Source organism: Litchfieldia stipae, assembly GCF_014837155.1.
GTDB lineage: Bacteria > Bacillota > Bacilli > Bacillales > Bacillaceae_L > Litchfieldia.
Genome location: NZ_JACYHA010000004.1, coordinates 57,672 through 115,342, shown reverse-complemented (window position 1 = coordinate 115,342; position 57,671 = coordinate 57,672). Strand labels below are relative to the sequence as shown.

General features: G+C 36.2%; 48 protein-coding genes and 1 other RNA gene (2 of these 49 cut by a window edge). 15 read left to right on the top strand and 34 right to left on the bottom strand.

Features of this window, described 5'->3' with window-relative positions:
• The 28 genes from F7888_RS06585 to F7888_RS06450 form a co-directional block, all read right to left on the bottom strand.
• A protein-coding gene (locus tag F7888_RS06585; protein WP_191778553.1) for a beta-galactosidase crosses the window boundary here: on the bottom strand, positions 1 to 1,611 show its 5' portion. It extends 459 nt beyond the left edge of the window; the window shows 1,611 of its 2,070 coding nt (coding positions 1-1,611); its start codon is at positions 1,609 to 1,611; the stop codon falls past the left edge of the window.
• A gap of 36 nt (positions 1,612 to 1,647) precedes the next feature.
• A complete protein-coding gene (locus F7888_RS06580; RefSeq protein ID WP_191778385.1) occupies positions 1,648 to 2,499 on the bottom strand; it encodes a sugar ABC transporter permease in 852 nt (283 codons plus the stop codon).
• Between the two features lie 3 nt (positions 2,500 to 2,502).
• On the bottom strand, positions 2,503 to 3,759 hold the full coding sequence (locus F7888_RS06575) for a carbohydrate ABC transporter permease (RefSeq protein ID WP_191778384.1): 1,257 nt from the start codon (positions 3,757 to 3,759) through the stop codon (positions 2,503 to 2,505).
• Between the two features lie 120 nt (positions 3,760 to 3,879).
• Positions 3,880 to 5,148: a sugar ABC transporter substrate-binding protein gene (locus F7888_RS06570; protein ID WP_191778383.1), complete on the bottom strand. Its 1,269-nt coding sequence runs from the start codon at positions 5,146 to 5,148 to the stop codon at positions 3,880 to 3,882.
• Positions 5,149 to 5,302: 154 nt separating this feature from the next.
• A complete protein-coding gene (locus F7888_RS06565; RefSeq protein WP_191778382.1) occupies positions 5,303 to 6,295 on the bottom strand; it encodes a LacI family DNA-binding transcriptional regulator in 993 nt (330 codons plus the stop codon).
• Between the two features lie 151 nt (positions 6,296 to 6,446).
• Positions 6,447 to 7,085, bottom strand: coding sequence for a hypothetical protein (locus tag F7888_RS06560; RefSeq protein ID WP_191778381.1), 639 nt, complete (start codon positions 7,083 to 7,085; stop codon positions 6,447 to 6,449).
• A 147-nt stretch (positions 7,086 to 7,232) separates the two neighbouring features.
• Entirely contained in the window at positions 7,233 to 8,381 is a 1,149-nt protein-coding gene (dgoD, locus tag F7888_RS06555; protein WP_191778380.1) for a galactonate dehydratase, read from the bottom strand.
• 30 nt (positions 8,382 to 8,411) lie between these two features.
• Positions 8,412 to 9,413, bottom strand: coding sequence for a 2-dehydro-3-deoxygalactonokinase (locus tag F7888_RS06550; RefSeq protein WP_191778379.1), 1,002 nt, complete (start codon positions 9,411 to 9,413; stop codon positions 8,412 to 8,414).
• Positions 9,414 to 9,444: 31 nt separating this feature from the next.
• Positions 9,445 to 10,089, bottom strand: coding sequence for a bifunctional 4-hydroxy-2-oxoglutarate aldolase/2-dehydro-3-deoxy-phosphogluconate aldolase (locus tag F7888_RS06545; protein ID WP_191778378.1), 645 nt, complete (start codon positions 10,087 to 10,089; stop codon positions 9,445 to 9,447).
• A 203-nt stretch (positions 10,090 to 10,292) separates the two neighbouring features.
• Entirely contained in the window at positions 10,293 to 13,475 is a 3,183-nt protein-coding gene (gene ebgA, locus F7888_RS06540) for a beta-galactosidase subunit alpha (RefSeq protein ID WP_191778377.1), read from the bottom strand.
• A gap of 56 nt (positions 13,476 to 13,531) precedes the next feature.
• Positions 13,532 to 14,362, bottom strand: coding sequence for a carbohydrate ABC transporter permease (locus tag F7888_RS06535; protein WP_191778376.1), 831 nt, complete (start codon positions 14,360 to 14,362; stop codon positions 13,532 to 13,534).
• Positions 14,362 to 15,294 (bottom strand): carbohydrate ABC transporter permease, encoded by a 933-nt coding sequence (locus F7888_RS06530; RefSeq protein ID WP_318246234.1) that lies wholly within the window; start codon positions 15,292 to 15,294, stop codon positions 14,362 to 14,364. The genes F7888_RS06535 and F7888_RS06530 overlap by 1 nt, the downstream gene beginning before the upstream one ends.
• Positions 15,295 to 15,453: 159 nt before the next feature.
• Positions 15,454 to 16,773 (bottom strand): ABC transporter substrate-binding protein, encoded by a 1,320-nt coding sequence (locus F7888_RS06525; RefSeq protein WP_191778375.1) that lies wholly within the window; start codon positions 16,771 to 16,773, stop codon positions 15,454 to 15,456.
• Positions 16,774 to 16,978: 205 nt separating this feature from the next.
• Positions 16,979 to 17,758: an IclR family transcriptional regulator gene (locus F7888_RS06520; RefSeq protein ID WP_191778374.1), complete on the bottom strand. Its 780-nt coding sequence runs from the start codon at positions 17,756 to 17,758 to the stop codon at positions 16,979 to 16,981.
• 222 nt (positions 17,759 to 17,980) lie between these two features.
• Positions 17,981 to 19,129, bottom strand: coding sequence for an iron-containing alcohol dehydrogenase (locus tag F7888_RS06515; protein WP_191778373.1), 1,149 nt, complete (start codon positions 19,127 to 19,129; stop codon positions 17,981 to 17,983).
• Positions 19,130 to 19,225: 96 nt separating this feature from the next.
• Positions 19,226 to 20,071 carry a rhamnulose-1-phosphate aldolase gene (gene rhaD / locus F7888_RS06510; protein ID WP_191778372.1) on the bottom strand — a complete coding sequence of 282 codons (846 nt, stop codon included), beginning with the start codon at positions 20,069 to 20,071 and terminating at the stop codon, positions 19,226 to 19,228.
• A gap of 256 nt (positions 20,072 to 20,327) precedes the next feature.
• A complete protein-coding gene (gene rhaA / locus F7888_RS06505) occupies positions 20,328 to 21,581 on the bottom strand; it encodes an L-rhamnose isomerase (protein ID WP_191778371.1) in 1,254 nt (417 codons plus the stop codon).
• A 20-nt stretch (positions 21,582 to 21,601) separates the two neighbouring features.
• Positions 21,602 to 23,020 carry a rhamnulokinase gene (gene rhaB, locus F7888_RS06500; RefSeq protein ID WP_191778370.1) on the bottom strand — a complete coding sequence of 473 codons (1,419 nt, stop codon included), beginning with the start codon at positions 23,018 to 23,020 and terminating at the stop codon, positions 21,602 to 21,604.
• A 296-nt stretch (positions 23,021 to 23,316) separates the two neighbouring features.
• Complete coding sequence (locus tag F7888_RS06495) at positions 23,317 to 24,279, bottom strand: AraC family transcriptional regulator (protein WP_191778369.1); 963 nt, start codon at positions 24,277 to 24,279, stop codon at positions 23,317 to 23,319.
• A 123-nt stretch (positions 24,280 to 24,402) separates the two neighbouring features.
• Complete coding sequence (locus tag F7888_RS06490) at positions 24,403 to 25,164, bottom strand: DeoR/GlpR family DNA-binding transcription regulator (RefSeq protein ID WP_191778368.1); 762 nt, start codon at positions 25,162 to 25,164, stop codon at positions 24,403 to 24,405.
• Between the two features lie 96 nt (positions 25,165 to 25,260).
• The gene (locus F7888_RS06485) at positions 25,261 to 27,330 is read right to left on the bottom strand and encodes a bifunctional aldolase/short-chain dehydrogenase (RefSeq protein ID WP_191778367.1); all 2,070 of its coding nucleotides are present in this window, start codon (positions 27,328 to 27,330) and stop codon (positions 25,261 to 25,263) included.
• Positions 27,331 to 27,547: 217 nt separating this feature from the next.
• Positions 27,548 to 28,270, bottom strand: coding sequence for a LutC/YkgG family protein (locus tag F7888_RS06480; RefSeq protein WP_191778366.1), 723 nt, complete (start codon positions 28,268 to 28,270; stop codon positions 27,548 to 27,550).
• A gap of 3 nt (positions 28,271 to 28,273) precedes the next feature.
• A complete protein-coding gene (locus F7888_RS06475; protein WP_191778365.1) occupies positions 28,274 to 29,698 on the bottom strand; it encodes a LutB/LldF family L-lactate oxidation iron-sulfur protein in 1,425 nt (474 codons plus the stop codon).
• A gap of 3 nt (positions 29,699 to 29,701) precedes the next feature.
• A complete protein-coding gene (locus F7888_RS06470; RefSeq protein WP_191778364.1) occupies positions 29,702 to 30,430 on the bottom strand; it encodes a (Fe-S)-binding protein in 729 nt (242 codons plus the stop codon).
• Positions 30,431 to 30,796: 366 nt separating this feature from the next.
• Positions 30,797 to 31,141, bottom strand: a complete 345-nt coding sequence (locus F7888_RS06465) for a DUF805 domain-containing protein (protein WP_191778363.1) — start codon at positions 31,139 to 31,141, stop codon at positions 30,797 to 30,799.
• 128 nt (positions 31,142 to 31,269) lie between these two features.
• Positions 31,270 to 32,616: a glycoside-pentoside-hexuronide (GPH):cation symporter gene (locus F7888_RS06460; protein WP_191778362.1), complete on the bottom strand. Its 1,347-nt coding sequence runs from the start codon at positions 32,614 to 32,616 to the stop codon at positions 31,270 to 31,272.
• Positions 32,617 to 32,674: 58 nt separating this feature from the next.
• The gene (locus F7888_RS06455; protein ID WP_191778361.1) at positions 32,675 to 34,198 is read right to left on the bottom strand and encodes an FGGY-family carbohydrate kinase; all 1,524 of its coding nucleotides are present in this window, start codon (positions 34,196 to 34,198) and stop codon (positions 32,675 to 32,677) included.
• 40 nt (positions 34,199 to 34,238) lie between these two features.
• Entirely contained in the window at positions 34,239 to 35,015 is a 777-nt protein-coding gene (locus tag F7888_RS06450; RefSeq protein WP_191778360.1) for an SDR family oxidoreductase, read from the bottom strand.
• 221 nt (positions 35,016 to 35,236) lie between these two features.
• On the opposite strand from F7888_RS06450, the gene F7888_RS06445 reads away from it, so the two are divergent.
• The 10 genes from F7888_RS06445 (at position 35,237) to F7888_RS06400 (ending at position 42,627) form a co-directional block, all read left to right on the top strand.
• A complete protein-coding gene (locus tag F7888_RS06445; protein ID WP_191778359.1) occupies positions 35,237 to 36,361 on the top strand; it encodes an ROK family transcriptional regulator in 1,125 nt (374 codons plus the stop codon).
• Positions 36,362 to 36,550: 189 nt separating this feature from the next.
• Positions 36,551 to 37,672 carry a histidine kinase N-terminal domain-containing protein gene (locus tag F7888_RS06440; protein WP_225228630.1) on the top strand — a complete coding sequence of 374 codons (1,122 nt, stop codon included), beginning with the start codon at positions 36,551 to 36,553 and terminating at the stop codon, positions 37,670 to 37,672.
• A gap of 121 nt (positions 37,673 to 37,793) precedes the next feature.
• Positions 37,794 to 38,564 carry a 2,4-dienoyl-CoA reductase gene (fadH, locus tag F7888_RS06435; protein ID WP_191778358.1) on the top strand — a complete coding sequence of 257 codons (771 nt, stop codon included), beginning with the start codon at positions 37,794 to 37,796 and terminating at the stop codon, positions 38,562 to 38,564.
• Between the two features lie 297 nt (positions 38,565 to 38,861).
• Entirely contained in the window at positions 38,862 to 39,029 is a 168-nt protein-coding gene (locus tag F7888_RS06430) for a hypothetical protein (RefSeq protein WP_191778357.1), read from the top strand.
• A gap of 3 nt (positions 39,030 to 39,032) precedes the next feature.
• Positions 39,033 to 39,374 (top strand): redoxin domain-containing protein, encoded by a 342-nt coding sequence (locus F7888_RS06425; protein ID WP_318246245.1) that lies wholly within the window; start codon positions 39,033 to 39,035, stop codon positions 39,372 to 39,374.
• Between the two features lie 91 nt (positions 39,375 to 39,465).
• Positions 39,466 to 39,792, top strand: a complete 327-nt coding sequence (locus F7888_RS06420) for a hypothetical protein (RefSeq protein WP_191778356.1) — start codon at positions 39,466 to 39,468, stop codon at positions 39,790 to 39,792.
• Positions 39,793 to 39,914: 122 nt separating this feature from the next.
• Positions 39,915 to 40,310, top strand: a complete 396-nt coding sequence (locus F7888_RS06415; protein ID WP_318246233.1) for a GntR family transcriptional regulator — start codon at positions 39,915 to 39,917, stop codon at positions 40,308 to 40,310.
• Positions 40,297 to 41,193, top strand: a complete 897-nt coding sequence (locus F7888_RS06410; RefSeq protein WP_191778355.1) for an ABC transporter ATP-binding protein — start codon at positions 40,297 to 40,299, stop codon at positions 41,191 to 41,193. Before F7888_RS06415 ends, F7888_RS06410 begins: the two co-directional genes overlap by 14 nt.
• Complete coding sequence (locus tag F7888_RS06405) at positions 41,180 to 41,920, top strand: hypothetical protein (RefSeq protein WP_191778354.1); 741 nt, start codon at positions 41,180 to 41,182, stop codon at positions 41,918 to 41,920. The genes F7888_RS06410 and F7888_RS06405 overlap by 14 nt, the downstream gene beginning before the upstream one ends.
• Entirely contained in the window at positions 41,920 to 42,627 is a 708-nt protein-coding gene (locus tag F7888_RS06400) for a hypothetical protein (RefSeq protein ID WP_191778353.1), read from the top strand. The genes F7888_RS06405 and F7888_RS06400 overlap by 1 nt, the downstream gene beginning before the upstream one ends.
• A gap of 199 nt (positions 42,628 to 42,826) precedes the next feature.
• Here F7888_RS06400 and gntK read toward each other — a convergent pair whose 3' ends face one another.
• A complete protein-coding gene (gene gntK / locus F7888_RS06395) occupies positions 42,827 to 44,365 on the bottom strand; it encodes a gluconokinase (RefSeq protein WP_191778352.1) in 1,539 nt (512 codons plus the stop codon).
• A gap of 202 nt (positions 44,366 to 44,567) precedes the next feature.
• On the opposite strand from gntK, the gene F7888_RS06390 reads away from it, so the two are divergent.
• Entirely contained in the window at positions 44,568 to 46,271 is a 1,704-nt protein-coding gene (locus F7888_RS06390) for a methyl-accepting chemotaxis protein (protein WP_191778351.1), read from the top strand.
• Between the two features lie 54 nt (positions 46,272 to 46,325).
• Here the strand turns inward: F7888_RS06390 and F7888_RS06385 are convergent, their stop codons facing one another.
• Positions 46,326 to 50,087, bottom strand: coding sequence for a bifunctional 2',3'-cyclic-nucleotide 2'-phosphodiesterase/3'-nucleotidase (locus F7888_RS06385; protein WP_191778548.1), 3,762 nt, complete (start codon positions 50,085 to 50,087; stop codon positions 46,326 to 46,328).
• 532 nt (positions 50,088 to 50,619) lie between these two features.
• On the opposite strand from F7888_RS06385, the gene F7888_RS06380 reads away from it, so the two are divergent.
• Positions 50,620 to 50,805 (top strand): hypothetical protein, encoded by a 186-nt coding sequence (locus F7888_RS06380; protein WP_191778350.1) that lies wholly within the window; start codon positions 50,620 to 50,622, stop codon positions 50,803 to 50,805.
• Positions 50,806 to 51,004: 199 nt separating this feature from the next.
• Entirely contained in the window at positions 51,005 to 51,790 is a 786-nt protein-coding gene (locus F7888_RS06375; RefSeq protein ID WP_191778349.1) for a Cof-type HAD-IIB family hydrolase, read from the top strand.
• A gap of 49 nt (positions 51,791 to 51,839) precedes the next feature.
• Here F7888_RS06375 and F7888_RS06370 read toward each other — a convergent pair whose 3' ends face one another.
• The gene (locus F7888_RS06370) at positions 51,840 to 54,584 is read right to left on the bottom strand and encodes a P-loop NTPase family protein (protein WP_191778348.1); all 2,745 of its coding nucleotides are present in this window, start codon (positions 54,582 to 54,584) and stop codon (positions 51,840 to 51,842) included.
• Between the two features lie 215 nt (positions 54,585 to 54,799).
• Here F7888_RS06370 and ssrS point away from each other — a divergent pair.
• Positions 54,800 to 54,989, top strand: a non-coding RNA gene (ssrS, locus tag F7888_RS06365) — 6S RNA.
• A gap of 291 nt (positions 54,990 to 55,280) precedes the next feature.
• On the opposite strand, the gene F7888_RS06360 is transcribed toward ssrS, so the two are convergent.
• Entirely contained in the window at positions 55,281 to 55,586 is a 306-nt protein-coding gene (locus F7888_RS06360; protein WP_191778347.1) for a rhodanese-like domain-containing protein, read from the bottom strand.
• A gap of 141 nt (positions 55,587 to 55,727) precedes the next feature.
• Here F7888_RS06360 and F7888_RS06355 point away from each other — a divergent pair, with 141 nt between their 5' ends.
• The gene (locus F7888_RS06355) at positions 55,728 to 55,877 is read left to right on the top strand and encodes a hypothetical protein (protein WP_191778346.1); all 150 of its coding nucleotides are present in this window, start codon (positions 55,728 to 55,730) and stop codon (positions 55,875 to 55,877) included.
• Between the two features lie 41 nt (positions 55,878 to 55,918).
• On the opposite strand, the gene F7888_RS22465 is transcribed toward F7888_RS06355, so the two are convergent.
• Together F7888_RS22465 and leuS are read right to left on the bottom strand one after the other, a co-directional pair.
• Positions 55,919 to 56,044 carry a DUF6254 family protein gene (locus F7888_RS22465; RefSeq protein ID WP_225228628.1) on the bottom strand — a complete coding sequence of 42 codons (126 nt, stop codon included), beginning with the start codon at positions 56,042 to 56,044 and terminating at the stop codon, positions 55,919 to 55,921.
• Positions 56,045 to 56,175: 131 nt separating this feature from the next.
• A protein-coding gene (gene leuS / locus F7888_RS06350; protein ID WP_191778345.1) for a leucine--tRNA ligase crosses the window boundary here: on the bottom strand, positions 56,176 to 57,671 show its 3' portion. The gene runs 916 nt beyond the window's last position; only the last 1,496 of its 2,412 coding nucleotides appear in the window; its start codon lies beyond the right edge, outside the window; its stop codon occupies positions 56,176 to 56,178.

Genomic DNA, 57,671 nt, shown 5'->3' with positions numbered 1-57,671 from the left:
ATATAACGTGTCTGTTTCAGTTGGCTTGATTCCGAAAATATCTTGGAGATCTTTATGCCAGCCACCTAGATATGTTAGGTCATGTTCATTAACCAAGCCACTAATATATGTCATAACTAGCGTACCGCCACCTGCAACAAATGTTTTCAAACGAGAGATTGTCTCTTCACTTACTAAATAAAGCATTGGGACAATCAGTAATTTATAAGATGAAAAATCTTGTTCCTTTGTGATGACATCTACTGGAATATCCTTTTCCCAGAAAGCTTTGTAATGCTTCTGAAGTGTTTGGGGATATAGCTTTGTTTCCAATCCGAAGCCTTGAGCATCATTCAGAGCCCAATTGCTTTCCCAATCATATAAAACCGCAACATCGGCTGGTCTATTTGTTCCGATTACATCAGTTAGCTTCTCTAATGTTTGTCCTACTTTTGCAACTTCTTGGAATACACGATTTTCTGAACTATTATCATGATCGACAACAGCCCCATGGAATTTCTCAGAAGATCCACGTGATTTACGCCATTGAAAATAAAGAACACTATCAGAACCATGCGAAATCATTTGCATAGATGAAAGTAGGTGCATTCCAGGGCGTTTTGCTTTATTGACATTATGCCAGTTAACACCACTTGGAGTAGACTCCATTAACAGAAACGGCTTTTGTTTTAAACTACGATATAAATCGTTAATAAATCCAACCTTAGAAGCTAAATCAGCTGTCGTCTCCCAATCATTATGCCATGCTGGATACGCATCCCAGCTAATTACATCTAAGTGCTTAGCAAATTTACTATAATCAAGTGCTTGGAATGGAATTAAATCATGTGTATCAGCCATAAAGTTAGTTGTAATTGGTACATTTGGCGTAAGTTCTCTTAATGGAACAATCTCATTATTATAGAATGAAATCGTTTGATCAGTTACAAATCGACGCCAATCTAAGTTCAATCCATGTACCATGTTTTCTCCAATTGGAGATGGTGATTCAACTTGTGACCAATCAGTGATTGTATGGCTCCAGAATGGTCCCCACCAAGCATCATTTAAAGCTTTTAAATCATGATTATACTTTTCTTTGATCCATTCTCTAAATGCAGATTGACACTTGTCACAGTGGCACTCGCCACCATATTCATTTGAAATATGCCACATTAACAATGAAGGATGATTACCGTATCGCTCAGCAAGTAATCGATTCATTGTTTGCGTTTTTTCACGATAAACTTCTGAAGTAAAGCAATGATTATGTCTGCCACCATGTAACTGTTTCACTCTCGCACCATTTACACGAAGTACCTCAGGATATTTCTGTGATAACCAAGTAGGGCGGGCCCCACTTGGTGTAGCTAAAATCACACGTCCACCAATCCCATGGATATTATCAATAATCTCATCTAACCACTCAAAGTTGTACACTCCCTCTTCCGGCTCAAGAGCACTCCAAGCAAAGATTCCTACTGAAAATGTATTTGTATGGGATAGCTTCATCAATTTGATATCATCTGCTAAAATATCAGGTCGATCTAACCATTGATCTGGATTGTAGTCTCCTCCATGAAGCATGAAATTAGCGTTCGTTACGTAAGTTTTTTCATGTTTTGACATAATAATCTCCTTCTAACACTTATTTGTATCCAGTCTTATTTATCCTTTTGTACCACCCGCAGTTAACCCTGAAACAAAGTTCTTTTGAAGAGCTATGAAGATAATTGCAATCGGGATACTAATTAGAATCGCTCCAGCAGCAAACGTTGTATAGCTTGCTCCCATTACTTCATTAACTAAATTATATAAACCAATCGGTAATGTATAAGCTTCTGGTTTTCGTAAAATCACTGAAGACAATACGAAATCTCCAAGTGGACTTGTAAATCCAAGCATTGCTACTACAGCTATCATTGGTCTTGATAATGGCATAATAATTTGCCAAAAGATTCGTGTATTACTAGCTCCATCGATTTTCGCACTCTCATCTAAATCCAGTGGAATTGAGTCCATATACCCTTTCATCAAGTACGTATTCATAGGGATAAGACCACCGATATACAAAATGATTAACAACCAATGATTGTTCATCATTCCTAGTAACTGTGCTAAAACAAAAAGTGCAATTAGAGCTGAAAATTGTGGAATCATTTGTAATAACAAGAATAGTGTTAAAGCATTTTGTCTTCCTTTGAAACGGAAGCGAGAGAATGCATAAGCTGTAAATGATACGCTAATCACTGTCCCTATCATTGTGAAAATACTGATTTTAAGTGAATTCAAGTACCATTGTCCATACTGTAAGCTAGACTTACCAGCAAATAACTCTCTATAATGATCTAACGTTGGGTTCTTTGGAATCATCGAGGTACTAATCAAACTATTCCCTGGATTAAAGCTTGCCCCAATTGTCCATAGAAGTGGATAAACAATGATGACCACCATGAACGTTAAGAGTGAATACGATAAAAGGAGACGAATAAATTTTTGTGTTTTCATATTGTTCATCATCGCTTAAGCCCCCTCTTTGAATGAATTTGTTCGTCTAAATTGCCATAATGCTATCCCGATAACAAAGATTGATAGTAAGATTGTTAACGCAGCAGCAAGTGAGTATTGACTTGATTGCATTGTTAGTTTGTAAATCCAAGATACTAAGATATCTGTACCACCGGCATTTGATCCTGGAACTGCTGGTCCCCCACCGTTGAATAGATAGATAATATTAAAGTTATTAAAGTTAAATGTGTATTGTGTAATTATGATTGGTGCCATTGCAAGTAAAATCATTGGTAATGTAATGTTTTTAAATTTAGCAAAGATAGATGCTCCATCAATCGTCGCTGCTTCATACAAATCATCTGGAATCGATTGCAGTACACCTGTAGTTACTAAGAATACGTAAGGAAATCCTAACCAACCTTGGATAAGGATAAGTGCCACCTTCGTCCAATTTTCATCAGTCAGCCATGGAATCGCATCAACCCCAAAGAATGCTAAAATATCATTATTAATTGCTCCAAAACTATCATTAAATAATCCCGCAAAGATAAGGATTGTTACAAACCCCGGAACAGCCCAAGGTAAAACTAAAATTGTACGATAAAAACGTTTAAAGCGAATGTCTTTTTGATTAACAACAATTGCTAGGAAGATTCCAAGAGCCACTTGAAGAGTTGAAGCTACAAGTGTCCAAATAATAGTCCAAGATAATACATCAAAGAAGGTTGATCGCCAAATATCGACCGTGAAGATTTCTAGGAAAGTCTCGAAGCCCACCCAGTCTGCCAAATTTGCAGGTGGGGAGTGATATAAATCGTAATTAGTAAATGCTAATGCAAAACTAAATAAGATTGGAAAGATTACTGCAAAGATTAGAATAAAGAGAGAAGGACCACTTATGACGTATGGATATCCTTGTGCAACTAGATTATGGTAATCTTCTTTAAGAGAACTTAATCTCATATTCTGATCACGAAGTTTTCCATTTTTATAAGCATCTTTGAAATTTAAGTAATAAAACGCAAGACCAAAGGCAGTTACAATAACAGCGATAATCCCTTCCGCTAATAGAAAGATTGAGTTATCTCTTGGTACTTCAGTACCCAATGTGAATAGTCCCCAAAATCCCATGTTTAACAAATCGCCAAATACCGCAAAGAATGATATAGCCAGTACAAGGAATGTAAGACCTTTTACTATTTGTTTATTGTAAAATTGACCTAATCCAGGAATAATCGATAATAATACGGCTATTTTACGATGGTTCATATTGCTCACCTCTTCTATATAAGGCCCAGTTTGCCGGCCATGATATTCAAGCTTAAAATAAATGGTGTCAAACAGAATAAGCGTTTGACACCACTATTCTTTCTTAATGGTTCGATCTAATTATTTATGTTTTGCTTCAATTTGACTTTTAATTGTTTGTGCTGCTTGATTTAATGCATCTGTTGGTTCTGCTTTACCAGTAGCAATTGTTTGTAGCGCAGCATCTGCTGGTGTCCATACTTCATTCATTTGTGGAATATTAGGCATTAACTCAGAGAATTGTGATTGTTCAGCAACTGCTTGTGCTGCTTCACTTTCAGTTACAACTGGGTCGTTAGCTAAAGCTTGTACAGCTGGAACTTCTTTTGTAATTTCATATCTTGTTTTTGAATTTTCTTCATTTGCAATGAACGCAACAAACTTTTCAGCAAGATCAGGATTCTTTGAATAAGAGCTTACATTATAGCTTTTCACATTAACGAACGCACTCATATTTTCGCCATTTTCTAAAGCAGGTAACTTCGCTACTCCAAAATTAATTCCTGCTTTTGTGAATGGTTCAATGTTCCATGGTCCAGAAATGATTGCAGCAGCTTTACCTTCTGTAAATAATGACTCAATTACATTAATACCCTGCTCACCAATAATTCCTGATGGGAATAATTTTTCGCTATAAAACTTTTGAATAAACTCTGCACCTTTGACAGCGCCATCATTATTTAAGCCAATATCATCTGGATTAAAGCTTCCGTCCGCATCAGTTCCAAAAATATAACCACCATAAGCACTCATTAACCCTTGTGCATAATAAATTTGATCAAATAAAGCTAAGAAACCGAATTGCTTACCATCAGTCACACCTTTAGAATACTCATACCACTCTTCAAGTGTTTCTGGTAATTCTTCGTCAGAAATTAGGTCCTTGTTATAGTAAAGCATTGTTGTTTCTACAGCTTTGGGTAACCCATAGATTTTCCCATTAACTGTTTGTGATTGCATTGCTGATTCAGTGTAGATTGAAGTTACATCTTCACCAACATTTAATTCTTTTATTAACCCTTCAGTTACAGCTGTTCCAATTTGATCACCAGGCATTGTTAATACATCTGGGCCAGTACCTCCAGGACCATCTAAACGTAAGTCTTCGATTTGTTGAGCATAAGCTTTTTCAATTACAGTTACTGTTACTCCATTTTCTTCTTCAAACTTAGCAACAGCGTCTTTAATTCCTTCAGCTTTCTCTTTGTCTTCCCAAACGATTAATTCCTTATTTTCCGTAGTTTCCTTACCTCCAGTGTCCTCATTACCGCTGTCTTGTGGTCCGCAAGCAACTAGTGAAACTGTTAATGCAAGACCAGTAAGAATACTAAAATACTTTTTTAACTTCATGGATATAACATCCTTTCAAATGTAATTAAAAGCGCTTTAATTTTTTGTCGAAATGTGAAAGCGCTTTGATAAATATAATATATCACCTTAAAGAAAACGTGTAAACAACTTTTTCACCTAAGTTAGTAAAAAGTTTTACGAAAATGTTACAACGCTAGTTTGTGCTCTTTCTTATCACAAGTTCAGAGCCTAAATAAAGTGTTTTGATTAATTTGCGTTTCTCCACAACCTGTTCAAGTAATAGCTCTATCGCATTTTTACATAGTTCCCTAATATCAATGTGAAAAGTAGTGAGGGGAGGAGAAACATATTTAGTTACACTTATATTATTAATACTGATGATGCTCACTCTGTTCGGAATCGCGATTCCCTCTTCATTTAATGCTTGAAGACAACCAACTGCAATTGGGTCTGCGGCAACAAAGAAGGCTGTAGGTAACTGACCACCTAATTCTTTAATCGCTTTCTTCATCAAATAATAGCCATTCTCCACTGAAAACCCTCTATGAGAAAAGATATACGCCTCCTTCAACAATCCTTTTTCTTCCATATAACTTCTAAATACTAATTCTCGTAAATCCATTTCATCTTCTTCTGTATTAGGGTTATGAAATGTACCACCTATTAATCCAATCTCTTCATGTCCTTTTTCCGTTAAAAAGTCCACCGTCTTTCGCGTGATTTGTGTCAAATCTGGTCTGACTGAATCATAATGATTAGGATCAGGTGATGAATCAATAAATACTCCATTAGAAGTAATCCCTCTTAAATGAGCTAACTCTTCATCGGAAAATGTTCCTACTGCAATAAAGCCCTCAATGTTATCCGGAATTTGATGAATCCCATTTGAAATTTTATAGGTAATCAGTTCAATATTATATAATCTTGCCAACTTCTCAATTTCGATTCTCATTGTTTTAAAATAGACATCTTCTAATTCCTCAATATCAGATAGCCAATATAGAAAAGCTATATTTTTTACTAATAGCCTAACTGTTTTTTTGCGATAATTTAACTTTTCTGCTACTTCGTATATTTTTTCTCTAGTCTCATCGGGGACTGATAGGCTTTGGTCATTATTTAGTACCCGAGAAACTGTAGAAATCGAATAACCAGCTTTCTCTGCAATATCTTTAATTGTCGCCACTCTCGATACCTCCGTTTATCTCAATATAGTAAAACTTTTTACTAAATTTTACTTCATATTCGAAAAATGTCAAGTTCTCCCTTCCATTAATATTTCACCTTTACATAAAAAAACATGTAGAGAAGATAAACCATTCTCTACATGTCGGTGTTCACGATATGATTTCAAAAAACTGAGAGATTCTCTGAAGATTTTCTGTATTACCGGGAATACATAAGACAAAGTCATCGTTATAAATGACATTCTCGAATATTTTCATACCAGCTGGATTAAATCCAATCACCTGATCTTCTTTTAAAGCTGATGAATACAACTCACTTTCATTGAAGCTAGACAAATCAATACCCGATATTTCTTCAAATGGTAACAGCTGTCCATCATTATTTAATTGTTCAAACAATGCTTTTTCAACAACAAAAATATCAATCGACTTCGTTGCTACCTCAGCTGCCATTTTCTGAAGTCCAACTGATGAGTGCATGTCCATTTGTCCACTGGAATATTGGATTGAACGTACTGAAACAGTGTAATCCTTGCTTTCATCTTCTGTTAATAGTTCACTATTCATTGTTTCTTTCAGTGATTCAAGACTTAATGAATCTACTGACTCACCCATCACTACAAGATTTAGTACAACATCCTTTTTATCCCCAAAACTAGTAGCTGTAGCAATAATCAAAGCAATGATGACAATAGAGACAAGAAGATGAATTTTATAGTACTCCCATAAATACGCCCTTTTTTCTGAAAAGCTCATTGGTGCTAAGATTTCACTCAGTTTCTTTTTCATTAAATCAAATCCTTTTACAAGAGTTAAAATATAATAGTCTTAGAATCTATACCTACTATACCATATTTAAATCACTACGGGAATCGCTTACAATTTACAAAAAAAGAAACGATTACTAATCATGTAATCGTTCAAGTTCAATGGAAACTACCATTCAGCAATCGTTCCATCCTTATGTCTCCAGATAGGATTTTTCCACTTATGGCCGATTTCAGCCTGTTTTCTTACATACTCTTCATTAATTGCAATACCAAGCCCTGGTCCATTAGGTATTTCAACAAAGCCGTCCTTGTAATCAAATACACTTGAATCTTCAAGATAATCCAGTAAATCATTTCCTTCATTGTAATGAATCCCAAGACTTTGTTCTTGGATAAATGCATTATGAGCAGTTGCGTCAACTTGAAGACATGCTGCTAGTGCAATCGGCCCTAATGGACAATGTGGTGCGACGGCAATATCATATGCCTCTGCCATTGCGAAGATTTTTTTACACTCAGTAATTCCACCTGCATGTGACAAGTCAGGCTGAATAATATCAACATAGCCGCTTGCTAGCAGATTTTTGAAATCCCACCTTGAAAACATTCGCTCACCAGTCGCAATAGGAATCGTTGTTGCTTGTGAAATCTCGCGTAATGCTTCATTATTTTCAGGTAAAACTGGTTCTTCGATAAACATCGGACGAAATTGTTCAAGTTCTTTTGCCAGTATTTTTGCCATTGGTTTATGAACTCTTCCATGAAAATCAATACCGATCCCGATATCTTTACCTACATATTCACGTATGGCTGCCACTCTTTCAAGGACATCATCAATTTTCTTATAGGAATCAATGTACTGTAGCTCCTCAGTCGCATTCATTTTAACAGCTGTAAATCCAGCATTTACTTTTTCTTCAGCAGCTTTTTCCACATCACTCGGTCGATCTCCACCAATCCAAGAATATACTCGGACAGAATCGCGACAGGATCCTCCTAATAATTCATAAATCGGAGCATTAAAATACTTTCCTTTAATATCCCATAATGCTTGATCAATCCCTGCTATCGCACTCATTAAGATTGGTCCACCCCGGTAAAATCCCGAGCGGTACATTAATTGCCAATGATCTTCAATTCGCATTGGGTCTTTACCAATTAATTGCTCTCCAAGCTCTTCAACCGCAGCCTTCACTGTATGTGCCTTGCCTTCAATAATAGGTTCACCCCAACCAACGATGCCTTCATCTGTTTCTATTTTTAAAAACAACCACCTTGGCTGTACAATAAAACACTCTAAACTGGTAATCTTCACGGTTTTATTTCGCCTCCGTCAACATTTCATTTATCCAACGTTTAGCTCCACCATATCTCCAATGACCCTTGAACCAATAACAGTAGATTGTTCTGCTTGTTCATCTGTTGTTTCTATAATATTTGTGAAATTGAGATAAGAAAAAATCTCACAAAATGCTTTTCTTAATTTATTCTCGCCACCTATTACAATCCAATCGATACCATTGAGCTTATACATTTCCATCATCGCATTGATATCAGAAGCAAGAACGGCTCCAACAAAATAATTAGCTCGCTCATTTTCATTCATTTCATCAAAAAGGTGTAATAATCTTATATGGTAAAGTGATCTTGATAATCCAAATTTAACGCTGGCTTTGTAACCAGCAATAAGGGGCTTTTTAGCAATACTGGTAATTAATCCGCAATTTAAGGAGCTAGTTAAGATTGTATTCTGACTGATTGCTTGTAGAATTTCACCACTAAGTGTTGAGAGTACAGACGAGATTTCCCCATTTTCAACTGCGACACATTTTGTATGAGACCCAGGCAAAATCATAAAGCCATTGCCTTTTAAATTTAATAATCGTAGTAATCCAAATGTCTCCACTTCTTCCCCACGCATGACATCATATTGGTGAATATGTTTGTAATGCTCTTGGTTAACGGGCTCAATCTGATTCTTCATTCCTGGGACAAAAATACAAGGGATATTTAAAAAGCTTTGCATGGTTTTCACAGTAGCAGCTTTGGCAAAGTCTGAAATTCGAGATGGTCCTTCTACATGGGGTACTTCACAAAGCCCTAAATTTGAAGTAATCATGCCAGACGCAATGATATAGCGAATATGATGAATCTCACATTGATTCCTCCGAATAATTTCTTGAAGACCTTCTGCGAGCTTTGATTCTAGAGCCATTGTATTTCCATCTATTGCTGAATTTTTCACTCCGACGGATTTCTTAATAACATCTAAGATTCTATTGTTCTCTTCATCTACCAGTCTTATACGAGAGTTCGTAGTACCTGAATCAATTGCGATATAATACATATTTTTCACCACTCGTATTTGAATTTTGTTTTCAGCCTTTCGTCTCTTTTATTTCGGTGACTATCTTGGTTACTTTTTTCGCTCGTTCCGTGATCTCAGCAAACCGCTTTTCTTTTATAAGGTCATTACTTACCAATGATGAACCTAAACCAAGAGCAAAACAATCCACATCTAAATATGCACTTATATTATCAATGTTCACTCCACCAACTGGAATGAGATTCACATGAGGTAACGGTCCTTTTATGTCCTTCACATATTGTGGACCAAGAGAACTAATTGGGAATATTTTCACTACTTGAGCGCCAAGTTCATACGCTTGAACGATTTCAGTCGGTGTAAGTACGCCTGGGATCAATGGAACATGATAACGATTTGCCAAAGTAAGTGAACCTTTATGTAGGATAGGGGATAGAAGAAATGAAGCACCAGATAAAATACACATTCGTGCTGTTTCTTCGTCCAACACGGTCCCTGCACCAACTTTCATGTCTGGAAATTTCTTTCGAATCATTTCAATTCCTTTTAGAGCACCGGGGGTATTCATTGTGACTTCTACTACTCGAATTCCACCCTCGTATAATGAATGAACAACAGCCTCCAACTCATCCACCGATTGACTACGGATAATCGATATAATCTTTTCAGAATGAATTTTTTCTAAAGTTGAGTTCATACTGTTCCTTTCTTCAAACGTTTTTTGTAAAGGCTGTTTTCGTATAGATTGTTGCTTTTGATACCGCAGCCTGAATACACTCCGCGCCCTGTGGGAGCCTACTAGTCCCACGGGAGTCTCCGTGTGTATTCAGTCTGCTAGAAATCTATTCTCAATTAATTCGCCTCAAAAAAACAACAAACTTTGAGAAAACAGCCTTCGTCTTATACAAATTGCTTTGCTATTTTACGTGTTAACGTCATTTTGCTTAATTCGATTGGGGTATGCTGATCTTTTGAATATGGTTTTAATCGGACTTGGAAGTCAAATTCATCTGTGATTAGCTTATATTTGTCAAGTACATCAGGTCCACAGCTAGCAGATCCAAGACCATGATGTCTGTGATCTAGGTTCAGTGTAATAAAATCTTGTTTCTTAAGGTCATAGGTATGCTTTGCTTCTTCAAAATCTTTAATTGTATAGTAATGTGCACTAAAGTTTAGATGTGGATCACCTACGGCTAGAAATCCCGCGCCTCTAGTATCCGTGATTGAAACCCAATTAACTTGATGACGATTTCCGTTTTCTTGTGGATAGACATATGGTGTGTATAATTCTTCAACTGTCTTAGACCAAATACCCATACGGGTAGCCAACTGACTATCAACGTATGCTTCACCTGGTCCCAATCCATACCACTGAACAGTCTCAAATTTCTTCGGCAATGTCATCTTCAGGCCAATTCTCGGTAGCGTTTCTGGAACTTCTCCTTCTGGCTTCCCGCTTACATTTAACACAACATCGCCACTACCATAAACCGTATACGTGTATTCTGCATTAATTGCCCATGAATAGACAGGAGGAGCAATACGTACCTTCACTACAATCGTTGCCTTTTTACTGTCCTTCGACAGTGTATATGAAACTTCCTCCACTCGATTTGTGAGTGAGTCTACGCCGTACTTTTTCCATGTGTCTTTAGATGGAATAGGCTTAAAATTGGCATTGCCAATGCTATCATTATCAGTCGGGGCTCTCCAGAAATTTAATCTTGGTCCTTCTTCAATCATTTTAATCCCATTAAATGTCCAGGAATCAATGACTCCATAAACCTTATCAAAGCTAATCTCAAATTCTTCACCTGAAATATCTAAGGTATTCGTCTTTTCTTCGATAAAAAGTACGCCATATTGTAGTTCGAACTCATTTGAATTAGCTACATATACAGGTAATTCAAATTGAGCCCATGCAACCTCATGCCCAGCTCTTGCCCATAAGGTTTCAACTGCATTGACAAAGTTTAGATTCAACCAATAATCCGTATTCTGATTTACGGATTTAGGAAGTGAGATTGGAACAGTGATGACTTTTGAATCTCCAGCTGCAATATAAGGAATTGGAAGGACTCCATCATCCATGATTTGTCCATCAACGATTACTGACCATGACAGCTGCAAATGATCTAACGAAATAAAATCATAACGATTTGTAATTTTAATAGTTCCTTTTGTCAAATCAACTGCATCGACTTTAACAGGTTCGATTACTTTCTTATATTCAATTAATGCTGGAGATGGGGTACGGTCAGGCATGACTAGACCATCGATGACAAAATTAGAATCATGTGGTGTTTCCCCGAAATCTCCACCGTAGGCAAAATATTCTTCACCAGTTTCAGTTACTTGACGAATACCATGATCAAGCCACTCCCACACGAAACCACCTTGTAATCTACGATGCTTATAGAACGTCTCCCAATATTCTTTAAAACCTCCTGGTCCATTCCCCATCGCATGGGCATATTCACACATGATATGTGGCTTACTTAAATCCGTTCTTGCTCCTAATTGATCCATTACCTCAACAGATGTATACATTGTCGTATGAACATCAGAAACAAAAGGATCACTTGGATTGTTCTGCGTGCGATTCATTAGTTCTCTACATTCACCCTCATAATGAAGCGGTCTTGTTACATCTCTTTTTCTGGACCAGTTTGCCATTGCTTCATGATTTCTACCAAAACCAGATTCATTTCCTAATGACCACATAATAATAGATGGATGGTTTTTATCACGTTCAACCATTCGCTTCATGCGATCAACATACGCTTCCTCCCAAGCTGGATCATCACTAATTTGATGAGGGTTATTAACAAAGATAAAGCCATGACATTCCAGGTCTGCTTCATCAATCACATAAAGTCCATACACATTACATAACTCATAAAAACGTGGGTCATTTGGATAATGAGAAGTTCTAACCGCATTAATGTTATGTAGCTTCATTAATTTAATATCCTCAATCATCCAATCTAAAGGAACAGCTCTGCCCAAATCGGGATGATGATCATGTCGATTGACACCTTTGATCATAATTGGAACTCCGTTAACTAGTAACACACCGTCCTTAATCTCGACCGAACGGAAACCAGTCTTAGTTGGGATGACCTCTATCTCTCTGCCATTCTCATCCTTAAGTGTTAGTAATAAATGATATAAGTAAGGTGTTTCAGCAGTCCACTTTTCTGGATTCTGAATTGGAATTTCAAGTGATAGTTCACACTCTTTCCCTTGATCCACTTGAATATTTTTCAACTCTGTTCGTACGACCTCTTCATATTTTGCATTTAACACTTTTACTTCAACCTGATAATTGTCTAATGGTCGATTTTCATTATTTAATAGATTTAAATCAACCTCTAACACTGCATCTTGATAGTTTTCATCTAACATTGTTCTAACAAAGTAATCCCTAATTTGAACTTTAGGACGTGCAATAAGGTAAACATCGCGGAAAATCCCGCTTAGCCACCACATATCCTGATCCTCAATATAACTAGCCTCAGACCATTGGTATACTTGAACAGAAATCGTATTTTTACCTTCAATAATATATGAGCTTACATCAAATTCACTCGGTATTCTACTCCCTTGGCTGTAACCTACTTCTTGGCCATTCACCCAAACATGAAACGCGCTATCTACACCTTCAAATCTAACAATAACTGACTGATTCATCCATTCAGCAGGTATATGAAACTCCCTTCTGTAGGAGCCTGTTGGATTTTCCGTTGGAATATGCGGCGGGTCTACTGGAAATGGATATTGCACATTCGTATAATGTGGCTTGCCATAGCCATTCATCTGCCAGTTTGATGGAACTTCAATCTCATCCCATTGACTCGTATCAAATTTATCATCGAAAAATTGCTTTGGTGCAGCCATTGGATTTTCTGCATAATGAAATTTCCAAACACCATTTAATAACTTAAAGCCTTGGCTTTTTCCACGGTCATAGGTTAATGCAGATTGTTCGTCTTGATAAGCAAAGAAATAAGCTCTTTCTGGTAATCTATTTTGGTGAAGTACTGATAAATTCTCCCAGTTTGGAACATGTTTAGTCATTTTATAAGACCTCCATTTATTCTAGTTCAAATGAATGATATTGAAAGAACACAACTTTACCCTTTAACAGAGCCTCCAAATACGCCAGATACAAAGTGTTTTTGAAAGAATAGGAATAGTAATAGCATCGGAATTAATCCAATAACCGCTGCCACCATCACTTGCCCATATTGAACGACCTGGCCTGGCTGAACCATCATCGATAACATCAATGGTAATGTGTACATTTCTTTTGAACTAACGGCTACTAATGGCCAGATGAAGTTCCCCCATTGTTGCATAAAGGTAACAATTCCTAGTGCAGCACAAGCTGGCTTCATGACTGGTAGGACAATCCGAAAGAAAATACCGAAATCTCTACAGCCATCTATTCTTGCAGCTTCAATTAAATCATCAGGGAATGCTAACATTTGCTGCCTCATCAGGAACACACCAAATGGTGTCACAAGATAAGGAATAATCAAGGCAAAATACGTATCAATCCAATTGAAGTTCATCATGATAATGAACATTGGTACTAACATCACCTGAGTTGGAACCATCATAATTAATAAAACAGAAAAAAATAATGGTTCACGCCCTTTAAACTTATATTTGGCAAAGGCATATCCAGCCAATGCTGAGAAAAAAATGGTCGTAACCGTCGTAATACCTGATACAAGTAAACTATTAAATAGAGCCTTCCATAATGGCCAACCACTCGCCAGATTACTTAGATTTGTAAAGAAATTGGTACTTGGAATCAAGGTCGGAGGGATTTTGAAAATTTGGGATTCCTGTAATGTCGATGCTGTAAACATCCAATAAAACGGAAAGACAGAAATAGTAACCCCAATTAGTGCAAAGATGTAAATTAATAATTTATTAAATTGCCGTCTTTGATTCACTAGATTTCCCCTCCTTTTGAAAGTTTAATTTGGAAATAAGATAATATCGCAATAATACTTGTAACAATATATGCACCTGCTGAAGCTAACCCGAAATTGAATGATCCAAACGCTTTATCATATAAGTAAAGGATAACCGTTTGCGTCTCATTACGCGGTCCCCCTCCAGTTAACACGAATGGTTCTGCGAATAGTTGCAACGTGCCAATCGTTGATAAAATCGCACAAAATAGAATAACAGGCTTTAACATTGGGATTGTTATTTTAAAGAAACTAGTTAACTTACTAGCCCCATCGATACTTGCAGATTCGTATAAATCTTTTGGAACAGATTGAAGTCCAGAAAGAATGATGATTGCGTTATATCCAGTCCATCTCCATGTAACAGCAATCATAATTAATACCTTAGCCCAAGTACCATCTGAGAACCATTTCACTGAGCCTAAACCAAGTGCATTTAATAACTGATTAATCATTCCATAGTGTTCATTAAAGATGAGTGAAAATACTAAAGCATACGTCACTAAATCAATTAAAGCTGGAAGAAAGAACCCTAATCTTATGGCTCCTTTGAATTTCAACATATCTGAGTTAATCACAGAGGCAATGACTGTTGCGAAAATCAACATAACAGGAACCTGAACAAGTAAGATGATTCCTGTTGTACTCAGAGATTTCCAGAATAATGGATCTGTTAATAGAATCTTATAATTCTCCAAACCAACAAATGTTGTTACCCCAGCTCTCCATTTACTAAAACTTAAAATCAAGGAATAAATCAGTGGGTATAACATGAAAATAGCAAAAAGGATAAAAAATGGTGAGATAAAGACATAAGGACTTAAATCTAGGATTTGAAATTTCTTTTTCTTATTTAGGGTGATATCTTCAAACTTTTGCTCTGTATTTTTCTCCTGTTTAATCGAAGCCACTGTTCCACCTCCAAGACATTGATTCTAAAGTTCCAGGACACAGTCTTAGTTATCTATATAGGCTGTTTTCGTAGGATATTAATATCTAACACACAACTATTTTTGAAAACATCCTCTCTAACAAAGTGTCCTAGCCACTTTAGACCTAACTAAATACAGTTATTCACTAATTTCTAAGCCAGTATCTCTGGCTGCCTTTTCTTCTGCTGCTTCAAAGGCTTCGACAATATCCTTGCCATCCAAAATTTCACCTAAAGCCTCAACGATTGCTCCATTCACATCAAGGAAATGTGAGCCATAATCAATTGTCGGAATGTCAGCTGAAAGATTACCAAAGAACTCTGATAGAGCAAGGTCAAAGTACTCATCTACTTGCTTGAAGTTTTCAGTTTCATGGTAAGGTAACCAAGCAGGGAATAATCCGTACTCCATTTGAACATCCTGACCTTCATTTGTCATCAAACTGTATTCAATGAATCTCCAAGCTAATTCTTTATTTTCTGATTGAGATGAGATTGCCAGAGTAGATCCACCAGAATGTGATTGATTTGGTCCACCTTCAGTGAATCCAGGCATTGGCATTAGTCCCCATAAACCTTTTTGGTCGGCAGCTTGAGTCTTAATTGTTCCCGCATACCACACAGGGAAAACAACCGATGCATTTTGACTATTTACAAATGCACGAATTCGATCATCCCAAGTTGGTGCATCAATGACTAAACCTTCATCTACAAAACGCTTAAACATTTCTGCTGCTTGAATACTAGCTTCATCTGTAAAATCAATCTTTCCATCTTCAGTGTAATAATGACCACCTAGCTGATTTAATAACATACGATAGATTTCAGCAATATCATCAGAGCTTAAACCAAGTGCAAACATATTTACTCCAGCATTTGCTTCTTGGATTTTTTTAGCTGCTTCAATATATTGATCCCATGTTTTAATGGATTCTGGGTCAACGCCAGCATTTTCAAAGAAGTCTTTGCGGTAGTATACAGCTACAGGTCCAATGTCCCATGGCAATCCCATAATGTTTCCGTCTTTATCTTTTACTAGATTTAGAGCCACCTCTGCAAATTCTGATTCTCTACCTTCTAAACGATTAGACATACTAACAAACTGACCTTCAAATACATCTAAGAAGTTTGCAAAATCACGCTGTTGGATTTGCATGACGTCTGGTGCACCCTTTCCAGAAGTCAAGGGAGGTGTAATACTGCTATAGTCACTTGTAACATACTCAACAGTAACCTTTGTATTCGGATGCTCTTCCATAAATTTCTTGGCTGTTTCAGTTAGCGCATCTGCAGCAACATTCCAGCTTGCCACTTTAATTTCTCCTGATAATTCACCCTCTGGCGCCTCTTTCTCTAACTCGGCTAAATCACCGGAAGATGATTGCCCACCAGAACAAGCACTTAGAATTGAGATAAGCAAAACACTAACTAAGAAGATAGACAACAAACGTTTTTTCATTACAATTTCCCCCATTTAATTTGATTGTATTAAAAAAACAAACGTACTTCGTCTTTCATCTCACCTCCATTTTCCACCAAGAGTATTTATATGAATATGTGGATACCAAGAATAAGAATTAAATAAAGTAAAGCGTTTTCATTTAGTTGAATATATATGTTAGGTACTATGATTCTTTTAAATGACTAAGTAACCTAGAATATTTTTATATGGCTTGATTCCCTAATTCCTTTGAAATGTTTCGAGCACAATTTGTTATCTTTTCAGCATAAAGCTCCACCTTTGTTAATTCCAAACGATAAATAGGTGCAGCAACACTTATCCCGGCAACTACCTTATTTGAATGATCAAAGATTGGTGCTGCCACACAACGGATTCCTAATTCATGCTCTTGTTCATCAACAGAATACCGATTATTTCTTATATTACGTAATTCATTTAAAAGGCTTTCTCTCGTTATATGGGTGTAGTCAGTAAACTTTTTTAGTCCTTTTTCCATAATGATTGTATCTATTTCTGAAGGATCTAAATAAGCTAAAATTGCTTTCCCTACACCTGTACAATGAACGGGTGCTCTTTTTCCTATTCTCGAATACATTCGTATGGTTTGTGGACTTTCTATTTTATCTATGTAGACTATTTCTGAGTTTTCTAGGAAGACAAGGTGAACAGTTTCTTCTAATTCATGTGCGAGGTCTTTTAGATGAGGTGATGCAATAGATCTTATATCAAGAGATTGTAGAACTGAATCTCCTAATTCTAACAATTTTAAGCTAAGGATATATTTCTCTGTCACTTGGTCTTTCTTCACATAACCGAAGTTGGACAGAGAAGTTATCAGTCGATGTGCAGTGCTTTTGGAAACCTTTAATTGCTTAGCAATGTCTGTAATTCCTAAACCACTCCTTTCAACCTTTAATAATTCTAAAATGGATAAAGCTCTTTCAACAGATTGGATTGAAGTATTATTCTTTTCTGAAATCATAGGTTACCACCTTAAGTATTCAATTGTTTTATCGTTCCGCTATATGGAACATAGTTCCATTTTTACCTTAACTTTAGTTTAATAGGTTTTAGTAAGCGTTGTCAATAATGATTCAAAAAAATAGGACTTTTCTAACAACTTGTCCATAATAGATATTTTCCTACAAATTAAAGAACCAATCAAAGAGGATTTCATCTCTCCTTGATTAGTTCTTCTGTTAGCTTATAAAATCTCTTTAAACATCTGAATTACTTCTTCTTTTGTCGGTATAAATGGATTACCTGGTGCACATGCATCTTTTAAAGAGTTATCAGCTAGCTTATCAAGATCAACGTCTGTTACACCTAATTCAGACAGCTTGCTCGGGATTCCCACTTCTTTTGATAATGCTTTGATTGCTTCAATGACTTCTTCAGCACATTGCTCATCTGTTTTCCCTGCTACTTCTAGTCCAGCTGCTTTAGCTATTGCTCTAAATTTCTTCGGATCACGCTTTGCATTCTCACGTTCAACAATTGGTAATAACATTGCATTACATACACCATGTGGTAGATCATACACTCCACCAAGCTGATGTGCCATTGCATGAACAAAACCTAAGCCCGCATTATTAAAAGCAATTCCAGCTAAGAACATCACATAGACCATTTGTTCACGAGCCTCTATATCATGTCCGTCCTTGACTGCTCTTGGTAGATAATTAAATACGGTTTCTACTGCCGCAAGTGCTGTAGCATCTGTAACAGGAAATGCACCAGGTGTAACAATCGCTTCAATCGCATGTGTTAAAGCATCCATTCCTGTTGCTGCTGTTAAGTCTGCTGGTTTATCTAACATCAATTCAGGATCATTCACTGATATGGTCACTAAGCTATTTTTATCAACCATGACCATTTTCACTTGGCGCTCTTCATCTGTAATGACATAGTTAATTGTATATTCAGCTGAAGTGCCAGCAGTAGTATTCATTGCAACGATAGGTACAGACTTTTTCTTTGTTTTTCCGACACCTTCATATTCTCTTACATGACCACCATTTGTTAATACTAGCCCGATTCCTTTTGCTGCGTCTTGTGGGGAACCTCCACCAACAGAAACGATAAAGTCGCATCCGCTATCTTTAAACATATCTACTCCATCATGAACATTAGTCGTAGTTGGATTAGGTTTCACTTCATCATATACTTGATAGTTCACTCCCACACTGTCAAGCACCGCCAACACCTTACCTACAATTCCACTTTTATTTAGAAACTTGTCAGTTACTACAAACGCCTTTTTAAAGCCTAATTCTTGAATAAATGGTCCTACCTCACTCAGGCAGCCTCTTCCCATTAAATTTGTGCTTGGTACATAAAATACTCTTCCCATTTTTCCTCTCTCCTCCGTTAAAGTTTGTTCAATATTTCACATAAATGTCATTTAATCAAGAGAGACATGGAAATTGTCTCTCTTTCTTTGATGTACTTATATAGAAAGTACTCCTTCAATTGGAGTAACACCAAAGGCTTTGGCTAAATCAGCTAGGTTTTGATCTGTAATAACTTGCTTCACTCCACCTTGATGAGAATTTATGATTGTATAAATTTGCGCTGCCTTCTCTGCTGTTTCAATTAAACCAAAGGTTTCATCCATTGTAGTACCTGCACCGAAGATACCATGGAATGGCCAAATCACTAGACGGTGGTCTATCATTTTTTCAGCTGTACGTTGTCCAATCTCATCTGTTCCTGGTACCATCCAAGGTAAGATTCCAATTCCATCAGGGAATACAACAATACATTCTGTACACATTTGCCAAAGTGTTTTTGTGAAGCTCTTCTCGTCTAGTTCATGAGTGAACGTCATTCCAAGAAGATTTGAAGCATGGTTATGCATAATGATACGATGGTCTTTATCGACTTTTAAACGAGCAATATGGCTCATGAAATGTGATGGTAGTTCACTTGTTGGTTTTCCATCATTTTCAAGTCCCCATAGAAGCGTAATTGAATTTCCTGTTCCATCTACACGAATAATACCAAGGCAGTCTTCTGGGTTGTCTTTTACATTTTTGAAGTATTTACCTGAACCAGTTACGATAAAGTAACGATTAGCTAATTCTGGAACTGGGAAATCAAGGATAGCTGTACGAACAGCTTGATTTACATCTAAATATGGCGCTACTTCTTCTTCTGTTAGTAAGTAGCTAATGTTCCCACCATTACGCTCATCCCAACCAAGTCTCCACATATTATAAGTGGCACTCATCATTTCTTGAACGAATGGTGCTGAAGTAACTGATACATTTAATAGATCCTTTTCATTAATCATTTTAATCTCTCCCTTTCCTGAGTTCATTGCTCTACATCTCACATTAAGTGTTTATGGAATATCTTTTATCTATATATAGGCTGTATTTAAATCTTTAATCTTTCTATATTTATATATTACAAACAAAACAAAGAATAGTCAACATAAACACAGATATATTATTTGTTTTATTTTTGTTTAGTTCTAATTTTAGACACAATTAAAAATAAAGCCAAATAAAAAAACTAGATCTACTGATCTAGTTTTTTATTTTTGATTATCGTTTAGATAATACTTCTTTTTCATAGCTCTTTACTTCTTCAAGCCATGATTCTTTTACAGGTACACCCATTTGATCACAGTAGTAATCCCAGATTGCTCCAAATGGATATGTTTTAAATTCTTCCATTAGTGCTAGTCTTTCAGTGAAATTGCCTTCTTCTTGTAATTGCTTTAAGTGATCATTTGGTACAAGCATTGCAGCTAATAATGACTTAATCATGTTTCTTGTTCCAATGGTCCAAGCTGCGATACGGTTAATACTTGCATCAAAGAAATCTAAACCAATCATTACTTTATCAAGTGCATCATTTCGAACAATTTCTAATGCGATTTCTTTAAGCTCATCATCTAAGATGACAACATGATCACTATCCCAACGAACTGGACGAGATACGTGAAGTGCCACTTTGTCACTGTATAGTAGCATTGATGAAATCTTATTTGATACCATTTCAGTTGGGTGGTAATGCCCTGTATCTAGTAAGCATAATTTATTATTCTTTAATGCATATCCAAGGTAGAATTCATGAGATCCTACAACATATGATTCTGAACCAATACCGAATAATTTGCTCTCTACAGCATCTACATTGTATTTTTCATCAATTTCTACTGCAAAAATACGATCTAATGATTCTTTTAATCTCTTTCTAGGAGTTAATCGATCACTTGGGATATCCTTATATCCATCTGGAATCCAAACATTTGTTAAACATGTTGTACCAAGCTCTTTTCCGAAGTATTCAGCAATCCTACGGCTTGCAATACAATGTCTAATCCAGAACTCTCTGATTTCTTCATTTGGATGTGATAGAGTAAGTCCATCTGCTGCTTTTTCATGTGAAAATAGCGTTGGGTTGAAGTCTAATCCTAGGCCTTGTTCCTTTGCCCAGTTCACCCAGTTTTCGAAATGCTTAGGATCTAGTTGATCACGTTCTACAACTTCTCCGTTAGTTTCAGCATAGATAGCATGTAAATTAACACGGTGCTTCCCAGGAATAAGTGAAAGTGCCTTTTCTAAATCTTGACGAAGCTCTTCTGGTGTTGTTGCTTTCCCAGGATAGTTTCCTGTTACATCAATTCCACCGGATAATTCACTTTGGTTTACTTCAAAACCAGCTACATCATCACCTTGCCAGCAATGAATAGAAATCGGAACATTTTTTAATTGATCTAATACAGAATCAACATTGATTCCCCATTTTTCATATTGCTTTTTTGCTAATTCGTAATTTTCTTTAACAGTCATGATTAACTTCCTCCAATATATTAATTTACAAATGCTTCTTTATGTGTGTACTTTTTCACTTCAAATGAATCTTTGATGATGGTTCTAGCTTCATTAATGTCACTTATTTCATCTAGTGCCATCAGCTGTGCAACTAGGTTACCGATAGCCGTCGCTTCTACTGGGCCAGCATAGACTTCCTTCTTTGTCACATCAGCTATAAGTTGATTCAGCATTTCATTTTGACAGCCACCACCGATGACATTAATCTTCGGAAACTCTTTTTCATAAATTTCCTCAATTTCACCAATTGCTTGCTGGTAACTAACTGCTAAACTATCAAACACACATTTAGCAACTTCACCCGGAGTATTTGGAACTGGTTGGCTTGTCTCCTGACAATACTTTCTTATCTCTTCAATCATATTGTCTGGCTTTAAGAAGCGATCTTCATCTACATTTACTGTTGATGTAAAGTCACTAGCCTGTCTTGCTAATTCAACAAGCTTTGCAAATGAATATTCATCATTGTAATTACGCTTCACTTCTTGAATCATCCAAAGACCCATGATGTTTTTCAAGAAACGATAGCGGTAATCGATGCCACCTTCATTTGTAAAGTTGTAATCTAACGCCTTTGTAATACAGATTGGGAAATGATTCTCCACACCAATCAATGACCATGTACCTGAACTGATGTAGATTGTGTCATTTAATTCTGGTACGGCAATAACAGCAGATCCTGTGTCATGAGTAGCAGGTAAGATGACCTTCATATTGAAACCAAACTCTGCTTCTAATTCCTCTGTTAAATCACCTAAAATTGTCTTTGGCATCTTGATGTCGTGGAACATTTCGTTATTGATTCCTAGAGTATCTAATAGCTCCATATCCCATTTCTTCGTAAAGGCATTGACCAATTGAGTTGATGTCGCATTTGTGTATTCGTTTGCTTTTTTACCAGTTAATAGATAGTTAAAATACTCTGGAATCATTAGAAATGATTTTGCTTTATCTAACACTTCAGGTTGTGAGAGTTTCATAGAATATAATTGATAGATGGTATTGAACTTCTGGAACTGAATTCCCGTTTCTAAATACAAACGTTCTTTAGAAATTGTGTTGAACACTTCCTCCATCATTCCATCTGTTCTAGCATCACGATAAGCAACGGCATCTGTTAGTAGCTCATCATTTTCATCTAGTAAAACAAAATCGACGGCCCATGTATCAATGCCGATACTATCTGGTGTAATTCCCTTTTCTCTGCATTTATTGATTCCGATTTTTATTTCAGCAAATAATTTGTCTATTTCCCAACAATAATGTTGTCCTTTTAGTACAATTTGATTTTCGAATCGGTGTATTTCCTCAAGCTTAAGCTTTCCTTCTTCTATGAAACCAAGAATTAATCGTCCACTTGATGCACCAATATCAACGGCTAAACTGTATTTTGTCATTATTATCACCTCTTAGTGAAAGCGTTTGCTATACTGCTATACTACAATCATAAATGATTTATCATGACTTTATAATGTCGTTAATTATTTTATTTAGTGTCCTTATTTGCACTAGTAGTGAAATACAAAATAAAGCTTTTGTATAAAATGTTGCTTTTAAAGTCGCAGCCTGAATACACTCCGCGTCCTGCGGGGTGAGCGGTGAGCCTCCATGTATTTCGTCTGCTAGAAAATTTATTACAATTTTTTTATACAAAAACAAGCTTTTGGAAAACAGAAAAAAACATCTGTCCCTTTTAATTTGACAGATGTTCTCTATATTTTTTAGGGGTATATCCATATTTATTTTTAAAAATTCGGTAGAAATAACTGATATTATCATAACCGACTTGTTCTGCAATGGAGGTTACTGAGAGTTTAGTGCTTTCTAAAAGTTCCTTCGCCTTGCTTAGTCTCTTTTCCTGCAATAGCTCTTTAAAGGTAAACTTGGTTGCTTTCTTTATGTACTTACTCAATGAATAATGAGGCTGATGTAGCATCTCAGCTAATTCGAATAATGAGGCTGTTGGATAACGTTCTTCTATATATTTTAATGATTCCACAAGAATATATGGTTGAGATAATTCTTCCTTTGTCTGAGCTATTTTATCAGAATGCTTAATTAAATTTAATAATAATAAGCCCATGTATAACTTACTTGTTGAATCCGACAAAAAAGAGGGCTTCATAATTTCAACAATGATTTTCTCGAGTAACTCTTGGATTTCTTCTACTTCCGCTACGGCAAAATACAGGAATTGGCCACTTTGGGTATTGTTATAGATACTATTGATTAAAAAATCACTAATAATATTGTTAGATGACAGATAGGAGAAGATAAATTCAAAGAATTGAGGTTGAATGATAAAATTTAAAATAATGTCCTCTTTTGCACATGCAGAGATTTCATGCTCAATATGCTGGTTCAGAAACAAAAGCTCCCCTTTCTTTAGGGTGATTGTTTCATTTCCTACTTTTTGGGTGAGTGATCCATTATACACATAATTAATTTCAATGTAATTATGCTTATGTTTTGGAAAATCAATAAAGCGCGTATGCTTTCTAACCATAATCATTTTTTCTTTACTAAGAAATTTCTCGCTCTCAATGATGAAATTAGCTTGGCTCGTATAAATATCTCGTAATACTTCTTTGTTCTGTTCTAATAATGCTTGCTCTTCATCAGTGATTTCCATTAATTCTTCTAATAAATCTGGCATTCTTTGCTTTTCACCTCTAGCTTTCACACAACACTCAGTTCATTTTATCGTATTTTATCATGAAATGACAAACGCGTTAGAGGTCTTAAATGATATTTAAGATCTCTAACGCGTTTGTGAGTTTTAATCGACTAATTTTAGTTTAATATTCTTTTCTTTCAATACCTCTATGAAATCTGGAGCAATACTTTTGTCCGTTAGAATTTGATCAACTCGGTCTAATCCAGTAACTTGAACAAATGTACGGATTCCAAATTTTGTTGAATCCACCATTAGGATTGTTTCATCTGCTATGTTCATCATTTGCTGCTTAAGCAATGCTTGCCATTCATTTGAATCACTTAATCCAGCATCTAAATGGACACCTTTACATGAAATAAACGCCTTATTTACATGGTACATTTGTAGAGATCTCTCTGCAAGAGGACCTACATATGAGAGGGATTCAGGTAACAGCATTCCACCTGTTGAAATCACTTTAATTTGTTCTTTTTTGCTTAATTCTAACGCTACTTTAATCGAGTTAGTAATAACGGATAATGGCATATCTGGTAATTCCTTTGCCATGTACCAAGCCGTAGTACTTGCATCTAAAACAATTTGATCACCTGGATAAATTAATCTAACCGCTTCCAATGCAATTCTTCTTTTTTCAGCTGCGTTCATGATCTCTCTTTCTAGATAAGGGATCTCAGCCTCTTCTTTTTTTATACTAACTGCTCCACCATGACTTCGTTGCAATTGGTTTTCTTTTTCTAATTTCTCAAGATCTCTTCGAATAGTTTCCTCAGTCACACCAAATAACTGGCTTAACTCAGACACTCGAACACTTAATTTTTCATTGACTAATTCTAGTATTTTTTGATGACGTTCCGCTACAAGCACATTGGACACCCCTATATCAATCGTTCTTCCGAAACAATTGTGAGGTGAGCAATCTACCCACCTCACGTTCTTAAAAATACTATATCATATTATCTATTATCTAGTAAATGCTGCTGGGACCCCGCCGTCTACTGTTAACATACATCCTGTTGTCTTGTCTGCTTTAGATGAAGCAAAGAATGCAATGGATTCAGCAATATCACTCGGATAGATATTCACTAATAATGTCGTACGTTTGCGGTAGTGATCTTCTAATTGATCTGGATCAATTCCATAAGCAGCCGCACGCTCTTCGCGCCATCTTGAACCCCAAATGGCAGAACCTTGTAATACCGCATCAGGTAAAACTGAATTTACACGAATTCCGAATTCTCCACCTTCAGCTGCAATACATCTAGCAAGGTGAGCTTCAAGTGCTTTTGCAGCACTATATGCAGATGCATTTTTACCAGCATATACTGAATTCTTAGAACCGATAAATACCATGTTTCCACCGATTCCTTGTTGTTTCATTTGAGAGAATGCTTCACGAGCAACAAGGAAGTATCCTGTGCCTAAAACATTCATATTTAAATTCCACTCATCCAATGTTGTTTCATCAAATGGACTTGAAGTTGCAAGACCTGCATTATTAACGATGATATCAACCCCACCATAAGTTAGAGCTGTTAGTTCAAATGCGGCCTTTACTTGTTCTTCTTTTGTTACGTCCATTTTCACTGCGATTGCACGACCTTCACCATATTGCTCATTAATCTCTGCAGCTACCTTTTGTGCACCTTCAAGATTTAAGTCAGCTAGTACGACATGGGCACCTTCTGAAACAAAGCGACGGCATGTTGCACTACCAATTCCACCTGCACCACCAGTTACAAATGCAACCTTACGTGAGAATTCAGCTTCAGCTGGAGCTAGTGATAGCTTATAAAGCTCAAGTGGCCAGTACTCAATATTATAAGATTCATTTTCATTAAGAGATACGAATTCTCCTAGAGTTGTAGAACCTTTCATAACTGCAATTGCACGGTGATAAAGTGCACCACTTACGTTTGCCATCACAAGATTTTTACCTGAGTTAATCATTCCAATCCCTGGAATTAAGATAACTCTTGGAGCTGGTTCAAACATTTGATCGCCTTCATTTTTGTTGCGTTCAAAGTAGTTCTTATATTCTTCTTTGAAGCTTTCAACACCAGCTTTGATGCTAGCAATTAACGCCGCAACATCCTTTGTTTGTGGATCCCAGTCAATAAATAATGGCTTCATTTTTGTATGAACTAGGTGGTCTGGGCAAGCTGCACCTACTTGAGAAAGGTCTTGAGCATTATAGCTATTTACAAATTCAAGAACGTCTTCACCATTATCATATGTTAATAGCATTTTCTTCTCGTCGCTAACCGCCCCGCGGATAACAGGCATAACTTGAGCAGCAATGCTTCTAGCTTCTTCTTCTGAAAGTGATTGGTATTTTGCACCACCAAATACTTTAGAAGCATCAATCTTACTAGTAATATATTGTTCTGCTTCATTAATGACTGAAATCGTTTTTTCATAGCTTTCTTGTGCTGTATCACCCCATACAACAAGACCATGCTTTTCCATAAGTACAAGTTCTGCGTTAGGATTGTTTTTAACACCTTCAGCAATCATTTTTGATAACGTAAATCCTGGTCGTACATAAGGTACCCATACAAAACGATTTCCGTAAATTTCTTCAGCAATTTGGCGTCCGTTATCAGCACAGCAAAGGCTAATAATTGCATCAGGATGAGTATGGTCTACATGTTTAAATGGTAAGAAAGCATGTAGTAAAGTTTCAATTGATGCACGTGGATGCTTGCTATCGATCATACAATGACCTAAATATGCAACCATTTCTTCATCTGGCATTTCATCTCGTTCGATAAGTGGTTTAATATCCTCAAGATTCAAACCAGTAAAATTATGCGCTTTCATTGTTGCTAAATCTGATCCACTACCTTTAACCCACATGACTTCAATATCGCGACCACGGAAATCTTTTTCCACTGTCTTCATTGATGTATTTCCGCCACCCCAGTTACAAACAGAACGATCTGTACCAATTAAATTTGAACGATATACTAACTCATCTAACCCCTTAGATAAGCCTGCTGCTTCTTCTGCATTCCATAAGCTTTTAACCATCATTTATTCCCCCATCTTTAATTCCTTTTTTCAACATGGAAATAGTATTTGTTTGTTTCTGTTTTCATTCTACAATATCTTTGTTTGTTTTGGAATAGTTTTTTGTACTTTTTGTGTCTTTTTTGTTTTGGTTATTTTTGTATTGTTTATTTCCTTTTATATCCACAGCCTGACTACACTCCAAGTAATCAGACTGCTAGATTTGGGAAAAGGTTCTTTATTTATCATTCACAATAATATAAGAAGCTTTGATTGGGCCATGTACTCCAACTACGAGGTTTAATTCAATATCGGCACTATTACTTGGACCTGTTATGAAATTGACACATGAAGGAACCAATTCGCCTTCCTTTACCTTGCTACTAAGATAGCTTGTAGCCTGTGTCATTCGAGGAACAATCGTGCTTTTTGGGATAATCGCCACATATGTTTTTGGTAATAGACTGACTGATCTCCCTTTATCTGAGTTGCTAAACAATACTACTGTTCCAGATTCAGCAAGTGTCATATCACTAAAAGTAATGCCAACATCTGCACGCTCTGCAATTTCAATATTTTCTTCACCCTTAGCTAAGTCCCACTTGTGAACATCCTTGCCATCGTTTGGAAGCTCCTCAAATAAAAATTCGTCAAGAGCATACTCCTTAAAACGGTCATCATTCCAAGTAATAACAGAATTTGATTCATACTGCTCGATGATTTTACTGATTTGATCCTTTAACTGAGAAGTATTGACCTCATATACTTGTGTATGAATGACCTCACATTGCTTTTTCAGTACTTCTACTAACTCATCTTGAGTTGCATCTTTTAAAACGTCCCATTGTGGTTGACGTTTCCATACTGGTTTTTCAACAGGGGTTTTAATTCGTTCACGCCCGAACTTTGTTGCTACATTTGCTAAGAATTTATCCTTGTTATAGATCTTTCCTGTTTCCATGTTTTACTGCTCCTCCTTTCGATTTGATTTAAACCAATCTCTAAATCTCTCTTTAGTAGGTGCAGGGAAGTCACGTACATCTGTCCATGGCTTCATTGGACCTGGTCCTTTTTTAATCGAATGGTCTTGAGTAAAGGGTGACATAACGGTATTAGCTGATTTTGTTCCAGCTTTATACAATGTAGGTGTGCTTGCAGCAAGCTGATAGCCTTTCATCGCAAGCTTTTCACCAAAGCTTGATTTCCCCTCATCTTCAACAATTTTACGACGGTGCTTAATAAGTAACTCATGTAATGGAATTTTCACCGGACATGCTTCTGTACATGCTGCGCACAATGAAGATGCATAAGGTAATTCTTTATAATCCTCATATCCACCTAATAATGGAGTAAGGACCGCACCAATTGGACCAGGATAAATAGAACCATATGAATGGCCACCAATATGACGATAGACAGGACACACATTAATACAAGCTGCACACCTGATACAGTGTAGGGCACTTTGAAACTCAGTTCCTAGTATATTTGAACGTCCATTATCAACGATAACCAGATGGAATTCCTCTGGACCATCTATATCTCCTTCATCCTTTGGACCTGTTAATCCAGTGATATAACTTGTTAACTTTTGACCAACGGCACTACGGCACAATAAGCTTACAAGAATATCAAGCTCTTCCCATGTTGGAACAATTCGTTCCATGCCCATCACCGTAATTTGAGTCTTCGGAAGAGTCGTTGCAAGACGTGCATTCCCTTCATTAGTTACAAGACTAATCGAACCAGATTCTGCAACAGCGAAATTACAGCCTGTAATTCCTATATCTGCACTTAAGAACTCTCCACGCAGTTGCTCTCTAGCAAATAATGCAAGTTCCTCTGGGATTTCTGATTTATCGTAGCCCTTCTTCTCTTTGAACGTATCCCTAATTTGTTCTTTATTCTTATGAAGTGCAGGAACAACAATATGTGATGGTGGGTCATGATCATCTAACTGGAGAATATATTCCCCTAAGTCTGTTTCAATGACCTCACAGCCAGCTTGCTCTAACACTTCGTTTAAATTGATTTCTTCTGTTACCATCGACTTTGATTTTACGATTTTTTTAGCTTCTTTCTCTTTTACAACCTTTGTGATATATTCATTGGCTTCCTCTGCTGTTTCGGCAAAAAACACATGTCCACCACGTTTAATCACATTCTCACTTAATTGTTCAAGATAGTAATCGAGGTGTTCAAGCGTATGAGTTCTAATCTCTTCTCCTAATTCACGCCATTCTTCCCAATTCCCTAACTCTTCAGCTGCATTTAATCGTCTACCTTGCATTCTTTCCTGGGCAGATACAACCGCATTTCTCATAAAGCCATTATTGATCCCCTTATCAACCCGGTTAAAAAACTTCTCTTCCCCTATCTTCATTGGCATGCTTTATCTCACCTCACCTTGACTATTAAGTACTTCTGCAATATGCATCACTTTAATTGGTTTCCCTTGACGATTAATACGTCCACCGATATTCATTAAACAACCACAGTCTGAACCAATTAAGATTTCTGAATCTGTTTCCTCAATATGTTTAACTTTCTCATCTACCATTTGTTCGGAGATAGGAACCATTTTCACTGAGAATGTTCCACCAAAACCACAGCAGTTCTGACTGTTTGGAAGCGGTGACATTTCTAATCCTTCTACATTGTCAAGAAGCTTCAATGGAGCTTCCTTTACTCCTAAAAGACGTGTCATATGACATGACTTATGATATGTTGCCTTCGCATTTAAACTCGCATTCAAGTTTTCTACTTTTAGAACATCTACTAGAAATTGTGTTAATTCAAAGGATTTATTAGCTAGCTTTTCTGCTCGTTGCTTCCATTCTGTATCATCTTCAAATAAGTGTTTATATTCATGCAGCATTGAGACACATGATCCAGAAGGTGATACAACATATTCCGAATCTTCAAAGGTACGGATCATATGCTTTGCAACCTCTTTTGTTTCTTTATGATATCCACTATTATATGCAGGTTGTCCGCAGCAAGTTTGGTTTTCTGGAAAATGCACCTCACACCCTGCCTTTTCTAAAACCTCAACCGTATCTTTACCAACATTAGAATAAAAGATATCAGCAAGACATGTTATAAATAATGAGACTTTCATCATTGTCCCTCCAATAATTCTATTTAGAATCTATGTTCACAAATCATTCAATAAATAAAGTATACATGAAAACCCTTATAATTTCATCCGTTTTTCTTTATTTGTTTTTACTTTCTTTTATTTGTATGGTTTTTACCATTTTAAATGAAAGGCTGTTTTCGTATATATTGTTGCTTTTGATACCGCACCCTGAATACACTCCGCGTCCTGTGGGAGCCAACTAGTCCCACGGGAGTCCCCCGTGTATTCAGTGTGCTAGAAATCTATTCTCAATTAATTCACCTCAAAAAACAACAAACTTTGAGAAAACAGCCAAATGAAAAAAAGGAAAGCTACACGATAACATGCAGCTTCCCTTTGTGAGAATTAATATTTAGGATTTGGTCCGTATTTGTTTTCGCCATCCTGACTATCTAGGCAAGTGAAGACGATTAGAATAATGACACCGATTAGTGGGACAAAACTAATAAAGAACCACCATCCACTTCTTCCGGTATCATGAAGTCTACGAATCAATACCGCTAAAGATGGTAATAGAATAAATAAAGAATAAAGACCTGATAAGATTTCCGGCATGTCTAGCAACATTTCAACAAGAGATAAGACTAAACCGATTAGGAAGTTAAATAAGATAAACATCCAGTATTCAGTACGTCTAGCTCTTCCATCGAATCCTACATAATTTTTTACTACTTTCAAATACCACTGCATAAGAGCACCTCCATCATCATAAAAAGTTTAAACAACTTTGATTATATCGATTCCCCTCTTTGTTGTATATGGTGAAATTACCAAAATTATTCATAGAGAAAAGAAATTGAAGCCGCCCTATACCTATATTACAGATTTACAATTTTTTGATCTGATAATGCACGACGTCGTTCTAATTCAATACTCATTTCTGATCGTTTATCATCTAGTTTATAGAACAAAGTCGTTACTACAATCAGTAAACAAATAACTAGTGGGGTCCAAATAAAACTAATTTCAATAAATTGCAAAGCAGTCGCAGTTTGTGTTGCATTTGGTATATATCCACCGATACTAAGTAGCAATCCTATAAATGCACTTGCAAGACCCATGCTTCCTTTAACAAAGAAGCCTTGGAAAGCTGCAATCATCCCTGAAATACTCCGATTCTTCTTATACTCTGAGTAATCTATAACATCTGGCTGAATAGAGAATGTCGTTCCAAAGATTCCATAAATACCAAGTCCAGTTATTGCTAACCCCATTATAAGTAAAACAGATGAAGACTTTCCGATAAAGATCAGTAAATCACCAGCTATAAATATCACCGTACTAAGTAAAAGAACATGTTTCTTTGACATTCTCCGTTGAAGCGAAGGCAATACAAACAGCATCGGTAATCCCGAGAGAATACCGAAAAGTCCTACAAAGGTTAACCAATCCGTTCTCCCTAAATTATAGGTGAAATAATAAATCACCGTCGTATTTCTAATGACAAAAAGAGCGAAATAGAGAAAGTTCAAGATAAAGAAAATATATGCTTGATCAGTCAATCCTTTTAAATCCTGTTTGAAGGAGGATTTTCCTGGTTGAACGGTAGGTGGAATAACCTCTTTCGTATTCATAAAAGTAAATACAAACAATAGCATTGCAGCGACACCATATAGACTCATCGTAATTAAGAAACCTTTTTGTGTGTCCCCTTGGCCAAAGAAATTCACCAATGGCATTGTGACAGACATGACTAAAGCTGTTCCAATTAATGCACAAATCATTCTAGTTGATACTAACCAGTTTCGTTCATTAAGATCTGAGGTTAGTCTTGGTACAATTGTATTTAATGGGATATTTACTACTGTATATGCTGTAGACAATAAACAATACGTGACATAAGCCCAAATAATTTTTCCTGTCATAGTGAAGTCAGGCACAATAAAAGTCATGACAGTAAATACCGCAAATGGAATTGCACCGATAAGAAAATATGGCCTTCCTTGTCCCCATCTCGTGTTCGTTCTATCAACCAATAAACCCATACCAGCATCTGTTGCAGCATCGATTACTTTTGTGACTAACATTAAAGTACCTGCAACGGCTGCTGTTATTCCAAAGACATCTGTGTAAAAGAACATTAAGTAAGACGCCATTGTACTAAATACGAGGTTGCACCCTAAATCTCCGACTCCATATCCAATTCGTTTTTTCCATTTAGTCATTTTCATCACAGATCCTTATAAGTAATTTTTCAATCCTATGCAACATTGCTTTATCTAATCAAGAAAGAGCTGTTAGCGTTTTCATATCTTGTTTTAAATTCTTATAAATAGATTTATAGACTTTGTAATATTCATTATACTTTTCATGATTTTGCTTATTTGGCATGATTTTCTCATCTAATACCTGCCATTTCTTAACATCCTCATATGAAAGAAGACCTGTTCCAATTCCAGCTAGCATGACATCTCCCATATTCGCTTCAACATCATGTACTGGACAGACAACTGGATAACCAGTCACATCTGAGAATATTTGTCTCCACAATTTAGACTTTGTTACTCCACCTGCTAGTAAGATATATTCCCCTAGATTTTCCCCTGTCGCTTCCATTGCATCTCTTAGAGAAAACGCCACAGCTTCAAGAAATGCACGGTATATATGAGCTTTTGTATGTGCCAACGATAGACCTACGATTGTTCCTTTCGCATCTGAATCCCAAATTGGACTTCTCTCTCCCATAAAATATGGCAGGACAATTAGACCTTCACTGCCCACTTTAATGTTAGCTGCTTGTTCATTCAACACATCATATGCATTTTTGCCACCAGCTTTTTCTACTTCAATTTCATATTGACACATTGTTTGACGGAACCATTTAACAATTGCACCAGCTGTAGCTCCTCCAGCAAAATAATAGGACAGTCGTTTCGCATCATATAAATATGGCCAAACAATTAAATCCTTTCCTTTCACTGGCTTATCTGAGATTAATGCGGCACACATTGAAGTTCCAATTGCAGCTGCGTAAATACCTGATTCAAATACACCAAGACCAATATTTGCAGCACCACAATCAATTCCACTTGCAATTACTGGCATCCCTTCTGAAAGACCTAACTCTGTTGCGATTTCTTTCGTTAAGCCACCCACAATATCTGTTGATTCAACGATATTTTCTGGCATCATCGAAAGTGGAATTTCCATTGCATCCATCAATTCCTTTGACCAGGTCCGATTATTCATATCAAAAATACCACCAATATTCCCTGCAGACGAATAGTCAATCGCAACTTCTCCAGTAAGCTTATAAATAATATAATCATTTGGGGGTAGAAAGAGCTTTGTTTTTTCCCAGTTTTCTGGCTCATTATTTTTCATCCATAATATTTTCGTATAACCATAATACGGATCAGCCCCGTTATGAGTAATTCCTCGAAGTTTGTCTTCTCCGATATGATTTAACACCCAGTTTGTTTCATCAGTCGCACGACGATCCATCCAAATCATACACGGTCTAACAGGCTCCATATTTTCATCTAGTGGAATACCAGATCCACCATATAGACCACTAATAGCGATTCCGCGAATCTTCTCTGCTGGTATACCTGATTTCTGAACGGTATTCTTAATTGATGCCTTCGTTGCATTTAGCCACACATCTGGCCACTGCTCTGCCCATAATGGCTTGGGAGTCAAGACATCATATTCCTGTAAATCCTGAGCAATTAAGTTTCCTTGAGTATCCATTAATATGGTCTTGGTACCTGATGTTCCAATATCTGTACCTAGTAAATAATTCATCGTTAGTCCTCCTCTTACATCCTAGGGTTCTATCAGTCTATTAGATACAAGTAAAAGCACCGTCAATCACAAAATCAGATCCTGTGGTAAAGCTACTAGTGTCACCAGCAAGATATACACAGATTGACTGAAGCTCCTCTGGTTTACCCATACGGCCAAGCGGTGCCATTTCATTCCATTGTTCAATTAAAGGCTGTAAGCTTGGAGAATTTAAAGTTAATTCCGTTCCAATATAACCAGGACTTATACTATTTACGCGAACATTTCGTTTTGCCCATTCAACTGCTAGAGATTTTGTTAGCTGAATTACTCCTGCTTTAGATGCGTTATATGAACACTGTGGTTGTGGCACATTCACGATATGACCAGACATTGAAGCCGTATTTATAATTGAGCCACCACCTTGTTTAAGCATGACTTTTCCGGCTGCTTGTGCCGTTAGGAATACACCAGTAAGGTTGATATCGATGACTTTCTTCCATTGCTCGTATGTCATTTCTTCTGCAGGGATATTCATACAAATTCCAGCATTACAGAAGGCTACATCTAGACGCCCAAACGTTTTTAGTACGCTTACAATCATTCCGTCTACATCTTCCGGCTTCGTAACATCTGCTTGAATTGCTATCGCTTTTATTCCATTTCCTTGTACAAGCTCAATTGCTGTCTTTTCTGCTTCAGCGATATCTAGATCGACAATGGCTATATCAGCTCCCGCTTCAGCAAAAGCAGTCGCAACACTTTTACCAATACCCCTTGCTCCACCAGTTACAACAATTTTCTTACCGTCTAATCTCATTTTTTCAATAATACCCATTTATAATCTTCCTCTCTTTATATAATCTAATTTTGTAAATTCATTTTATAAAATACATTTACATAATAAAGCGTTTTCTTTAAATAGTCAATATATTAAAAATACAGATTTGTCATCAACATTTTGCCAAAGTTGTTTTTGTCAGACTTTATATGATATATTTTTATCATGTATTAGAGAAATAGATTTTATAAATTCTTTTTGTATAATGAGGTATTTTTATGGATAATAGCATCACCTTAAAAGATATAAAAAAAAGTAATTACACATCGATTTTCCATCTTATTTATCAACACGAGAAACTTTCCAAACAAGAGATTGCTAATCAGCTTCATTTGAGTTTACCAACTGTAACCCAGAATTTAGTTCGTCTGGAAGAAGAGAAACTAATTGAGAAAAGTGGACAGTTCGAATCTTCTGTTGGTAGGCGGGCTACTGCATATACGGTTTGTACCCTGGCTCGGATTAGTATTGGAGTAGAGATTCAAAAAAAGACTGTGAACATACTTGCCATTGATTTAAAAGGGCATGCTTTTAAGCAAATTAAACGATCGATTGATTATTCCAATGTAGCTAGTTATTACCAAGAATTAAGTGAAACAGTAGAATCCTTCATTTCATCTCTTAATCTTGCAAAAGAACAGGTGCTTGGAATAACTTTTGCCGTTCAGGCCTTAACGTCTGCAGATGGAGATAAAATTACTTACGGGAAAATTTTGAATATGACTGGATTAGATATCTCTGTTTTTTCTCAGTATTTGGATTATCCGTGTAGATTTGCTCATGATGCAAAGTGTGCGGCAACGACAGAGCTATGGGTTAGAAATGACATTGGAGACGCTGTCTATTTATCAATAGGTACCCACCTTGGTGGTGCACTTATCATTAATGATCAAATTTATATGGGGAAAGAAGGATTTAGTGGAACGGTAGAACACATGACGATTGATCCAAGTGGACCAGCTTGTTACTGTGGAAAGAATGGATGTATGGAGACCTATAGCTCAATTAATGCACTATTAGCTGTAGATGAATCATTAGAAACGTTCTTCAAACAGGTTCGTTCAAACAATCCAACTTTTGTGGCAAGATGGGATCAATTCTTAGAACAATTGGCATTTTCGATTAATAACATACATCTTGTCCTTAACCGAGATTTTATTTTAGGTGGGCATATATCCCCTTTCTTAAACGATAAAGATTTAGAAATACTCCATATGAAAATATATGATAAAACGGCATTCCCAAGCATAGAGCCATTCATTCATTTAAGCTGTTCACCTGAAAATGGTGTACCCATTGGTGCTGCTATCCCTTTTATTCAATCATTTTTGGATTCTGTCTAAGTATATATATTTTCATTTTCAAAGAACGTCTCCTTATGTTGAGAGGTTCTTTTTTTATTGAATTTCCAAAAGGTAATAATTACCACTATTTTTTTGTAATTTTGATTATTTCTTAAAAGGACTTCTATATATGAAAATCGAATTTATATTAGATAAGATTTTGATTGAATTAGGAAGTGGTGGTATAAGTTGGGTTCCATTTCACAACAAAATAATAGAAACCCTTTTGTTACTTTTCTTGAGGAGAAGCAAGCGTTATTTATTGAAGAATGGTATGAGAATATTATCATCAAAACAGATGACCTAAATAAAGATAAGATTATAAAAAATGGGTTGCATATGTATGCATTAACTAAATTAACAATCGAAGAGTCACTTTCAACTGAAAGCTTAAAATACTTTGCATATAAAGTGGCACAAGAACGCCTTGAGGCAAATAGCAACATTGGAGAATTTGTCTATAATGTAAATTTAGGAAGAAGCATCATTCTCAAATATATTATTGAAAGTGACATGGACAATCAAACAATGAAAAAAGTAGTCATTGAAATTAATCGGTTATTTGACCAGTTTAATTTCCATGCTGTCTCACAATATACTTACTTAAAAGACAAGCAACTTCAAGAAAAGACAATGTTTATTAGTGAAAACCATAAAGATAAGTTGGCTATATTAGGGCAAATGTCTTCAAGCTTTGTCCATGAGTTTCGAAACCCGTTAACATCTGTTATTGGATTTACAAAACTATTAAAAAGTGAACATCCCGAGCTAAACTACCTAGATATCATTGATTTAGAATTAAACCAGCTAAAATTTAGAATTACACAGTTTCTTCATACGTCAAAAGCTGAACTTAAAGAAGACCATAGAGAGAATTTTGACATTTCCTCTTTATTTGAAGATATTTTACAACTCACTTACCCTAGTATTGTTGATACTCATGTAAATGTTCAAACAAAGATAGATCAACCCTTTTCGATTACTGCAAATAGAGATGAAATCAAGCAAGTCTTATTAAATATCTTTATCAATTCTTTAGATGCACTAAGGTCTAATACGAACAAACCGAAGAATTTAACTGTCGATTGTCATAAAGTTGAAAATGATGTAGTTATTACCATCACAAATGACGGACCTGAAATCCCGAAGGAATCACTTGAAAAGATTTTTGATCCGTTTTTCACAACGAAGGAGCTAGGAACTGGTATTGGATTGTTCGTCTGTAAGAAAATTATCGAAAAACACGGGGGAACAATTGAATGTTCTTCTAATCCAAATGCAACCACTTTTACTATTAATTTACCTTCTTGATAACAAGGCCTGTCTATTAATAACGAATTCTGACAGGCTTTATTTAATTTCCATTGCATCAGTATCCTTTGTTGTACCATTGAATACTTATTTTAGAAGACTAATACTGGAGGGGACTTATATGAAGGATAAGGTTGTAATTGTTACAGGTGGAAGCAGTGGAATGGGAAAGGCAATGGCAGCTCGTTTTGCCAAAGAGGGTGCATTTGTAACCATTAGTGGTCGAGATCCCGAAAAGTTGTATCAGGCAAAAGAAGAAATTGAAACATACAAGGGGCAAGTCCTACCTGTTGTCATGGATGTTCGAGATGAAGAAAAAGTTCAAGAGATGGTAAGTCAAACGAAGCAAGCCTTTGGTACAATCGATTTCCTTGTCAACAATGCTGCTGGAAACTTCCTCGTTAGGGCCGAGGAGCTAAGCTCTAATGGCTGGAAAGCAGTCATTGACATTGTCCTTCATGGAACATGGAATTGTACTCAAGCAGTTGGAAAGGAATGGATTAAAGAAAAGAAATCTGGAAGCATAACAAATATTGTTGCCACCTATGCATGGACAGCTGGTGTTGGTGTCGTTCATTCGGCAAGTGCCAAAGCAGGAGTACTTGCAATGACAAAAACACTTGCGGTTGAATGGGGTAGTCAATACGGAATCCGCGTGAATGCCATTGCTCCAGGACCTATTGAGGATACTGGTGGTGTACAGAAGCTTCTGACTGATGAGGAAGCAGTTCAGAGGGTCCTTGACGGGATACCCCTCAAACGCTTTGGAAGAGTAGATGAAGTGGCAAACCTTGCTGCATTTCTCTTTTCTCCTGAAGCTAACTTTATTAATGGTGATTGTATCACAATAGATGGAGGTCAATGGCTTAATAGCTCATCATTTAAATTTTAACTCTAGATTTGCAAGCTACTTAGAATTTTGTTGATTCATTTATCAGAGGCTGTTCGTGTACTGTTTGAATGTTACTGCCTCTTATATTTTGGCTGTTTTCGTATATATTGTTGCTTTTGATACCGCAGCCTATATATATATCACTTGTTCCTTTCGTAGTGTTTTCCACAAAGTCCAGTTTGGGAAAGTCAAACAAACCACGGTTGGGACATATGAGTGGAAAAGCTTTTAGAAAATAGTTATGATGTTATTATCTAACGTGAGTTTGAAATTTTAATAAGAAAGTAAGGAGATATTATGCAGAAAAAGCTAATGCTTTTGTTTGTGATCTTTGTTTTTGTTTTATCAGCATGTGGGCAAAACCAAATGGAAGAGACTGTCACATTATTGGATCAAAATAAGAACGAAGTCTCATTTCCACAGGAAAAGCCTACTTTATTCTTTTTTATCACAACTTACACCTGAGGAATCTGTCAGCAGCAACTGGTTCAGTTGCATCAGAACTTAGATGAATTAGATGGAATGGATGTAAATATGTATATTCTTAGCAATGATTTACCTGAACAGCAATTAGAGCTTTACCAAGCACTTGAACAAGAGTTTGGAAAAAGCGTGGATTTTGTTTCAGACACAAATCTTGAAGTTGCAGATTTATTTGGGATGAAAAATGGTGAAGTAGCTTACCGTGGATACGGCATGCTAGACACTGAAGGCAATGTCGTATTTAAGACTGTTAATGACCATTGGGGCGAAGAATTCGATCAATCGATTGAGGAAATTAAAGAAGAGTATGACAAACTCACAAACTAAATCAGTTCGTGAGTGAGAGTATGGTGCAGAGCATGAAGAAGAGTTTCAATATCATTTTATATTTGTTTTTATAGTTGGAACCATCATAACTATGCTTATAGTGTATAAGGATATTGCTTCACCTTATGTGGTTACATTCATAATTGGATATGTCATTTTTCTTCTTATTTATGTTTTATCGTTATTAATCAAGGTCCTTATCAACCTACGTTCATTTATATGGGAACAACTCAGAAAGAAGCTATTTACTTTTTTTATGTGGTTTTTATTTTTGAATGGTTCAACATTCTTAATCAATTATTTCTTTATCGACTCTACGTTTGAATTATGGGATCTCTCCATACCTCTTGGCCTAGCTTTTGGGATTGCCTTTGCTGACCTATTATTTAAATCAAATAAAGAAATCACGAGCGATTAATCTTCTCTAAGATTAATCGTTTTTTTATTTTCTCTAAAAATATATTGCATTTTTTACCAAATTAGAAGTATACTACATTATAGCACTAATGCACTCATGTACATCCTAAGGAGGTGTAACCTGTGATACTTAATCCAGATAGCATGAAGCCGATTTATGTTCAATTAGCAGAGTGGTTAGAAACAGAGATTTTGAATGAGCACATTAAAGAGAATGAAAAAATCTATTCACAGTATCAGCTAGCCGAAATGTTTACTGTTAATCCTGCAACTGCTGCTAAAGGTTTAAACATTCTTGCTGATGAACGAATTTTATATAAGAAAAGAGGGCTTGGAATGTTCGTCGCCCCAGAGGCAAAAACATGGATTCTAAAAAAAAGGAAGGATCAAATTATGAAAACCTTAATTTTGGAGTTAGTGGTAGAAGCTGAGAGATTAGGTGTAGACGAAGATGAATTAATCTCTTTGATCAAAGAAGTGAAAACAAATTTAGGGGGGACCAATGATGAAGGTCATTGAATGTGATAGACTCACCACAAGCTATGGGAAAACGAATGCTTTGAATAATTTAAGCTTTGTGATTGAAGAACACACCATCACCGGCTTAATTGGACGAAACGGAGCTGGTAAAACCACTCTCTTAAAAACACTAGCTGGCTTTTATATGCATACATCTGGCAAATTACAGGTGTTTGGTGAACATCCTTTTAATAGTTTGAAGGTATCTGCCAATCTTATCTTTATCGATGACGGAATGATTTTCCCACCTTCACTGACACTTTGGGAAATCCTAGAAGCTAGTAAAAACTTTTACCCTAACTGGGATCACGAATTAGCAGAAAGATTATTTACCTATTTTGGCTTTCATAAGCAGCAATCTCACCAAGTTCTCTCAAAGGGAATGCGAAGTACATTTAATATGATTATTGGATTATGCGCAAGATGTCCACTTACCATCTTTGATGAACCTACAACTGGGATGGATTCTTCCGTGCGCAAGGATTTCTATCGAGCTTTATTAAAGGATTACTTAAAGCACCCTCGTACGGTTATCCTATCTAGTCATCTATTAAATGAATTAGAGGACATTCTTGAAGATGTGCTTCTCATTCATAATGGGCAACAGAAGATTCATTTGTCGATCTCGGACTTAAAGCAATATGCACTTGGATTAACCGGAACTACTGCTGCAATCGATGAGTTACTTGGATCCGTTGATATTCTATACACAGAGCAATTAGGAGTAAATACTAAGTATGTCGTAGTTCGAAATCAACTATCTGAAACAACTCTTCATAAGCTCAAATTAAATGGGGTTGACATCTCTGCCGTTGCAACTGATGACTTATGTGTCTATTTAACAAATCGACATAAAGGAGGAATTGATGATGTATTTAACTGAACCAAGTATTTCTAACATTGTGAAGCAGCAGTACTTATTCAAGCTTAAATCCTATTTAGGATTTTACTTTGGGCTAATTGTCGTTCAGACACTAGCGATCCTATCAAGTCTAAATGGCACCAATGGCATGTACTCAAGTTCAAATGATTTCGATGTTGAAATGAATGGCTACTCAAATATGTCGATTATCGCATTCACCATCATATGGGGCTTTATTATCTCTATCATGATCACAACGAAGTATTCAAGAAGACAGGATGTTTCCTTTATCTCTAATCATCTAACAACAAATCTAGCAAATGCAGCATTTATTCTTACTATGAGTATTGTTAGTAGTTTGACTGCCATCCTATCTGGAAATCTTTCTCGAGTCATTCTCTATTTTTCTAATAAAGATTCGATTTTCTTAGGAGAACATTTTCATTCATCACCGACTGAGTTACTTCTAAGTTTCTATGTAACTATTTTATATGTCCTACTCGTAAGTATTATAGGCTATTTATTCGGAATGTTAGTACAGTTATTCAAACCATTAGTTGTGATTATTCCTGCCGCAATTATTGCAGTCGCTAGCATTGAACAAACAGATGTGACGAATCTCAGTATGATTCAATTCTTCGTTCAGGAATCTTCTCTACTATTTTTTAGTTTGAAAGTGTTGATAACAGTTTGCCTAATCATGGGTAGTATTATCTTGTTTTCATCTAGATTGGAGGTGCGTGGCTAATGGCAATGTGGGGAATTTTAATTCCAGTCCTATTTATCGTTTTATTATTTATGGGATCCTACACGATACAAAGGTTTCAACATAAAAAAAGCTTGAGATTATTGCTAGTCGTATTCCCAATCATTTTGCTCGTATCTACGGTTGTTTATTATTTTCTTCCAACAGATGACTTTGTCTATGGCTATGATCCTTACAAAGCTGAGCCATTTGGTCAAGAGGAATATAATCAATTTTATGAGTTAGTATTAGATGGGCAGGTTGAGAACATTAAGTCGATCCATTTAAATGACCAATGGAGCTTTGATTATGCCGGTGAAGAGATTAATGTAGAAGTTGATTATGTAGAAGGTGCTTACGTCTGGTTTGTTGCTGAACGCAAAGAAGAGAATGATGGGAAAATTGAGGTATTTCATTATAAGACATCAACCTTTGTCGATACCATCAATGTACCTAATGTTTCAAATCATTATAAAATTTCACAGGTTGATCAATCATTAATCATTACACCACCTAATAAATACAAGTTAAACATTACTGCGTTCAGTACTGACTCTGTTCTAACGCAATTTTCAACTACTCCTAATAGCTCAAGGAATGGATTTTCCGATATAGATTTCCACGGTAATCAAGTTATCTATTTAAAAGTGCCTCGTGACCTTAACATTACGAGTACAGAGTATATTGAATATGTCGGTGAAGCAGAGTAAAGAAGAGTAATGTAGAAAAACAGTATCAACATTAATCAGAATCGAGTTTAGCAAGTCCTAGCAGCATGAATACACGTAGACTCCTGCGGGATCAGTGACCAACAGTGAGACCCCGCAGGCACGAGGAGGCTCACCGGGCACCCGCTGGACGCGGAGTGTATTCATGCTGCGGGGTTTTATCGCTTCATCCTACATACATTTAATTCTTATATTTCATTTGGAATTGAACAAGTTCTTGATATTCCTGCTCAAATAGCTTTGATAAACGTACATATAGTGGAATGAGATCTTGATAGATTTGTACTTCACTTGGATCTGGTATTTGAGTGTTCGTTGTACCTACCATGTCAGCAACTACATCAAATGACTCGATTTCACCAAGTGCATATAACCCAAGTACGGCTGCACCTAAGCAAGAACCCTCTACACTCTCAGGAATACTTACCTCACTATTAAAGATATTTGAAAGCATTTGTCTCCACACTTTTGATCGAGCAAATCCACCTGTTGCATGTATCCTTTTCGGACTGCCAATCATCTCCTCTAAAGCAAGCAACACGGTATATAGATTTAAGTTGATCCCCTCAAGAACAGCACGTAACATATGCTCTCGTTTATGATGAATAGCTAAACCAAAGAATGAACCTCGTGCATTTCCGTTCCAAATAGGTGCTCTCTCCCCTGTCAAATAAGGATGAAAAATAAGACCTTCAGCACCAGGCTTCACCTTTGATATTTTTTCCGTGATCAGATCATATGGGTCCATGCCTTGATTATGTGCTTGGACAGTTTCTTCTGTAGCTAGTTCATCGCGAAGCCATTTTAAAATGATTCCACCATTATTCACTGCACCACCAATCACCCAATGCTTCTCTGTTAATGCATAGCAAAAGGTTCTGCCATTTGAATCAGTTATAGGTTTATCTGTAACCGTTCGAATTGCTCCACTTGTTCCAATTGTCACTGCAGCCACACCTGGCTCAACAGCATTCACTCCTAAGTTTGAAAGTACCCCATCATTTGCGCCAATGATAAAAGGAACATCACTGCTAATTTGTAGCTTATTAACGTAATGACTCTTTAATCCTGTTATAACTTCTGTGGTTGGAACTAACTGTGATAGTTGATCTGATGTAATCCCCGATACACCGAGAGCCTCTTCATCCCAATCTAATTTCTTTAAATTGAATAACCCTGTTGCCGAAGCAATTGAATAATCAACTACATACCTTCCAAAAAGTGCATGAAAGACATATTCTTTAATCGAAATAAATTTAGCTGCTTGTCCAAACAAAGACGGGTGTTCGTTTTTTAACCATAGGAGCTTTACTAATGGTGACATTGGATGAATAGGTGTTCCTGTTCGTAGATAAATCTCATGTCCATTCATCTCTTCTTTTATTTTGGATGCCCATTTCTCACTTCGTTGGTCAGCCCATGTAATACTGTTGGTTAATGGATTCCCTCGATCATCTATTGCAATCAGACTATGCATTGCTGCGCTAAATGAGATGAATGACAATTCATCATCCTTTATCCCAGATCTCGCAACCGCTTCCTTTATAGATGTAACGGCAGCTGCCAAAATTTCATTTGGATCCTGTTCAGCAGCTCCAAGCTCTGGTATATATAATGGATACTCTACGGAGTGAGAGCTTCTTACTTCTCCCTTTTTAGTAAATAAAACAGCCTTTGTACTAGTAGTTCCAATATCCACTCCAAGCATGTAGTTAGACATGTAACTGCCTCCTTTTTAAATAAACAACACCCTGATAATACGCTTATGACATCATATCATCTAATGCTATTTATTCGCTAGAGTAATAAGTGTTCACAAACGACAACACAGTAAATAAATTTACATCAGTTTTACACCACCTTAACATAGCTATGATAGCATTTGTCGTATACGCTCGAAATTTGAACACTGGAGGTTTACTATGGGTGAAAAGCTAGCGAGGTTCAAGAGATTAATTGAGAGGTTCTTACATCAATTCAGTTTACGGAATCGTCTCTTGTTCTTATTTATTTTTTTATTATTTCTTTCTGTGAATGCGGTTGGTCTAAGCTCCTATCTTCAAGCAAAGAATGCGACTATAACCACGATAGAGAATAGATTAAGTCGGGAATCAGATATCATTTCATCTGTTGCTAGTAATCTTAAATTCATGTATGTAAGTGACCAGGATTACTTCTTTCAACAATTTGAGATGAACATCCGAGACCAGCAAAAACAACTAAGTGCTGATGGAATGGATTCAGATATGTTTTATATTGTTGATAAACAAGTCCATCCGTTTCAAACAAGCGCAAAATCAGGTATTACCATTCCAAACTCAATGGTATTACAACTTATCAACAACGACAAAATGACCTTTCAAGAAAGGATAAATGGAAAGGAATACACTATTTCAGTTCAGAAAATCAATGAGATTAATGGACACTATGTGTTAGTTGTTCCAGTAGATTCTTACTTAGATTCAGTGAATAAAATGGCCATTTTCACGATTTCTATTATTTTTATTAGTTTATTCATATCTACTATCCTTATTATTCTTTTCGTACAAAAACTAACTACTCCTTTATTACAATTACAAAATGATATGAGAGATGTACGAAATGGTCATCTAAATAAAGCTTCACAAATTGACACAACGATTCCTGAAATTAATTCTTTAAATAAAAGCTTTAAAACAATGATGCAGCAAATGACTAATATGATTAATGAAATAACCGAGACCACACGAGAGTTAGAAACAACAGGTGGGGACCTGAAGCATTCATCACGAGACGCATTAGTTTCTAGTCATCAACTTATTGAAGCTATAAATGTTGTAAAAGAAGGTGCAGAGCATACAGCAGCTAGCTCTGAGAATCATGTAAATCAATTCCAATCATTAAAACAATTAAACGAAGATATCCTGAATAAAATGGATTTTGTCTTTCATAAATCAGAAGATATGCATCAATCAGCTATTATTGGAGAAAAAAATATATCTAGATTGATTGAAAGTAATCACACTATCAAAAAAGAATTTGAACATATGACTATTACCATTGGTGATGTTCAGGAACAATCATCATCTATTACAAATTTAGTCGGCTTAATTAAAGGGATGGCAGAACAAACGAAGCTATTAGCACTTAATGCAACAATTGAGGCAGCTAGAGCTGGTGAAGCTGGAAAAGGATTTGCTGTTGTTGCTAATGAGGTTCGAAAACTAGCAGACCAATCTACGAAAGCAACGGAAGAAATTACAAAGTCTATTTCCATTATGAATGAGGTTACTTTAAGAGCGACAAAGGAATTTGAACAAATGCTTAACAAAATTAAAATCAATCTTATCACTGCAAATGACTCAAAGATCTCATTTGATGAACTAATGATTGAAATAGAGAATGTGAGTACGAGTCTCTTAGAAATGAGAGTAGAACTAAAGGACCTGAAAGAAACATTACCTCAGCTTGAAGAAGCGACATTAAGTTTCACCTCTATCTCTCAAGAAACATTAGCAAGTACAGAGCAAATGTTAGGAACGAGTAATGATCAAATTGAGAAGATGGAAAGCACACATGAAATTGGCTTAAAGCTCACGAAACTGTCTACGTCGCTTTCTCAAATAACAAAACAATTTAATTACTAATATACAAAAAAATCACACTGACATTAGTCAGTGTGATTTCTTATTAGATGCCTATTAAACTAGCTTCTTCTTACGTTGGAAGTAGAATGTAACAAATCCCGCTACAATTAATGCTAAACCTAATGCAATGTAGTTGTATACTTGTGTTGCAGTATTAGGAAGCTTGTTACCATTGTTACCAATCTTATCTTCTTTTCCACCATTGTCATCTTGACCTGGAGTTTCCTCTCCTGGAGTCTCTTCACCTGGTGTTTCTTCGCCTGGTGTTTCCTCACCTGGCGTTTCTTCGCCTGGTTCAGTTGGGTCAGTTTCACCTTTAGTAACCTCAAGGATTCTGCCTTCAACTTGTGGATTAACACTTCCACCTAAAGCATCAATATATTCAACAAATACTTCATAATCAACAATACCTAAATCTTCTACATAGCTAGCTTCTTTGAAGCTATCATAGCCATCTCCACCTAGAGCCATAAATGCATTTGTCGTAACACGGTATGTCTTATTTAGATCAATTGGTGCATACTCTCCGTCTTCACCTAATACATCTACAGAAACAATTCTTTCTCCAACAGGCTGATTTACATCATACGTAAACTTCATACCTGCGATTTGTGGGAATTTACCTGGTAGATCTTCAAGATGGACACCAGAAACACCATTCTCTAAACCTTCAACAATATGTGATCCTTTTAGATCAAGAACAGCAAGCGTATTTCCAAATGGCATTGTTGTAAGTACTTCACCTAAAGTGATTTCACCTTCATCGATTGAAGCACGAATTCCTCCACCATTTGTGATAGCAATGTCAGCACCTTTTTCAGTTGTCTTTGCTTTTGCAAGCATACCATCAGCAATCAAATTACCTAGGTTTGTTTCTTGTGTACGAGCAGTTGCACGCTCACCATCTAAAAATACCTCTGCAAAACCAACTACTTCTGTTTTCAATTCTTCAAGCTCAGCTTTCAGTTCATCTAAAATCGCTTTTGCTTCAGCATCTTCTTCTACTGAACTTACATCAAATAGGCTTCCACTTGTGTATTCTGAGTCAGTGATTACTACCCCATTTTCATCAAATAATACATCAAGAACACCTAATTGCTCACCGTATTGTCCAGTCTGAACAATTACTGTTGGCTCACCATTATTTTCTACAACTACTTCAGTTTCAAGAGTCGTATGAGTATGTCCACCAACGATTACATCAAGACCAGCAACTGCTTCTGCAAGAGCAAGGTCACGGTTATAACCTAAATGTGAAAGAGTAATGATTTTGTTAATACCTTCATTTGTTAGAGCCTCAACCGTTTCAGTTGCAGCCTCAACTGCATCATTGAAGATAATCGTTTCTCCCGGGCTTGACGCTTCAGGCGTATCTTCTGTTGTTAATCCGATAACACCAACTTTTTCACCATTTACATTCATGACAACATATGGGTAAATACCTGCAATATCAGTTCCTTGCTTAATTGCTGCATCAATCTCAGCTGGAGATTTTACTAGATTACTAATTGATGGTTCATTTGAGTAATCAATATTTGAGCTAACAATTGGGAACGTTGCTTTTGAAATAAATGTTGCAAATGCACTTGGACCTTTGTCAAATTCATGATTTCCAGGAACCATTGCATCATAGTCCATCATAGACATGAATAATAAATCCTTCAGACCTTCCCATTTCGTGAAATATAGGTCTCCAGAGAATACATCCCCTGCGTCTACTAGTAAACTATTTGTTACTTCTGCACGCTTTTCTTTTGTTAATGTTACACGACGAGCCACATCATCTAAGTGTGCATGTGTATCATTTGTGTGTAATACACGTAATGGCCATGTATTTTCTGGTAGTAAGCTTAAGTCAAGTGAGTATTTCGCACCAGCCTCGCCTACTTTATCAACATATTTAATATTAGATTCACTATCTAAATATGTTTGTGCCTTAGCTGCAGATGCAAATGTTACATTCACATTACCAAGGATTGGAGCGATATTCCAGTTATTATCAGCACTTGGGTTGATTTCACCAGTTGCAACGATATAATCAATAATCGCTTGACGATTTTCGTCTGGAGCTACTAACACAGTGTTCTTTCCATCTGGATTAACAATTTTGTTTGTTCCAGCACGATAGTTATTTGTAGCAACGATAAATTCCATATCAGCTGTTACAGGCTGACCGTTATATTGTAAGTTCTTTACACGACTTGAATCTGGATTAATTAGGTTTTGATCGTTATCATATTTTGCTGGTTTAGTTACATCAATTTCATATGTAACACCATCTAACACGTCAAAATTATACGATCTGAAATTGTAATTGATTAAAGATTGTTCTTCTGATTTATTTGGGTCAATTTGATTAAATTGTCCTGCTGACCATTCGATCCAATTCTTTAATTCAGTACCATTAATTTTTAATGCATATACAGTATTCGGGTATAAATATAAGTCTGCAACATTCTTAATTGCAATCGTTCCTTCAGGAATATCCGTGAAGTAAGATGCATCAGATCCATCACGTCCACCCGCTTTGAAAGGAGCAGCTGAAGATAAGACTGGTAGATCTTTATATTCTGAACCAGCACCAGCAATCCACTTTTCTACATACCATTTTTGAGCGTTTGAAACAATTTGTACAGATGGGTCATCTTGTACTAAAGCAAAATAACTATTAATTGGTGCTGAGGTTTTTCCAACAGGACCATTAACATATTCAACTGTCTCATCATGCTCTTTCTTAATTAACGCTTCTAAACCTTCATCACTTGCAGAATCCTTTGTTGGTAAAACAGCTGCTTGAGAATCAGTAACAGTCCATTCTCCATCAACATTTTCAAGGGTTAAATCAATTTGACCAATATGGTCTGCCCATGATCCTGGCATCGTAACAGGTACACCATTTATCGTACCCTTTGTGTTGTCAAAACCATTTCCATCTGCGAACGCAGGAGTCGTTCCTGGCACAGCTGGGAAAATTGAATGTGCATGACCAGATAATACTGCATCAACACCATCAACGTTCGTTAAATGATATGTAGCATCTTCCATACCACTGAAATGATCGCTGCTATCAATCCCTGAATGAGCTAGAACGACAACTACATCTGCTCCTTCTGCTTTCATTTGTGGTACTACTTCATTAGCAGATTCGATAATATCCTTTACAACAAGTTTGCCATTTAAATGACCATAATCCCAGTTTAGGATTTGTGGCGGAACGAAACCTGTCACACCAACTTTAATTGTATGAACAGTACCTTCTGTATCTTTTACTTCTTTTTCAATCACTTCATATTGCTTAAAATAAGGAGTTTTACCGTCTGTTTTATAAACATTAGCACTAACTACTGGAAATTCAGCACCAGCTAATGCTTCATCTAAAAATTCTAGACCAAAGTTAAACTCATGATTTCCTACAGTCATAGCATCATAGTTTAAATAGTTAAGAGCTTTAATCGCTGGATGAACTTGTCCATCTTTCAGTCCAGTTTCTCTAGCGATATAATCCCCTAGTGGATTACCTTGAATGAGATCACCGTTATCAAAAAGCAATGAGTTTTCAGTTCTTTGCTGCTTAATTAATGTAGCTGCTTTAGATAGACCAAAAGCTTGAGTTGGCACATCTTGGAAGTAATCATAGTTTAAGATATTTGTGTGAATATCCGATGTTTCCAAAATACGTAGTTCTACAACGGGAGTTACTTCTTCTGCTGCTTGAGCGACACTTGGAAGAATTGGTGCAAGGAATGTGCTAACTAACACTGTAGCTGCGATTGCACTATTTACTACCTTTCGCTTCAGAGCTTCTTTGAAATTCACTTTCAATTAAAATCCACCTTCCGACTATTTTTTTGAACTGTCTAAAAAAATTGTAAAATAAACACGTAATTAAGTATGAATAATTCATATTTTGTGAACGAAATGTGTCTATTCTTGTGCAGTTCTATTAGATTATAGCTTTTTTCCGAATATAATAGCAATAAAAAAATTCTGCTTTTTTTGACAAAAACAATCTAATCACCCAATAAACCCTTACTGTTGTCACATTTCCTCACAATATCACTCTTTAAAATTTACAAAATTTTTACGAACATTAATAAAAAATTAACATAAATCGTACGACTTTCCACAAAATAGACATATCCACTTTAACACTATTACTCTATTGTTTATTTAAAATCACACTCTCCCCTTTCTTAAATGGTATGAATTTATAAAAAACTGTGAATACTGGTTTACATAAAAAACGATCCTCTTAATAAAAATGTAACAGTTTATTAATATTAATTAGTACAGTTTTGTGTTATAGTGTATTTATCAATAAAACAACAACAAAAGGAGGTATCAATAAATGAAACAGTTTCTATTTAATTTCAAAACAGATGACAACATGATTGATAATGTGACATTTTCTGCATCAGGAATGTTCGATGCTATGAAACAAGCCCAAACCCATAAAAGAGCTTTGGCTGAAAAAAATCCTGGCACAATGATCACTGTCGAATTCATTGGCATTGCCTACTCTAATATCGCTTAGATGAAAGGAGTCATGATGACAAATATAGTCTATAACGAAGATGTGTGATGAAATTGTACCTATACAATGAACATTACACATCTTTTTAACATATTCTCCGCTCAAAACCTTTCTAACTAACACAATCATTTTGTTCAATTCCTACTTATGATAAAATTTCCATATGGCATTTAAATCACAATCAATAGAGGAGAGACTAATGACTGACTACTCAATTTTGTTTTTAGACATAGACGGGACCATCTTAACACCGGACGATACGATTCAGAATTCTACGAAAGAAGCTGTGAAGCAAGTTAAGGACAAAGGAATCAAAGTGTTCCTCGCCACTGGAAGACCTCTCCACGAAATTTGGGACATTGGTAAAGAATTACACATTGAATCTTTTATTGGATACAATGGAGCTTATGCCATTCATCAGGGACAAGAAGTCTTTAATGAACCCATGCCTCCAAAAACAGTTGAAAGATTTCTACAAACAGCAAAACAACACGGGCATGAAATCATCTTGTATACAAGTAAGGAGAATCTGCTTACATCCTTAGAAGCTCCAATTGTTCAAGAATTTATTGATAAGTTTCATTTAAAAAACAATCAACCATTTACTCCTGAATACATGGACAAAGTCTTAGGTATGACTGTAATAAATGTAAAAGAGAATAATTATATGATCTATGAAGATCAACATATCCATCTCTCTCAGGTTAATATCGAAGGCTTTAAGCATAGTTTTGATGTCATTCGTGACACAGTAAATAAGGGCGTGGCAGTACAAACTATTTTAGAATCTCTTTCCCTCACTCCAGAAGCTGCAATCGCTTTTGGTGATGGTATGAATGACAAAGAAATGCTTTCGTATGTGAAAGAAGGCTTTTCAATGGGGAATGCGCATCCGGACTTACATTCTTATTCTAAGCATCAAACAACTTCGGTGAATGATCATGGAATATTTAATGGATTAAAGAAGCTAGGATTAGTGGAATAAAAAAACGCCAGGTTATCTCATTTTAAAATGAGATAACCTGGCATTTTTTCTATATGTTTATAGATTGAGTAGATGTATTCAACCATTCATATTGGTTCAATCGTACTTCAAAAATAGTCAGTGCGTCTTCAAATACCTCTGGTCTTTGATTCATTTCACTTAACATTTGACGTTTTTCATCTGTTTCGAGGATCGTTTCTTCAACAACTAGCTTCAACGTTTTGAACGGATTGACAAAGAACATCTCAATATCTCGTTCAATCGCTTTTTCAAAGAACTCAAATTGCTCAAGGAATTGAGCTGTAACAAGATTGATAACCTCTTCATATGAGCGATTTTCAATATATTGTTTATATTTTGTAGAAACCAAAGCCTTTTGTTGTAGTGAGCCTAGAATCAACCCCGCACCTTTCAAAAGAAATTGGGCCGGAGAAAATTTAGATAGAATATCAACTTTCTGAACATGGATACGATTTGACATCCGCTCTGCATCTCGTTTCCAATCCTCTAACACTTTAAAATCACATGGCAGAGTGATTTTTTGTTCCCCGTACTGTCCATTCAAACTTTCACTAAGTTCCTCTAAACTAATCATACTTTCGTCAAATTCGTCACTAGCAAGTTGAATCCAATCATGGATTGACGTAAGAAACAGTGGTTCAACTGTTGTTTTCAAATATTCGTCAATTCGTTTATTCATTTCTGTATTTAACTCATGGTGAATTTGATTAAAATTACTTTTTTCTTCAACTAATTCAGAACAACTCTGTAATCTTTTAGGTAAATTTGTACTGATTTCATTTTTTATTTTATGTTTTATTTCGCTGTAGCTACTTGTAATTTTTGCGATTTTTTCCTTTTGCGTATCTTCCAACTGATGGATAGCCCCCGTCAATTTCGACGTCATCTCGTTGTTGAAAGAAATCGTTTCATTTAATTTCTTTTCCAACCCACTTCTATTTTGAGTTAACGTACTTAGTAGCTCTTTAATACTTTGATAAATCTTCTTCTCTCTCTCCTTCTCAAACTGATTCGTAGAGAACGGATTCGCCACTTCTTCAAGAAGTGTTCGGATTGACTCTGCATTCTCAGACTTAAATGCCATGACCTTTGCATTTGGATAAAATGAATCGATCTTTGATTTCGTTATTTTAACCACTCTTTGGATTTCCTGATCATTATAGCCTACTTCAATCTCTGTCAGAAGAAAGGTTACCGAGAGATTAGGTGCTTGCTTTTGAATACCATTTAATATATCACGTTCTTTTTCAGTAAATGGAGAATGAATATTCAGGACAAAGAATAAATGATCAATGTAATTCAAATAATTGATATCTACATTTAGTTGATGACTAGAACCAGTAATACAAGGTAAATCAATCAAAGTCAATTGGTAGTCCTTTAAGTTTTCACTTGGGACTTTCACATCAAGAAGTGCATGATCACTCTTTTCTTGATTAGCCGCAGAAACATAGTGATACTTTGATAAATCGGAAATTACTTTTTGATCTTGGCTTGAAATATCAATGATTTCTTCATCATCACTATGACTGAAAATCATCGCACAAGATGATGGGCCTTCTAGCATATTCTTGCCTATGATTGAGTCACGAACACTAATTTTTCCTCGTTCACTTGTCCCTACTACTAGAAGATGACGTTTTGTATTATTCAATAAACCTTCGGTGAGCCCATTAAATTGGTTTGAATTTGATAGATTCTGTGCCTTGGCCCAGATAGTAATGGTCTGATACAGTTCAGTAATATTACTTCGTCCTTTTTTAGTATGGGTTTGTTGATGAACAACCTCCCTTGCATAATCCAGAATAGACGTTGAAAATGTACTAACCGGCAATATCTCATTCCAAGCTAGTATTGAGGCAGCTGAAAGAGGCAATGTTGAAGAATCTGATAATCGTAACCAATTCACTAAAAGCTCTGGAACAATCTTACGCACTTCATTCATCAAATAATGACCGTTTGTTAATTCAAGGTAAATTTCTTCATACATGTTAGAAAGCTTCTTCCACACAGCTCCCTCTTCAATTTCACTTGATAAAATCAACATGTCAATTTCTTGAATCCACTCAAGCATGTGCTCTTCATTCTTGTAACTTTGCCAAAAGAGATAGACTAGTTCCTCAAATCGCTCATGACTCAGTTGATATAGAGCACTTAAACAACTGATAAAATAACCTGGTCGATGTGTATTTGTATGCCCTTGTTCTACATAATGTTTAATTAACTCAAACCAATTTATTGATTGTGTACGAATGGCTTCATTTACAGCTAATTCAATGGCTTCATCCCAATCATTTTGTTCTTCAAAAAAGGTTCGTGCAAGACTTGTGACATCTTGATAATCTGGATCAATAGAAATGACTTGTTTGATGATATCCTTTGCTTGATTAATTTTCCCTTGGACCCAATAAAGTGAAAATAACTTTAACGAAATTTCTATCGACAGAATCTGTTGGTCTGTTTTAATCGAAAGATACATTTCTTCTGCATTTGGTAGGATATCCAGTTCAAAATAGGCATCGGCCATATTTTTCCTTGCCCAGTCCTCAAGTTCATTATTGATGTTTTCCCATTTAAAGATCGCTGCTTCATAATCCTTCACATGAAAATAAAGCTCTCCTTGGGCATAACGAAGATATGAAAGATCACAAAATTCAATTTGTTGCTCCGCAAAATATAATTCTCCTAATAGTTCAACAGGATGTTGCTGCGATTCTCCCGTTAAATACCGCTCATAAAACTTCTTTTCAATCATTACTTCTTCTTTTGTCATTTTCTTCCCCCTCAAAATTTCGGATCTATATGTAAAGGTATGTTATAAGTTCCTCACTATACTATTCGAACGTTATCTGTATTCTATCAGTGTTGTTTAACAAAAATATTTCAATTTAGTTTCATTTCTACAACAGAAATAGACAAGTGGATGTTTGATAAAGGAATGGAAAGAATTGTGATTGAATTGGACATGCATTTCTTGTAATATATACACATAAGCTACATTGTTCGTAATGATAATTAAGTTTTAACCTTTATGCTGTTATAGGGAGTTTTATATCGATGCAAGAATGTCAAGCCTTCATTACGAAAAAGGACGACAGGACTGTATCTGCAAACACCCACTTTGAGGAGTGGTGGTTTAAAACTTTCTTATGTGAGTTACGGCAAATGCGGCTTATCATTAATACCACATGTTCAAACCAGTTCCTAATGCAGGGGCTGGTTTTTTATTTTGGCTGTTTTCGTATATATTGTTGCTTTTGATACCGCAGCCTGAATACACTCCGCGTCCGGCGGGGTGGAAGGACGAGCCTCCTCGTCACTGCGTTCCTGTGGGGTCTCACTTTGGCCACGCATCCCGCAGGAGTCTACGTGTATTCAGGCTGCTAATAATTAATTATTTCTACTAATTTTTCAAGTATTAAACAAAAAAGTCTATTCCAACCCTCGCTGAAATAGACTTTGAATAAGATTATTTAGTTTCTCCGGTCCAATCTAACATACCGCCAATCATATTACGTACTTTATACCCTTGATCTTGTAAGTAATAACATACGTTTTCACTTCTTTTACCTGAACGGCAAATGAAGATATATTCTTTGTCTTTATCAAAATAGTCTAAGTTCGCTGGTATATCACCCATTTTTATATGCTTTGCACCTGGAATCATACCAATTTCAACTTCTTCGTCCTCACGTACGTCGACTAATTCTAGCTTTTCACCTTGTTCAATCTTATGTTTCAATTCTTCTGTAGTAATGAATTCAATCTCTGACAATTAGATCATCCTCTCAAGATACTATCGCCATTATAATCAAAACTCCGCTAAAAATAAAATATCTCGACTCTGTAAAAGGTATTTTTCATCCTTCGTCAAATAAATTATAGAAATACGTAGTGTATTCCTGGAGGGATTCTTATGAAAATATATGTAGTTAGTTTAATTGGCATGACATTAGGAGTCTTAGCCTTTTTTCTCCCACTTCTTATTCCTCTTTATGTTGGTATTTCAGTTGCCTTTATAGGTTATGGGATTGTTTTATTACATAAATTACTAGCAAACAACTAAGAAGCTTCAAAAATGACGAAAGCTGCAATTTGCAGCTTTTCTTACTTCGAATCATTTTTCCCCACATCTTCAGCAAGCTGTTCAAAAGATTTAACTTTGCCATGTGGATGTTGAGCTTGTTTGCGCTCTTTCCATTGTCTTTCTTGTTGTCGTTGTGATTGGGTCATATGATTGGCTCCTTTTTTTAAGTTAGTCGAACAGTTCTAGATTAACCAGAAGAATTAAATTGATACAAAGAAAAAAAGCTGCCGAGATATCTCGGGACAGCTTTCTTATTTCCTATCCTTTAGAGCGATCGTTAATTTGCAACTATATTCACTAGTTTACCTGGTACTGCGATTACTTTTCGTACTGTTTTACCTTCAATTTGTTCCTTCACTTCTACCATTGCGATTTCTTCTAGCTTTTCTCTTGTCGCATCAGCTGGTACATGAAGCTTAGCTTTCACCTTGCCATTTACTTGGATGACAATTTCAATTTCTGACTCCACTAATTTCGCTTCATCAAATGCTGGCCATGATTCATAAGCTAATGAATGATCATATCCAAACTTACTCCAAAGCTCTTCAGCGATATGTGGAGCAACTGGTGATAATAGCTTCACAAAGCCTTCCATATATTTTGTTGGCAATTCCGTTGCCTTATATGCTTCATTGATAAATACCATTAATTGTGAAATTGCCGTGTTAAAACGAAGACCTTCATAATCCTCAGTTACCTTTTTCACGGTTTGATGATAGACACGCTCTAACGCTCCGCCTTCTTCAGTTCCTGTTAGTTTATCAGTCACTTGACCATGCTCATTAATGAATAGACGCCATACGCGATCAAGGAATCTTCTCGAACCATCTAATCCATTTTCAGACCATGCAATCGAAGCATCAAGTGGTCCCATGAACATTTCGTATAAACGTAATGTATCAGCACCATGTGATTTAATAATATCATCAGGGTTTACTACGTTCCCCTTTGATTTACTCATTTTTTCATTATTTTCACCAAGAATCATCCCTTGGTTAAATAGCTTTTGGAAAGGTTCCTTTGTTGTCACAACACCAATATCATACAGTACTTTGTGCCAGAAACGTGCATATAACAAATGAAGAACCGCATGCTCTGCTCCACCGATATAGATATCAACTGGTAACCATTCTTTTAATTTCTCTGGATCAGCTAAATACTTATCGTTTTCTGGATCAATATAACGTAAGTAGTACCAGCAACTACCAGCCCATTGTGGCATCGTGTTTGTTTCACGACGACCCTTTTTACCAGTCTTCTCATCAATAACATTTACCCATTCTTCTATATTCGCAAGTGGTGATTCACCTGTACCAGAAGGTTTGATATTTGTTGTTTTTGGAAGCATTAATGGTAGCTCTTCTTCTGGAAGTGCAGTCATCGTTCCATCTTCCCAATGGATAATTGGAATTGGTTCACCCCAGTAACGTTGACGGCTAAATAACCAGTCACGTAGACGATAGGTAGTTTCCTTCTTGCCTTTTTCATTTTTCACTAGCCAATCGATCATCGCTGTAATCGCATCTTCTTTATTCATTCCATTTAGGAAGTCTGAGTTTACATGCTCTCCATCGCCTGTATATGCTTCTTTCGTTACATCGCCACCAGCAACTACTTCTTTAATTGGTAATTCGAATTTCACTGCGAATTCATAATCACGCTCATCATGAGCTGGAACCGCCATAATGGCTCCTGTACCATAGCTCATTAATACATAATCAGCAATCCAGATTGGCATTTTTTCATTATTTACTGGATTAATTGCATAAGCTC

What these genes read in the sequence shown, in the direction of transcription:
- F7888_RS06460 (WP_191778362.1), bottom strand. Translation starts at nt 32,616, where the DNA reads ATGACTAAATGGAAAAAACGAATTGGATATGGAGTCGGAGATTTAGGG.
- F7888_RS06390 (WP_191778351.1), top strand. Translation starts at nt 44,568, where the DNA reads ATGGGTGAAAAGCTAGCGAGGTTCAAGAGATTAATTGAGAGGTTCTTA.
- F7888_RS06485 (WP_191778367.1), bottom strand. Translation starts at nt 27,330, where the DNA reads ATGGTTAAAAGCTTATGGAATGCAGAAGAAGCAGCAGGCTTATCTAAG.
- F7888_RS06370 (WP_191778348.1), bottom strand. Translation starts at nt 54,584, where the DNA reads ATGACAAAAGAAGAAGTAATGATTGAAAAGAAGTTTTATGAGCGGTAT.
- rhaD (WP_191778372.1), bottom strand. Translation starts at nt 20,071, where the DNA reads ATGATTAATGAAAAGGATCTATTAAATGTATCAGTTACTTCAGCACCA.
- F7888_RS06520 (WP_191778374.1), bottom strand. Translation starts at nt 17,758, where the DNA reads ATGATTTCAGAAAAGAATAATACTTCAATCCAATCTGTTGAAAGAGCT.
- F7888_RS22465 (WP_225228628.1), bottom strand. Translation starts at nt 56,044, where the DNA reads ATGACCCAATCACAACGACAACAAGAAAGACAATGGAAAGAGCGCAAA.
- F7888_RS06545 (WP_191778378.1), bottom strand. Translation starts at nt 10,089, where the DNA reads ATGAACTCAACTTTAGAAAAAATTCATTCTGAAAAGATTATATCGATT.
- F7888_RS06465 (WP_191778363.1), bottom strand. Translation starts at nt 31,141, where the DNA reads ATGCAGTGGTATTTGAAAGTAGTAAAAAATTATGTAGGATTCGATGGA.
- F7888_RS06420 (WP_191778356.1), top strand. Translation starts at nt 39,466, where the DNA reads ATGCTTATAGTGTATAAGGATATTGCTTCACCTTATGTGGTTACATTC.
- F7888_RS06575 (WP_191778384.1), bottom strand. Translation starts at nt 3,759, where the DNA reads ATGAACCATCGTAAAATAGCCGTATTATTATCGATTATTCCTGGATTA.
- F7888_RS06495 (WP_191778369.1), bottom strand. Translation starts at nt 24,279, where the DNA reads ATGCCAGATTTATTAGAAGAATTAATGGAAATCACTGATGAAGAGCAA.
- F7888_RS06525 (WP_191778375.1), bottom strand. Translation starts at nt 16,773, where the DNA reads ATGAAAAAACGTTTGTTGTCTATCTTCTTAGTTAGTGTTTTGCTTATC.
- F7888_RS06450 (WP_191778360.1), bottom strand. Translation starts at nt 35,015, where the DNA reads ATGGGTATTATTGAAAAAATGAGATTAGACGGTAAGAAAATTGTTGTA.
- F7888_RS06430 (WP_191778357.1), top strand. Translation starts at nt 38,862, where the DNA reads ATGCAGAAAAAGCTAATGCTTTTGTTTGTGATCTTTGTTTTTGTTTTA.
- F7888_RS06475 (WP_191778365.1), bottom strand. Translation starts at nt 29,698, where the DNA reads ATGCCAATGAAGATAGGGGAAGAGAAGTTTTTTAACCGGGTTGATAAG.
- F7888_RS06455 (WP_191778361.1), bottom strand. Translation starts at nt 34,198, where the DNA reads ATGAATTATTTACTAGGTACAGATATTGGAACATCAGGTACCAAGACC.
- ebgA (WP_191778377.1), bottom strand. Translation starts at nt 13,475, where the DNA reads ATGACTAAACATGTTCCAAACTGGGAGAATTTATCAGTACTTCACCAA.
- F7888_RS06375 (WP_191778349.1), top strand. Translation starts at nt 51,005, where the DNA reads ATGACTGACTACTCAATTTTGTTTTTAGACATAGACGGGACCATCTTA.
- F7888_RS06405 (WP_191778354.1), top strand. Translation starts at nt 41,180, where the DNA reads ATGTATTTAACTGAACCAAGTATTTCTAACATTGTGAAGCAGCAGTAC.
- gntK (WP_191778352.1), bottom strand. Translation starts at nt 44,365, where the DNA reads ATGTCTAACTACATGCTTGGAGTGGATATTGGAACTACTAGTACAAAG.
- F7888_RS06515 (WP_191778373.1), bottom strand. Translation starts at nt 19,129, where the DNA reads ATGGGAAGAGTATTTTATGTACCAAGCACAAATTTAATGGGAAGAGGC.
- F7888_RS06355 (WP_191778346.1), top strand. Translation starts at nt 55,728, where the DNA reads ATGAAAATATATGTAGTTAGTTTAATTGGCATGACATTAGGAGTCTTA.
- rhaA (WP_191778371.1), bottom strand. Translation starts at nt 21,581, where the DNA reads ATGACTGTTAAAGAAAATTACGAATTAGCAAAAAAGCAATATGAAAAA.
- F7888_RS06580 (WP_191778385.1), bottom strand. Translation starts at nt 2,499, where the DNA reads ATGATGAACAATATGAAAACACAAAAATTTATTCGTCTCCTTTTATCG.
- F7888_RS06445 (WP_191778359.1), top strand. Translation starts at nt 35,237, where the DNA reads ATGGATAATAGCATCACCTTAAAAGATATAAAAAAAAGTAATTACACA.
- F7888_RS06560 (WP_191778381.1), bottom strand. Translation starts at nt 7,085, where the DNA reads ATGAAAAAGAAACTGAGTGAAATCTTAGCACCAATGAGCTTTTCAGAA.
- F7888_RS06380 (WP_191778350.1), top strand. Translation starts at nt 50,620, where the DNA reads ATGAAACAGTTTCTATTTAATTTCAAAACAGATGACAACATGATTGAT.
- rhaB (WP_191778370.1), bottom strand. Translation starts at nt 23,020, where the DNA reads ATGACAAAATACAGTTTAGCCGTTGATATTGGTGCATCAAGTGGACGA.
- F7888_RS06480 (WP_191778366.1), bottom strand. Translation starts at nt 28,270, where the DNA reads ATGGAAACAGGAAAGATCTATAACAAGGATAAATTCTTAGCAAATGTA.
- F7888_RS06550 (WP_191778379.1), bottom strand. Translation starts at nt 9,413, where the DNA reads ATGTATTATATCGCAATTGATTCAGGTACTACGAACTCTCGTATAAGA.
- F7888_RS06400 (WP_191778353.1), top strand. Translation starts at nt 41,920, where the DNA reads ATGGCAATGTGGGGAATTTTAATTCCAGTCCTATTTATCGTTTTATTA.
- fadH (WP_191778358.1), top strand. Translation starts at nt 37,794, where the DNA reads ATGAAGGATAAGGTTGTAATTGTTACAGGTGGAAGCAGTGGAATGGGA.
- F7888_RS06410 (WP_191778355.1), top strand. Translation starts at nt 40,297, where the DNA reads ATGAAGGTCATTGAATGTGATAGACTCACCACAAGCTATGGGAAAACG.
- F7888_RS06570 (WP_191778383.1), bottom strand. Translation starts at nt 5,148, where the DNA reads ATGAAGTTAAAAAAGTATTTTAGTATTCTTACTGGTCTTGCATTAACA.
- F7888_RS06470 (WP_191778364.1), bottom strand. Translation starts at nt 30,430, where the DNA reads ATGAAAGTCTCATTATTTATAACATGTCTTGCTGATATCTTTTATTCT.